General features: G+C 73.0%; 55 protein-coding genes (2 of these 55 cut by a window edge). 31 read left to right on the top strand and 24 right to left on the bottom strand.

Annotation, left to right across the window (positions count from 1 at the left end; all coding sequences use genetic code 11):
• The 4 genes in view from HBO46_RS18000 to HBO46_RS17985 are tightly spaced (at most 14 nt apart) and all read right to left on the bottom strand, a layout consistent with a single transcriptional unit that may run on beyond the window.
• Nucleotides 1-474: the start of a GH1 family beta-glucosidase gene (locus HBO46_RS18000; RefSeq protein ID WP_166134164.1), read on the bottom strand. The gene continues 990 nt to the left of window position 1, outside the view; the window shows 474 of its 1,464 coding nt (coding positions 1-474); it begins with the start codon at nt 472-474; its stop codon lies off the left edge, out of view.
• On the bottom strand, nt 471-1,289 hold the full coding sequence (locus tag HBO46_RS17995; RefSeq protein ID WP_166134162.1) for a carbohydrate ABC transporter permease: 819 nt from the start codon (nt 1,287-1,289) through the stop codon (nt 471-473). The genes HBO46_RS18000 and HBO46_RS17995 overlap by 4 nt, the downstream gene beginning before the upstream one ends.
• Entirely contained in the window at nt 1,286-2,329 is a 1,044-nt protein-coding gene (locus tag HBO46_RS17990) for a carbohydrate ABC transporter permease (protein WP_166134160.1), read from the bottom strand. The genes HBO46_RS17995 and HBO46_RS17990 overlap by 4 nt, the downstream gene beginning before the upstream one ends.
• Before the next feature lie 14 nt (nt 2,330-2,343).
• The gene (locus tag HBO46_RS17985) at nt 2,344-3,573 is read right to left on the bottom strand and encodes an ABC transporter substrate-binding protein (protein ID WP_224769223.1); all 1,230 of its coding nucleotides are present in this window, start codon (nt 3,571-3,573) and stop codon (nt 2,344-2,346) included.
• A gap of 335 nt (nt 3,574-3,908) precedes the next feature.
• Here HBO46_RS17985 and HBO46_RS17980 point away from each other — a divergent pair, with 335 nt between their 5' ends.
• Both HBO46_RS17980 and HBO46_RS17975 read left to right on the top strand, forming a co-directional pair.
• On the top strand, nt 3,909-5,003 hold the full coding sequence (locus HBO46_RS17980; RefSeq protein WP_166134156.1) for an ABC transporter ATP-binding protein: 1,095 nt from the start codon (nt 3,909-3,911) through the stop codon (nt 5,001-5,003).
• A 171-nt stretch (nt 5,004-5,174) separates the two neighbouring features.
• Nucleotides 5,175-5,795 (top strand): class I SAM-dependent methyltransferase, encoded by a 621-nt coding sequence (locus HBO46_RS17975; RefSeq protein ID WP_166134154.1) that lies wholly within the window; start codon nt 5,175-5,177, stop codon nt 5,793-5,795.
• Nucleotides 5,796-5,960: 165 nt separating this feature from the next.
• Here HBO46_RS17975 and typA read toward each other — a convergent pair whose 3' ends face one another.
• Together typA and HBO46_RS17965 are read right to left on the bottom strand one after the other, a co-directional pair.
• Nucleotides 5,961-7,853: a translational GTPase TypA gene (gene typA / locus HBO46_RS17970; RefSeq protein ID WP_166134152.1), complete on the bottom strand. Its 1,893-nt coding sequence runs from the start codon at nt 7,851-7,853 to the stop codon at nt 5,961-5,963.
• Nucleotides 7,854-7,908: 55 nt separating this feature from the next.
• Entirely contained in the window at nt 7,909-8,682 is a 774-nt protein-coding gene (locus HBO46_RS17965) for an IclR family transcriptional regulator (protein ID WP_166134150.1), read from the bottom strand.
• A gap of 75 nt (nt 8,683-8,757) precedes the next feature.
• On the opposite strand from HBO46_RS17965, the gene HBO46_RS17960 reads away from it, so the two are divergent.
• Genes HBO46_RS17960 through HBO46_RS17950 form a run of 3 tightly spaced genes read left to right on the top strand, consistent with a single transcriptional unit; the run spans nt 8,758 to nt 11,538 of the window.
• Nucleotides 8,758-10,392, top strand: a complete 1,635-nt coding sequence (locus HBO46_RS17960) for an acyl-CoA synthetase (RefSeq protein ID WP_166134148.1) — start codon at nt 8,758-8,760, stop codon at nt 10,390-10,392.
• A complete protein-coding gene (locus HBO46_RS17955; protein ID WP_166134146.1) occupies nt 10,389-11,279 on the top strand; it encodes an enoyl-CoA hydratase in 891 nt (296 codons plus the stop codon). The genes HBO46_RS17960 and HBO46_RS17955 overlap by 4 nt, the downstream gene beginning before the upstream one ends.
• Before the next feature lie 37 nt (nt 11,280-11,316).
• On the top strand, nt 11,317-11,538 hold the full coding sequence (locus HBO46_RS17950; RefSeq protein ID WP_166134144.1) for a hypothetical protein: 222 nt from the start codon (nt 11,317-11,319) through the stop codon (nt 11,536-11,538).
• A gap of 253 nt (nt 11,539-11,791) precedes the next feature.
• Here the strand turns inward: HBO46_RS17950 and HBO46_RS17945 are convergent, their stop codons facing one another.
• Nucleotides 11,792-12,481, bottom strand: coding sequence for an aspartate/glutamate racemase family protein (locus tag HBO46_RS17945; RefSeq protein ID WP_166134142.1), 690 nt, complete (start codon nt 12,479-12,481; stop codon nt 11,792-11,794).
• Between the two features lie 206 nt (nt 12,482-12,687).
• On the opposite strand from HBO46_RS17945, the gene HBO46_RS17940 reads away from it, so the two are divergent.
• Nucleotides 12,688-13,371: a phosphatase PAP2 family protein gene (locus HBO46_RS17940; RefSeq protein WP_166134140.1), complete on the top strand. Its 684-nt coding sequence runs from the start codon at nt 12,688-12,690 to the stop codon at nt 13,369-13,371.
• Here HBO46_RS17940 and HBO46_RS17935 read toward each other — a convergent pair.
• Entirely contained in the window at nt 13,301-14,062 is a 762-nt protein-coding gene (locus tag HBO46_RS17935; RefSeq protein ID WP_166134138.1) for an SDR family NAD(P)-dependent oxidoreductase, read from the bottom strand. The two genes, HBO46_RS17940 and HBO46_RS17935, sit on opposite strands and share 71 nt — an antisense overlap.
• A gap of 172 nt (nt 14,063-14,234) precedes the next feature.
• Between HBO46_RS17935 and mshA the strand changes: the two genes are divergently transcribed.
• Together mshA and HBO46_RS17925 are read left to right on the top strand one after the other, a co-directional pair.
• Nucleotides 14,235-15,503, top strand: coding sequence for a D-inositol-3-phosphate glycosyltransferase (mshA, locus tag HBO46_RS17930; protein WP_449866939.1), 1,269 nt, complete (start codon nt 14,235-14,237; stop codon nt 15,501-15,503).
• Nucleotides 15,500-16,009, top strand: coding sequence for a type III secretion system chaperone family protein (locus HBO46_RS17925; protein ID WP_166134134.1), 510 nt, complete (start codon nt 15,500-15,502; stop codon nt 16,007-16,009). Before mshA ends, HBO46_RS17925 begins: the two co-directional genes overlap by 4 nt.
• Before the next feature lie 37 nt (nt 16,010-16,046).
• Here HBO46_RS17925 and HBO46_RS17920 read toward each other — a convergent pair whose 3' ends face one another.
• The 3 genes from HBO46_RS17920 to HBO46_RS17910 form a co-directional block, all read right to left on the bottom strand.
• On the bottom strand, nt 16,047-17,021 hold the full coding sequence (locus tag HBO46_RS17920) for a DMT family transporter (protein WP_224769222.1): 975 nt from the start codon (nt 17,019-17,021) through the stop codon (nt 16,047-16,049).
• A 136-nt stretch (nt 17,022-17,157) separates the two neighbouring features.
• Nucleotides 17,158-17,835, bottom strand: coding sequence for a response regulator transcription factor (locus HBO46_RS17915; protein WP_166134132.1), 678 nt, complete (start codon nt 17,833-17,835; stop codon nt 17,158-17,160).
• Nucleotides 17,832-18,980, bottom strand: coding sequence for a sensor histidine kinase (locus HBO46_RS17910; protein ID WP_166134130.1), 1,149 nt, complete (start codon nt 18,978-18,980; stop codon nt 17,832-17,834). Before HBO46_RS17910 ends, HBO46_RS17915 begins: the two co-directional genes overlap by 4 nt.
• A 119-nt stretch (nt 18,981-19,099) precedes the next feature.
• Between HBO46_RS17910 and phoU the strand changes: the two genes are divergently transcribed.
• Nucleotides 19,100-19,756 carry a phosphate signaling complex protein PhoU gene (phoU, locus tag HBO46_RS17905; protein ID WP_166134128.1) on the top strand — a complete coding sequence of 219 codons (657 nt, stop codon included), beginning with the start codon at nt 19,100-19,102 and terminating at the stop codon, nt 19,754-19,756.
• A 111-nt stretch (nt 19,757-19,867) separates the two neighbouring features.
• Here the strand turns inward: phoU and HBO46_RS17900 are convergent, their stop codons facing one another.
• The 3 genes from HBO46_RS17900 to HBO46_RS17890 form a co-directional block, all read right to left on the bottom strand.
• Nucleotides 19,868-20,611, bottom strand: coding sequence for a phosphoglyceromutase (locus HBO46_RS17900; RefSeq protein ID WP_166134126.1), 744 nt, complete (start codon nt 20,609-20,611; stop codon nt 19,868-19,870).
• Nucleotides 20,611-21,156, bottom strand: a complete 546-nt coding sequence (locus HBO46_RS17895) for a copper chaperone PCu(A)C (protein WP_166134124.1) — start codon at nt 21,154-21,156, stop codon at nt 20,611-20,613. The genes HBO46_RS17900 and HBO46_RS17895 overlap by 1 nt, the downstream gene beginning before the upstream one ends.
• A gap of 106 nt (nt 21,157-21,262) precedes the next feature.
• Nucleotides 21,263-22,105, bottom strand: a complete 843-nt coding sequence (locus HBO46_RS17890; RefSeq protein ID WP_166134122.1) for a UbiA family prenyltransferase — start codon at nt 22,103-22,105, stop codon at nt 21,263-21,265.
• A 221-nt stretch (nt 22,106-22,326) separates the two neighbouring features.
• Here HBO46_RS17890 and HBO46_RS17885 point away from each other — a divergent pair, with 221 nt between their 5' ends.
• Nucleotides 22,327-22,812: a CarD family transcriptional regulator gene (locus HBO46_RS17885; RefSeq protein WP_166134120.1), complete on the top strand. Its 486-nt coding sequence runs from the start codon at nt 22,327-22,329 to the stop codon at nt 22,810-22,812.
• A gap of 112 nt (nt 22,813-22,924) precedes the next feature.
• Nucleotides 22,925-23,563, top strand: a complete 639-nt coding sequence (locus HBO46_RS17880; protein ID WP_166134118.1) for a 2-C-methyl-D-erythritol 4-phosphate cytidylyltransferase — start codon at nt 22,925-22,927, stop codon at nt 23,561-23,563.
• 33 nt (nt 23,564-23,596) lie between these two features.
• Here HBO46_RS17880 and HBO46_RS17875 read toward each other — a convergent pair whose 3' ends face one another.
• Entirely contained in the window at nt 23,597-24,274 is a 678-nt protein-coding gene (locus tag HBO46_RS17875; RefSeq protein ID WP_166136098.1) for an IspD/TarI family cytidylyltransferase, read from the bottom strand.
• A 231-nt stretch (nt 24,275-24,505) separates the two neighbouring features.
• Here HBO46_RS17875 and nirD point away from each other — a divergent pair, with 231 nt between their 5' ends.
• Together nirD and HBO46_RS17865 are read left to right on the top strand one after the other, a co-directional pair.
• On the top strand, nt 24,506-24,871 hold the full coding sequence (gene nirD, locus HBO46_RS17870) for a nitrite reductase small subunit NirD (RefSeq protein WP_166134116.1): 366 nt from the start codon (nt 24,506-24,508) through the stop codon (nt 24,869-24,871).
• A 60-nt stretch (nt 24,872-24,931) separates the two neighbouring features.
• Nucleotides 24,932-25,519 carry a sirohydrochlorin chelatase gene (locus HBO46_RS17865; RefSeq protein ID WP_166134114.1) on the top strand — a complete coding sequence of 196 codons (588 nt, stop codon included), beginning with the start codon at nt 24,932-24,934 and terminating at the stop codon, nt 25,517-25,519.
• A 24-nt stretch (nt 25,520-25,543) separates the two neighbouring features.
• Here HBO46_RS17865 and ispF read toward each other — a convergent pair whose 3' ends face one another.
• Entirely contained in the window at nt 25,544-26,065 is a 522-nt protein-coding gene (gene ispF, locus HBO46_RS17860; protein ID WP_224769221.1) for a 2-C-methyl-D-erythritol 2,4-cyclodiphosphate synthase, read from the bottom strand.
• A 32-nt stretch (nt 26,066-26,097) separates the two neighbouring features.
• On the opposite strand from ispF, the gene HBO46_RS17855 reads away from it, so the two are divergent.
• Nucleotides 26,098-27,690, top strand: a complete 1,593-nt coding sequence (locus tag HBO46_RS17855; protein WP_224769220.1) for a molybdopterin-dependent oxidoreductase — start codon at nt 26,098-26,100, stop codon at nt 27,688-27,690.
• A gap of 45 nt (nt 27,691-27,735) precedes the next feature.
• On the opposite strand, the gene HBO46_RS17850 is transcribed toward HBO46_RS17855, so the two are convergent.
• Nucleotides 27,736-29,040 carry a C39 family peptidase gene (locus HBO46_RS17850; protein WP_166134110.1) on the bottom strand — a complete coding sequence of 435 codons (1,305 nt, stop codon included), beginning with the start codon at nt 29,038-29,040 and terminating at the stop codon, nt 27,736-27,738.
• A gap of 127 nt (nt 29,041-29,167) precedes the next feature.
• Here HBO46_RS17850 and cysS point away from each other — a divergent pair, with 127 nt between their 5' ends.
• The 9 genes from cysS (at nt 29,168) to HBO46_RS17805 (ending at nt 40,722) form a co-directional block, all read left to right on the top strand.
• The gene (cysS, locus tag HBO46_RS17845) at nt 29,168-30,562 is read left to right on the top strand and encodes a cysteine--tRNA ligase (protein ID WP_166134108.1); all 1,395 of its coding nucleotides are present in this window, start codon (nt 29,168-29,170) and stop codon (nt 30,560-30,562) included.
• Nucleotides 30,562-31,527, top strand: coding sequence for a 23S rRNA (guanosine(2251)-2'-O)-methyltransferase RlmB (gene rlmB / locus HBO46_RS17840; RefSeq protein WP_166134106.1), 966 nt, complete (start codon nt 30,562-30,564; stop codon nt 31,525-31,527). Before cysS ends, rlmB begins: the two co-directional genes overlap by 1 nt.
• Complete coding sequence (locus HBO46_RS17835; protein ID WP_224769219.1) at nt 31,514-33,094, top strand: metallophosphoesterase; 1,581 nt, start codon at nt 31,514-31,516, stop codon at nt 33,092-33,094. Before rlmB ends, HBO46_RS17835 begins: the two co-directional genes overlap by 14 nt.
• Before the next feature lie 119 nt (nt 33,095-33,213).
• Entirely contained in the window at nt 33,214-34,737 is a 1,524-nt protein-coding gene (locus HBO46_RS17830; RefSeq protein ID WP_166134104.1) for an ABC transporter substrate-binding protein, read from the top strand.
• Between the two features lie 106 nt (nt 34,738-34,843).
• Nucleotides 34,844-36,832 (top strand): branched-chain amino acid ABC transporter permease, encoded by a 1,989-nt coding sequence (locus HBO46_RS17825; RefSeq protein WP_166134102.1) that lies wholly within the window; start codon nt 34,844-34,846, stop codon nt 36,830-36,832.
• The gene (locus tag HBO46_RS17820) at nt 36,819-37,706 is read left to right on the top strand and encodes an ABC transporter ATP-binding protein (RefSeq protein WP_166134100.1); all 888 of its coding nucleotides are present in this window, start codon (nt 36,819-36,821) and stop codon (nt 37,704-37,706) included. Before HBO46_RS17825 ends, HBO46_RS17820 begins: the two co-directional genes overlap by 14 nt.
• On the top strand, nt 37,703-38,410 hold the full coding sequence (locus HBO46_RS17815) for an ABC transporter ATP-binding protein (RefSeq protein WP_166134098.1): 708 nt from the start codon (nt 37,703-37,705) through the stop codon (nt 38,408-38,410). The genes HBO46_RS17820 and HBO46_RS17815 overlap by 4 nt, the downstream gene beginning before the upstream one ends.
• Nucleotides 38,407-40,146 (top strand): choice-of-anchor P family protein, encoded by a 1,740-nt coding sequence (locus HBO46_RS17810; protein ID WP_166134096.1) that lies wholly within the window; start codon nt 38,407-38,409, stop codon nt 40,144-40,146. Before HBO46_RS17815 ends, HBO46_RS17810 begins: the two co-directional genes overlap by 4 nt.
• A 6-nt stretch (nt 40,147-40,152) precedes the next feature.
• A complete protein-coding gene (locus tag HBO46_RS17805; protein WP_166134094.1) occupies nt 40,153-40,722 on the top strand; it encodes a hypothetical protein in 570 nt (189 codons plus the stop codon).
• A gap of 23 nt (nt 40,723-40,745) precedes the next feature.
• Here the strand turns inward: HBO46_RS17805 and HBO46_RS17800 are convergent, their stop codons facing one another.
• Nucleotides 40,746-41,960 carry a DUF4032 domain-containing protein gene (locus tag HBO46_RS17800; RefSeq protein ID WP_166134092.1) on the bottom strand — a complete coding sequence of 405 codons (1,215 nt, stop codon included), beginning with the start codon at nt 41,958-41,960 and terminating at the stop codon, nt 40,746-40,748.
• 41 nt (nt 41,961-42,001) lie between these two features.
• Nucleotides 42,002-43,852, bottom strand: coding sequence for an alpha-amylase family glycosyl hydrolase (locus HBO46_RS17795; RefSeq protein WP_224769218.1), 1,851 nt, complete (start codon nt 43,850-43,852; stop codon nt 42,002-42,004).
• Between the two features lie 182 nt (nt 43,853-44,034).
• Between HBO46_RS17795 and HBO46_RS17790 the strand changes: the two genes are divergently transcribed.
• On the top strand, nt 44,035-45,291 hold the full coding sequence (locus HBO46_RS17790; protein WP_166134088.1) for an LCP family protein: 1,257 nt from the start codon (nt 44,035-44,037) through the stop codon (nt 45,289-45,291).
• Nucleotides 45,288-45,497 carry a hypothetical protein gene (locus HBO46_RS17785; RefSeq protein ID WP_166134086.1) on the top strand — a complete coding sequence of 70 codons (210 nt, stop codon included), beginning with the start codon at nt 45,288-45,290 and terminating at the stop codon, nt 45,495-45,497. Before HBO46_RS17790 ends, HBO46_RS17785 begins: the two co-directional genes overlap by 4 nt.
• Before the next feature lie 16 nt (nt 45,498-45,513).
• Here the strand turns inward: HBO46_RS17785 and HBO46_RS17780 are convergent, their stop codons facing one another.
• Genes HBO46_RS17780 through HBO46_RS17770 form a run of 3 tightly spaced genes read right to left on the bottom strand, consistent with a single transcriptional unit; the run spans nt 45,514 to nt 47,024 of the window.
• Complete coding sequence (locus HBO46_RS17780) at nt 45,514-45,951, bottom strand: MscL family protein (protein WP_166136089.1); 438 nt, start codon at nt 45,949-45,951, stop codon at nt 45,514-45,516.
• 48 nt (nt 45,952-45,999) lie between these two features.
• A complete protein-coding gene (locus HBO46_RS17775) occupies nt 46,000-46,647 on the bottom strand; it encodes an SAF domain-containing protein (protein WP_166134084.1) in 648 nt (215 codons plus the stop codon).
• A gap of 50 nt (nt 46,648-46,697) precedes the next feature.
• Nucleotides 46,698-47,024: an FmdB family zinc ribbon protein gene (locus HBO46_RS17770; protein ID WP_166134082.1), complete on the bottom strand. Its 327-nt coding sequence runs from the start codon at nt 47,022-47,024 to the stop codon at nt 46,698-46,700.
• Between the two features lie 135 nt (nt 47,025-47,159).
• Here HBO46_RS17770 and HBO46_RS17765 point away from each other — a divergent pair, with 135 nt between their 5' ends.
• Entirely contained in the window at nt 47,160-49,775 is a 2,616-nt protein-coding gene (locus tag HBO46_RS17765) for a penicillin acylase family protein (RefSeq protein WP_166134080.1), read from the top strand.
• Nucleotides 49,776-49,863: 88 nt separating this feature from the next.
• On the opposite strand, the gene HBO46_RS17760 is transcribed toward HBO46_RS17765, so the two are convergent.
• Nucleotides 49,864-51,063, bottom strand: coding sequence for an HNH endonuclease signature motif containing protein (locus tag HBO46_RS17760; protein WP_166134078.1), 1,200 nt, complete (start codon nt 51,061-51,063; stop codon nt 49,864-49,866).
• Nucleotides 51,064-51,209: 146 nt separating this feature from the next.
• A complete protein-coding gene (locus HBO46_RS17755; protein WP_224769216.1) occupies nt 51,210-51,755 on the bottom strand; it encodes a 5-formyltetrahydrofolate cyclo-ligase in 546 nt (181 codons plus the stop codon).
• 85 nt (nt 51,756-51,840) lie between these two features.
• On the opposite strand from HBO46_RS17755, the gene HBO46_RS17750 reads away from it, so the two are divergent.
• The 5 genes in view from HBO46_RS17750 to HBO46_RS17730 are tightly spaced (at most 37 nt apart) and all read left to right on the top strand, a layout consistent with a single transcriptional unit that may run on beyond the window.
• The gene (locus tag HBO46_RS17750) at nt 51,841-53,223 is read left to right on the top strand and encodes a UTP--glucose-1-phosphate uridylyltransferase (protein ID WP_166134076.1); all 1,383 of its coding nucleotides are present in this window, start codon (nt 51,841-51,843) and stop codon (nt 53,221-53,223) included.
• A gap of 7 nt (nt 53,224-53,230) precedes the next feature.
• Entirely contained in the window at nt 53,231-54,499 is a 1,269-nt protein-coding gene (gene glp, locus HBO46_RS17745) for a molybdotransferase-like divisome protein Glp (protein WP_224769215.1), read from the top strand.
• Between the two features lie 37 nt (nt 54,500-54,536).
• Nucleotides 54,537-55,019 carry a cyclic pyranopterin monophosphate synthase MoaC gene (gene moaC / locus HBO46_RS17740; RefSeq protein ID WP_166134074.1) on the top strand — a complete coding sequence of 161 codons (483 nt, stop codon included), beginning with the start codon at nt 54,537-54,539 and terminating at the stop codon, nt 55,017-55,019.
• Entirely contained in the window at nt 55,016-55,531 is a 516-nt protein-coding gene (locus HBO46_RS17735) for a MogA/MoaB family molybdenum cofactor biosynthesis protein (protein WP_166134072.1), read from the top strand. The genes moaC and HBO46_RS17735 overlap by 4 nt, the downstream gene beginning before the upstream one ends.
• A protein-coding gene (locus HBO46_RS17730) for a GNAT family N-acetyltransferase (protein ID WP_207950227.1) crosses the window boundary here: on the top strand, nt 55,528-55,820 show its beginning. 325 nt of this gene lie beyond the right edge of the window; the window shows 293 of its 618 coding nt (coding positions 1-293); it begins with the start codon at nt 55,528-55,530; its stop codon lies beyond the right edge, outside the window. Before HBO46_RS17735 ends, HBO46_RS17730 begins: the two co-directional genes overlap by 4 nt.

Below are 55,820 nucleotides of genomic sequence, written 5' to 3'. Positions count from 1 at the left end.
GTGGACGCTGACGGCGTACTCGGCGAACCGGTACGCCGTGTCGCGGGCGGTCCACCCGCCGGCGTCCTCCAGGGCCTGGGGGAGGTCCCAGTGGTACAGCGTCAGCCACGGCCGGATCCCGGCCTCGAGCAGCTCGTCGACCAGCCGGGAGTAGAAGTCCAGCCCGGCGGGGTTGACCGGCCCGCCGTCGGGTCGCACCCGCGGCCAGGCCACCGAGAACCGGTAGGTGTCCAGGTGCAGCGTCTTCATCAGCGCGACGTCCTCGGGCATCCGGTGGTAGTGGTCGCAGGCCACGTCGCCGTGGTCGCCACCCGCCACCGCCCCGGGCACCCGGCAGAAGGTGTCCCAGATCGACGGCGTCCGGCCGTCCTCGCGGGCTGCGCCCTCGATCTGGTACGACGCGGTCGCCGCGCCCCAGGCGAAGTCGGCGGGGAAGGTGAGGGTGCGGGCCGGGGTGGTCTGGAGGTCGGTCATCCCTTGACTGCTCCTTGCATGATCCCGGCGACGAGCTGCCGACCGGAGAGGACGAAGAGCACCAGGAGCGGCACCGTCGAGAGCACGGCCCCGCAGAGCACCAGGCTGTAGTCGACGTAGTACCCGCTCTGGAGCTGCTGGAGGGCGATCTGGACGGTGGGGTTGGTGGCCGGCAGCACGATCATCGGCCAGAAGAAGTCGGTCCACACCGTCATGAAGGTGAACAGCCACAAGATCGCCGCCGCCGGTCGCGCCGCGGGCAGCGCGACGTTGAAGAAGGTGCGGATCATCGAGCAGCCGTCCACGCGGGCGGCCTCGATCAGCTCGTCGGGGACGGCGTCGAGGAGGTACTGGCGCATGAAGAACACGCCGAAGGCGGTGACCAGCGTGGGGACGATGACCGCCCACACGGTCCCGGTCCAGCCGAGCTTGGCCATCTGGATGAACAGCGGGATCACCCCGAGCTGGGTCGGCACCGCCATCGTCGCGACCACGAAGACCATCAGCCCGTTGCGGCCGCGGAACTGGAGCTTGGCGAAGGCGTAGCCGGCCAGGGTGCAGAAGAACACCACGGAGGTGGCGCACACCGTCGAGACCAGCAGGCTGTTGCCGAGCGCCTTCCAGAAGTCCACGGTCTCGAAGACCCGCTGGGCGTTGTCGAAGAAGTGCCCGCCGGGCAGCATCGGCGGGATCCGCTCGGTGGCCACGTCGGCCTCATGCGAGCCGACGATCAGCGACCAGTACAGCGGCCCGGCGGAGCCGAGCACGAACGCGGTCAGCAGGCCGTAGACGAGGAATCCGGGGCGGCGGGTCATCGGGGGACCTCCGTACGACGTCGGCGCCGGCGGGCCCGGCCGCCGGAGGCCCGGCCCACCTGCTGGGAGATCAGGAAGTTCACCAGCGCGACCAGCACGATCAGCCCGAACAGCAGCCAGGCGACCGCGGAGGCGGTGCCGAGGTTGCGCAGCCGCCAGCCGAGCTCCCACAGGTAGAGGGTGACGGTCTGCCACTGCCGGTCCGAGCCGCCGAGCCCGACGTTGTCGTAGAGCCGCGGCTCGGTGAAGATCTGCAGCCCGCCGATGGTCGAGGTGATGATGACGAAGATGAGCGTCGGGCGGACCATCGGCACGGTGACGGAGAAGAACTGGCGCACCTTGCCGGCGCCGTCGATGGCGGCGGACTCGTAGAGGTCGCGGGGGACCGCCTGCATCGCGGCCAGGAGGATCAGCGCGTTGTAGCCGGTCCAGCGCCAGTTGACCATCGAGGCGATGGCGATGTGGCTGGGCAGCGTGTCGACGTGCCAGGCGATCGGGTCGATGCCGATCAGCCCGAGCGCGCCGTTGACCAGGCCGTAGCGGTCGCCGAACAGGTTGCCGAAGATCAGCGCGACGGCGGCCGGGGCGACCACGAAGGGCAGCAGGATGCTCATCCGCCACCAGGTCCGCCCCCGCAGGTTGCTGTCGAGCAGCCCGGCGAGCAGCAGCGCCATCAGCACCTGCGGGATCGAGGAGAGCAGGAAGATGCTGATGGTGTTGCGCAGCGCGCGCCAGAAGTAGCGGTCATCGAAGACCGCGCGGTAGTTGTCCAGCCCGACGTACTCACCCTTGCCGCCCAGCAGGCTCCACTCGTGCAGCGAGACGTACCCGGTGTAGAGCAGCGGGAACATGCCGACCACCAGGAACAGCACGAAGAACGGCGAGATGTAGAGGTACGGCGAGAGCCGGACGTCCCAGCGGGAGAGCCGCTGCCGTGCGGTCAGCCGGCGGCGCGGACGGCCGGCGCCGGGGGTGGTTCCCGCCGGGGACGCCGTGGTGTCGACGTCCCCGGCGGGCGCGGGTGGAGGGTGGAGGGACATGGGTACGGGCCCGGTCAGCCGATCCGCTCGACGTCGGCCGAGAAGGACTCCCAGGCCTCCTCAGGCGTCTCCTGGCCCTCGTCGACGCGCAGGATCGCGGCCTGGAAGGCCTGGATCAGGTCGGCGTACTTGGGTCCCTTGTGGGGCTGCATGGTGACCGCCTTGGCGCGCTCGGCGTAGATCGCGCCGGTCGGGGCGTCGTTGAAGAATGCGTTGGTCGACTCCAGCAGGACCGGGTCGTCGAGCGCCTCGACCTGGCTGGGGTAGGTGCCCTTGGCGGCGAACGCCTTGATCTGCTGCTCCGGCTCGGTCAGCCAGGCGGCCAGCGCCTTGGCCTCCTCGGGGTGCTCGGACTGGGTGGGCACGGTCAGGAACGACCCGCCCCAGTTGCCGCCGCCGCCGGGGAAGGCGTTGGCGATGTCCCAGCCCTCGACGCCCTTGGCGTTGCCCTCGATGATGCCGAGCATCCAGCCGGGGCAGGCCATGGTGGCGAAGCCGTCCTTCTTGAACGACGCGACCCAGTCGTTGGACCACTGGTCCATGTTGGTCGCCAGCCCGGCCGCCTGCATCTCGGTGACGGTGTCGAAGACCTCCTTGAGGTCGGGGTTCTCCAGCGCGACGACGTTGTTGTCCTCGTCCTCGAAGGGGAACTCCAGCTGGTTGATCATGGCCTGGCTGGTGCCCTTGGAGGAGTCGTACCAGGCGACGTCGGGAAGCTCGGCGACGAACTTCTTGCCGGTGTCGAAGTAGGAGTCCCAGCTCTCGAAGAGGGCGGCGACCTCCTCACGGTCGGTGGGCAGCCCGGCCTTGGCGAACAGGTCGGCGCGATAGCAGATGCCCTCGGGGCCGATGTCGGTGCCGTAGCCGATCATCCGGCCCTCGGAGTCGGTGCCGGCGTCGCTCTTCCAGTCCAGCCAGCGCCCCTCGAGGCTGTCGTCGGTGAGGTCGACGAAGGCGCCCTCCTCCTCGAGGATCGCGGGCATCCCGTCGCCCTCGACCGCCTCGATGTCCGCGAGCCCCGAGCCCGCGGCCAGCTTGGTGTAGAGGTTGTCGCGGTGCTCCTCCCAGGTGCCAGTCTTCTTCTGGACGACCTTGATGTCGGGGTTCAGCTCCATGTACTCGTCGAGCAGCTCTTCGTAGCCGAACTCGTTGAACGTCGCGATCGTGAGCTCGGTCTGCCCGTCGCCGGCGTCGGCGTCGTCGCCGCCACAGGCGGAGACGAGGGTGAGGACGAGGGCCGTCACGGCCCCCACGGCCAGCCCCCGACGACGTCGGTGGTGGCGCGCGACGGGCCGGGAACCGGCCCCGGAGTGGGTGTTGGTCTGCACGGTGACGCTCCCTTGTGTGTGCGGCTGCCGGACTCGGGAGGTGGAAACAGTGTGAGAGCGCTTCCACACTTGCGGCTCGCTCAACATGACACGGGTCACAGTCGCTGTCAACGGCTGGCCTAGTGAGGCGGGAGTCTGGAGGTGCTGAGGTGTGGGAGCGCTTCCACTGGACGTGCCGCACGCCGCGTCGTACGGTGGACGCGATGTGACCCGTGCCACCCGCTCGTGGTGGCCGTGCGAGAGGACCAGTCATGGCGTCGGTGCGCTTCGACAAGGCAGTACGGATGTTCCCCGGCGCGGAGCGGCCGGCGGTGTCCGACCTGGACCTGGAGGTCGAGGACGGCGAGCTCATGGTGCTGGTCGGGCCCTCGGGCTGCGGCAAGTCGACCTCGCTGCGGATGCTGGCGGGGCTGGAGGAGCTCACCTCCGGTGCGGTGCTGATCGGTGAGGAGGACGTCTCCGACCTGCCGCCCAAGGACCGCGACATCGCGATGGTGTTCCAGAACTACGCGCTCTACCCGCACATGACGGTGGCCGACAACATGGGCTTCGCGCTCAAGATCGCCGGCGTCGGCAAGGAGGAGCGCCGCACCCGCGTGCAGGAGGCGGCCCGGCTGCTCGACCTCGAGGCCTACCTCGACCGCAAGCCCAAGGCGCTCTCCGGCGGCCAGCGGCAACGGGTGGCGATGGGGCGCGCGATCGTGCGCCAGCCCCGGGTCTTCTGCATGGACGAGCCGCTGTCGAACCTCGACGCCAAGCTCCGGGTCTCCACCCGCACCCAGATCTCCGCGCTCCAGCAGCGCCTGGGCACGACCACCGTCTACGTCACCCACGACCAGGTCGAGGCGATGACGATGGGGGACCGGGTGGCGGTGCTCAAGGACGGCGTGCTCCAGCAGGTCGCCAGTCCGCTGGCGCTCTACGACCGGCCGGCGAACCTCTTCGTCGCCGGCTTCATCGGCTCCCCGGCGATGAACCTGCTGGAGGCCAAGACCGCCGGCGACGGTACGGCGGTGGTCGACGGCTACGCGCTCCCGATCGACCGGGAGGCGGCGGCCCGCTCCACCGGCGCGGTGACCCTCGGCATCCGCCCGGAGTCCTGGCGCCTGGCCAGCGGCGAGGAGGAGGGCTACCCGGTCCGGGTCGCCGCGGTCGAGGAGCTCGGCGCGGAGGCCTACGTCTACGCCACGCCCGACACCGACGTCAGTCACGACCTGCTGCGCCAGGTGGTCGTCCGCGTCGAGGGCCGCCCCGACCTGCCCCGCGGCGCCCGGATCCGGCTCACCACCTCACCGGACAAGGTCCACGTCTTCGACACCACCACCGGCGCCCGCCTCACCCCCTGACCCACTCCGCTGGTTGAGTCGAGAGTTCTGACGGTCGAGTCGAGACCTCTGACCGGTCGAGTCGAGAGTTCTGACGCTCGCGCTCGGCTTCCCGGCGTCGTACGACGTGAAGTCTCGACTCGACCGAGGGGGCAGTGCGGCCCGGTCGCACAGGGCGGCGAGGATGGGGACATGACCGACCAGTCCAGCCCGCGTCCCCGTTGGTTCACCGACACCAAGGACGGCCACTCGCAGTGGTACGTCGAGCGCTTCCGCGCCCTGGCCGCCGAGGGCGCCGACCTGGCGGGGGAGGCCCGCTTCGTCGACGCGATGGTCCAGCGCGGGGCGCGGATCCTCGACGCCGGGTGCGGAACCGGCCGGCTCTCCGGCGAGCTTGCGGCCCGCGGGCACATCGTGGTCGGACTGGACGCGGACCCGGTCCTGATCGAGGCCGCCCGCGTCGACCACCCCGGGCCGACGTACGGCGTCGTCGACCTCAGCGAGCTGGAGCTCGCCGACGTGGGCGAGGAGCCGGTCGACCTCGTCGTCTGCGCGGGCAACGTGATGGTGTTCGTCGCGCCGGGCACCGAGCGCCAGGTGCTCGCCAACCTCTGCGCGGTGGTCCGGCCCGGCGGCCGCGTCGTGGTCGGCTTCCGCCGCGACGAGGCCTACCCCTTCGAGCGGTACGACGCCGACCTGGCCGACCTCGCCCGCGAGGGCGTGGCGCGGGTCGAGCAGCGGTTCGGCACCTGGCACCTGGACCCGTTCACCGACGAGTCCGACTTCGCCGTCACGGTGCTGCGCGTGGGCTGACGGGGCGTTGCGCCCCTCGTCGTACGACAGAAGTCTCGACTCGACTGGTCGAAACCCTCGACTCAACCGTCAGAACCCTCGACTCGACCGTCAGAACTCTCGACTCAACGAGAAGGGCCCGCCCCGCAGCCGAAGCTGCGGGACGGGCCCTGTCGTCGTGCGGGGTCAGGCCTTGTTGGCCTTGCGGGCGCGCGAGGCGGTCTTCGCGCGCTCACCGGCGTCGAGGACGACCTTGCGGATGCGCACGGAGTCGGAGGTGACCTCGACGCACTCGTCCTCGCGACAGAACTCCAGGCACTGCTCGAGGGAGAGCTTGCGCGGCGGGATCAGCTTCTCGAAGTTGTCGGAGGTGGCGGACCGGATGTTGGTCTGCTGCTTCTCCTTGGTGATGTTGACGTCCATGTCGTCGGCGCGGGAGTTCTCGCCGACGATCATGCCCTCGTAGACCTCGGTCGTCGGCTCGACGAACAGGGTGCCGCGCTCCTGCAGCGACGTCATGGCGTACGCCGTGGCCGCGCCCTTGCGGTCGGCGACCAGCGAGCCGTTGTTGCGCGAGCGGATCTCGCCGGCCCAGCGGTCGTAGCCCTCGGAGATGTGGTGGGCGATGCCGGTGCCACGGGTCTCGGTGAGGAACTCGGTGCGGAAGCCGATCAGGCCACGCGCCGGCACGATGAACTCCATGCGGACCCAGCCGGTGCCGTGGTTGGTCATGCCCTCCATGCGGCCCTTGCGGGCGGCGAGGAGCTCGGTGATCGCGCCGAGGTACTCCTCGGGGGCGTCGATGGTGAGGCGCTCGATCGGCTCGTGGACCTTGCCGTCGATCTCCTTGGTGACCACCTGCGGCTTGCCGACGGTGAGCTCGTAGCCCTCGCGACGCATCTGCTCCACGAGGATCGCCAGCGCCAGCTCGCCGCGGCCCTGGACCTCCCACGCGTCCGGGCGCTCGGTCGGGAGGACCTTGAGCGAGACGTTGCCGATGAGCTCGGCGTCGAGGCGGTCCTTGACCAGGCGGGCGGTGACCTTGGAGCCCTTCACCTTGCCCACGAGCGGGCTGGTGTTGGTGCCGATGGTCATCGAGATCGCGGGCTCGTCGACGTGGATGAGCGGCAGCGCGACCGGGTTCTCCGGGTCGGCCAGCGTCTCGCCGATCATGATCTCGGGGATGCCGGCGATCGCGACGATGTCGCCGGGGCCGGCGATCTCGCCGGGCTTGCGCTCGAGGCCCTCGGTGATCAGGAGCTCGGTGATCTTGACGTTCTTGAGCGAGCCGTCGCGGCGCATCCAGGCCACGGTCTGGCCCTTGCGCAGCGTGCCCTCGTGGATGCGGACCAGCGCGAGGCGGCCGAGGAACGGCGAGGCGTCGAGGTTGGTGACGTGGGCCTGCAGCGGCGCGCCCTCGGTGTAGGTCGGCGCCGGGATCGTGTCGATGATCGTCTTGAAGAGCGGCTCGAGGTCCTTGCCGTCGGGCAGGGTGGCGTTCTCGGGCTTCTCGAGGCTGGCGATGCCGGCCTTGCCGGAGGCGTAGACGACCGGGAAGTCCAGGGCGTCCTGGCCGTGGGTGTCGTCGAGCAGGTCCATGAACAGCTCGTAGGTCTCGTCGACGACCTCGGAGATCCGGGCGTCGCCGCGGTCGACCTTGTTGACGACCAGGACGACGGGCATCTTGGCGTTGAGCGCCTTGCGCAGCACGAAGCGCGTCTGGGGCAGCGGGCCCTCGGAGGCGTCCACGAGCAGCACGATGCCGTCGACCATCGACAGGCCGCGCTCGACCTCGCCACCGAAGTCGGCGTGGCCGGGGGTGTCGATGATGTTGATCGTCATGCCCTCGGGGGCGGACGGTCCGTTGTAGTGGATCGCGGTGTTCTTCGCGAGGATCGTGATGCCCTTCTCGCGCTCGAGGTCGCCGGAGTCCATCACGCGGTCCGCGACGCTCTCTGCCTCGTGTTCGGAGAAGGCGCCCGCCTGGCGGAGCATCGCATCGACCAGCGTGGTCTTGCCGTGGTCGACGTGCGCGACGATCGCGACATTGCGCAGGTTGGCGGACTTGGTGTCAGACATCAGGTGGGGAGTCACTTCCGATCGGGGCGTGGGACCCAGAAGGGCCGCGCCGATCTTACGACCGCTTGGGGTATCGCTCCGCATCGAGACGTACGTCGTGCAGCCGCTGTGACGTGAGACGCACCGCGCGGGCGAGCATCGGCACGAACCGCTCCACCGGCGCGGCCCGCCCCGGCAGCCCCACCGAGATCGCGCCGACGGGGCCGTCGGGACCCACGATCGCGGCCCCGACCCCGCGCAGCTCCCAGGGCATGTCGTCGCTGGTGATCGCGATCCCGTGGCGGCAACGGATGGTGTGCAGCCGCTCGTGCAGGTGCCCGCTGGCGCGCCCGTCGAGCAGGATCCGGTCGACCTGCTCGGGGGGCAGTGCGGCGAGCATGGCACGGCCGGCGACGGCGTCCTCCGCGCGGTAGCGGGTGCCGATGGTCGTGGGGATGTCCGGCAGGTGCCGCCCGCCGACCTTGTCGAGCACCTCGACGCTGCTGCCCTCCAGCACGGTCAGGTGCACGACCGCGGAGGTCGCCGCGTGCAGCTCCTCGAGCGCCTCCGCGGCGGCCGCGCGCAGCGGCACGCTGCCCTCGACGCGGCGCCCCAGCTGCCGGGCGCGCGCACCGAGGCGGTAGCCGTGCGGGCCGTGCTCGAGCCAGTGCATCGCGATCAGCTGCGCCAACAGGCGGTACGTCGTGGAGCGCGGCAGCCCCGACAGGTCGGCGACCTCCTCGAGCAGCAGGTGGTCGGGGCCGACCAGGAACACGTCGAGGATCCGGGTGAGCCGCTCGACCATGCCCGCGCGGGCCTGCGGCCGGGGTCGCGCCTCGCCCTCGCCCATCGGGTCCCCCTCCCAGGTTCCAACCAGCGGGAACGAGTGTGACACAGCGCACACCCACCCCGGAGCCTGCCGCGCATGGCCCTCCACATCGCCGACCTCGTCGAGCACGCCGTCGACGCGGTCCCCGGCCGCGCCGCCCTCGTGGCCGGCGACGTCCGGCTCACCTACGCCCAGCTCGAGGCCGCCGCCAACCGGGTCGCCCACCACCTGCTCGACGCCGGCGTGCGGCCCGGCGACCACGTGGGGCTGATGGCCCGCAACACCGCCGAGCACGTCGTGGCGATGCTCGGGTGCTTCAAGGCGCGCGCGGTCCCGATCAACATCAACTACCGCTACGTCGCGGCCGAGCTGGACCACGTGCTCGGCGACTCCGGGATGGTCGCGCTCGTCCACGAGGCGCGCTACTCCCCGGTGCTCGATGAGGTGGTGCCCGCCCACGAGCGGCTGCGCCACGTGGTCGTCATCGACGACGGCACCGAGCCGCGCCCCACGGCGTACGACTGGACCTCGTGGGACGACGCGACGACCGGCCGGTCCGCGGAGCGCGACTTCGGCCCGCGCAGTCCCGACGACGTCTACATCGTCTACACCGGCGGCACCACCGGCTACCCCAAGGGCGTGATGTGGCGCCACGAGGACGTCTGGCGCACCCTCGGCGGCGGCCTCGACTTCGTCACCGGCGAGCCGATCGAGGAGCACGACCAGTCCCGCGCCGCCCTCACCGGGCCGCAGCTGACCTGCCTCCACCTCGGCCCGATCATGCACGCCAACGGCCAGTGGGGGATGCTCCTGCGCTTCTTCGGCGGCCACACCAACGTGCTGCTCGCGAAGTTCGACCCCGCCCAGGTCTGGCGCACCGTCGAGGCCGAGCGGGTCAACACCCTCTCGCTGATCGGCGACGCGATGGCCCGGCCGCTGATCGAGGAGCACGAGCGCGGGGCGTACGACGCCTCGAGCCTGGCCACCGTGACCAGCGCGGCCGCGATCTTCTCCGTCGAGGTCAAGGAGCGCTGGCTGCGCGAGCTGCCCGACGTGGTGGTGCTCGACGTGATCGGCTCCTCGGAGACCGGGATGACCGGCAACGGCCGGATCCGCACCGAGACCCTCGCCGACAAGGGCAGCCTGGTCGAGGTCGGCCCGGAGACGGTCGTGATCGACGAGGAGGACCGCATCCTCGACCTGGACGCGGACGTGGGCGCGATCGGTCGGATGGCCCGGCGAGGGAGCATCCCGCTCGGCTACCTCGGCGACCCGGAGAAGACCGCGCGGATCTTCCGCACCATCGACGGCGTGCGGCACGCGGTCCCCGGCGACTACGTGCAGATCGAGCCCGGCCGCCGGCTGACGCTGCTCGGGCGCGGCTCGGGCTGCATCAACACCGGCGGGGAGAAGGTCTACCCCGAGGAGGTCGAGGTCGCGCTCAAGTCGCACCCGGACGTCTTCGACGCCGTGGTCCTCGGCCTCCCGGACCCGACCTACGGCCAGCAGGTGGCGGCGCTGCTCCAGGCGCGCCCCGGCGCCCTGCTCGACGTGGAGGACGTACGCCGGCACCTGCGCACCCGCCTGTCGGGCTACAAGGTGCCGCGCACCGTGCACGTCGTCGCCCGGGTCCCGCGCCACGTCACCGGCAAGGCGGACTACCGGCAGGCCCGCGAGCTCGCGGACGCCCTGGCGCCCGAGCCCGCCGTGGCACCGGGGCCCGCGTCATGAGCTTCGTCGAGGTGGACCGCCCCGAGCCGGGCGTGGCGGTGGTGACGCTGAACCGCCCCGAGCGGATGAACGCGATGGCCTTCGACGTGATGGTCCCGGTGCGCGACCGGCTGGTGGGGCTCGGCCGCGACAACACGGTCCGGGCGGTGGTGCTCACCGGCGCCGGGACCGCCTTCTGCTCCGGGGCGGACCAGGAGTCCGCGGGCCGCCCGCCGTACGCCGACGGCCTGCCGCGCCCGGCGTACGCCCTGCGCTCGCTGGAGATGCTCGAGGACGTCGTGGGCACACTGCGCCGGATGCACCAGCCGGTCATCGCCGCGGTCAACGGGGCCGCGGTCGGCGGCGGGCTGTGCCTGGCGCTGGCCTGCGACCTGCGGATCGCCGGGAGCGGCGCGTACTTCCGCGCGGCGGGGATCAACAACGGCCTCACCGCGAGCGAGCTCGGGCTGAGCTACCTGCTGCCGCGGGCCGTGGGCTCGAGCCACGCCGCCGACCTGATGTTCACCGGGCGCGACGTCGACGCGGCCGAGGCGGCCCGGATCGGGCTGGTCTCCCGGGTCGCCGACCCGGTGCTGGCGGAGGCGGTGGCGATCGGCGTACGGATCGCGGAGCTCTCCCAGCCCGGCATCGAGCTCACCAAGAGGACCCTGCACGCCGGGATCGCGGCCGGCTCGCTGGAGAGCCACATGCCGGTCGAGGGGATCGGGCAGCTCTACCTGCGGCTGCTCACCGACAACTTCGAGGAGGCGACCCGCGCCCGCAAGGCCGGGCGCGCGGCGCGGTTCAGCGACGACCGCGCCGCGGACCAGCCCGCGGACCAGCCCGTGGACCAGCCCGTGGACCAGCCCGTGGACCAGGCAGGTGTCCAGGGCGCGGGCCCGGGGTAACGGCGCGGAAACGTTTCCGACCGAGAGGCACAACCCCGTGGCGACGTACGACTCCAACCTGCAGGCGGCAGTGGACGCGACCTCCCTGGCCAGGGACACCGGCGAGAAGGACCTGGTCGCCTACCTCAAGGAGCAGCTCACCGACCGCGACATCGAGACCAACGACCAGGCCTGGGTCGAGCGGACCGTCGAGCGGCTCCGCGAGAACCCGGACTACATGATCGAGGACGAGCCCGACGACTATCGCCCGCAAGGATGAGGTAGGCCGCTCGTCCGCACGCCGTTTGGCCCCGCGCGAGTGGGGCATTGAGAGTCGTCGGCCTCACCGAGGCCCCAGAGAAGGAGCCCCCACCGTGAACACTCGCACCATCGCCGTACTCGCCCTGGTCCTGGTCGTCATCGTGCTGCTGGTCCTGCTGCTCTGAGGTCGCCTGCGGTCGCCGACCCGCGTCCCGACGTCCGAGTGGCGGGGGACCGGGTCGGTCAGGCCGGACTGGTCAGGACCAGACCGGTCAGGCCAGGGCGCGATCCAGCGCCGCGGCGACGTGGAGCGTGGTGCTGGGGAACAGCGGGACGTCCGCGTCGGCCTGCTTGACCAGGAGCTCGAGCTCGGTGCAGCCGAGGATGACTCCGCCCGCGCCGGCGTCCCACAGCTCGTCGATCACCTGCACGAGCGTGCGGCGCGAGGAGTCCAGCGCCCGCCCGTGGACGAGCTCCTCATAGATGATCCGATCGATCTCCGCGTGCCGCGCCGCGTCCGGCACGTGCACCGTGAGGCCCTGCGCGGCCAGCCGGTCGGTGAAGAACGAGCGCGACATGGCGAACGACGTGCCCACGAAGCCCACCGAGGTGACCCCCTGCGCCGTGCAGGCCGCGGCGACCGTGTCGGCGAGGTGGAGCAGCGGGATGTCCACCGCGGCCTCGACCTGGTCGGCGACCCGGTGGAACGCGGTGGTGCACATCAGGAGGAAGTCCGCGCCGGCCCGCTCGACGCCGCGCGCGGCCTCGACCAGGACGGCGGCGACGTCGTCCCAGCGCTCGGCCTCCTGCAGGGCGGTGAGCTCGGCGAAGTCCACCGAGCTGAGCACCGTCCGGGCCGAGGCGAGGCCGCCGACCCGTTCCTCGACACCGCGGTTGAGAGCTTCGTAGTAGACGGCGCTGCTCTCCCAGCTCATGCCGCCGATCATCCCGATGGTCTGCACAGCAGAAGTGTGGCACCCGCCCGCGGTGAGCGCGGAGCAACGGGTGTGCACAACGAAAAAGACGTGCCGATACCGCTAACCAGTTCACCCTCGGGGGGTGGTGACTGGCACAATCGAAGGTGGTGAGTACCGACATCCGCAACCCTCGGTCTGCCGTCGCGCTACGAGTGCTGCGACCGGCAGCGCTTGAAGTCGTCTCTGTTTTGGTGCTCTTCGGCGTCTACAACCTCGGGCGCATCATCGCCACCGGTCGCGTGGCCTCCGCCGACGACAACGCGATCGCCATCGTGCGCTTCCAGAGGCTGCTGCAGCTGCCCGACGAGGCGTCCCTCCAGGCGTCGGCGCTCGGCGTGCACCACCTCGTCGGGCTCGCCGATCGCTACTACCTCGTGCACTTCCCGGTCACGATCGCCGTACTGGTCTACCTCTACCTTCGGCGCCGCGACGTCTACTACTGGGCCAAGCGGGCGCTGGTGCTGGCCACCGCGGCCGCGATGGTGATCCACATCGTGTGGCCGGTGACCCCGCCGCGGCTGCTCGAGGCCTCCGGGATGGTCGACACCGGCCAGAGGGCCGGCACCAGCGTCTACGGTGGCGGGCCGTTCGCCGCCATGGCCAACGAGTACGCCGCGATGCCGAGCCTGCACGTCGGCTGGGCGCTGCTGCTCGCCATGGTGCTGATGACGCTCACCACCAGCCGGTGGCGCGTGCTGTGGATGCTGCACCCGCTGCTGACCACCGTGACGGTCGTGGTGACCGCGAACCACTACATCCTCGACGCCGCCGCCGGTGCGCTGATCGTCGTGGTCGCGCTCGCGCTCAGCCGACCCGGTGGACCTTGTGCTGTGCGGCCTGGGCGCGGGGGCGGATCACCAGCTCGTCCACGTTGACGTGCGCCGGCCGGGTGAGCATCCACCCGATCGCGTCCGCGACGTCCTCGGCGACCAGCGGCTCCGGCACGCCGGCGTAGACCGCGTCGGCCCGGTCCTGGTCGCCGTCGAAGCGCACCAGTGAGAACTCCTCGGTGCGGACCATGCCGGGAGCGATCTCCATGACCCGCACCGGCTGGTCGAACAGCTCCAGGCGCAGGGTCTCGGTCACGACCTTGGTGCCGTGCTTGGCGGCGGTGTAGCCCGCGCCGCCCTCGTAGGCGGTCCGGCCAGCCGTCGAGCCGACGTTGAGGATGGCGCCGGCGCCGCTGGCGATGAGCGCGGGCAGCAGGGCGCGGGTGACCTGCATCAGGCCGATCACGTTGATGTCGTACATCCGGCGCCACTCCTCGGTGTCGGCCTCCGCGACCGGGCGCATGCCGAAGGCGCCACCGGCGTTGTTGACCAGCGCGTCCAGGCGGGGGCCGACCCGCTCGGCCAGCGCGGCGACGGACGCGGCGTCGGTGACGTCGCAGACCACCGCGGTGCCGCCGATCTCGGCGGCCAGCTCCTCGATCCGCTCGACGCGGCGGGCCGCGCAGAAGACGTGGTAGCCGGCGGCGGCCAGCGTGCGCGCGGTCGCGGCGCCGATGCCGCTGCTGGCGCCGGTGACGACGGCGGTGCGGGGGGCGGCGGTCTCAGGGGTGCTCATCGGGCCATTGTGCACTGGATCTGTCGACTTCGCCTCGGGGATCGCCGGGCATCTCGCGGAGTGATGCCGGTGCCGCGGAGAGACATGGCCTCCGAGATCATGGACATCGGGAATCTGCGGGCGTTCCCGGGTGTTCGCCCCGATGGACCGCTGGACCCGAGGAAGGACAGGCGTGGAGGACATTCGCGACGACGTCAGGCGCGTGGCGATGATCAGCCTGCACACCTCGCCCCTCGACCAGCCCGGCACCGGGGACGCCGGCGGCATGAACGTCTACGTCATCGAGCTCGCCCGGCGCCTCGCCCGCCAGGGCGTCGAGATCGACATCTTCACCCGCGCGACGAGCTCGGCGCTTCCGCCGCAGGTCTCCGCCGGCGACGGCATCTGCGTGCACCACGTGCCGGCCGGCCCGTTCGAGGGACTCACCAAGGCCGAGCTGCCGGCGCAGCTGTGCGTGTTCGCGCGCGAGGTGATGCGCGCCGAGGCCGTGCAGCCGGTCGGGCACTACGACGCGGTCCACTCCCACTACTGGCTCTCCGGCCAGGTCGGGGCGCTGGCCCGCGACCGCTGGGGGGTGCCGCTGGTGCACTCGATGCACACGATGGCCAAGGTCAAGAACGGCGCGCTCGCGGCCGGGGACACCCCCGAGCCGACGGCCCGGATCATCGGCGAGGAGCAGGTGGTCGCCGCGGCCGACATGCTCATCGCCAACACCGACCTCGAGGCCAAGCAGCTGATCAACCTCTACGACGCCGACGCCGGTCGCGTCGAGGTGGTGCACCCCGGCGTCGACCTCGGCGTCTTCCGCCCGATGGACCGGCTCGCCACCCGCCGGGAGCTCGGGCTGCCCGAGGACGCCCACGTGCTGCTGTTCGCCGGCCGCATCCAGCCGCTCAAGGCACCCGACGTGCTCCTGCGTGCCGTGGCGGTCATGCTCGAGCGTTCGCCCGGCCTGCGGGCGCGACTGGTCGTCCCGATCGTCGGAGGCCCCTCCGGCACCGGCCTGGAGCGCCCGGAGTCGCTGGCCGCGCTCGCGCGCGAGCTCGGCATCGCCGACGTGGTCCGCTTCGTCCCGCCGGTCACCCAGCCCGAGCTGGCGCGCTGGTACGCCGCCGCCACCGCGGTCGCGGTGCCGTCCTACAACGAGTCCTTCGGGCTGGTCGCCGCCGAGGCGCAGGCCACCGGCACGCCGGTGGTCGCCGCGGCGGTCGGCGGGCTCACCACCGTGGTGCGCGACCGGCACAGCGGGCTGCTGGTCGACGGCCACGCCCCCGATCGCTGGGCGGACGCGCTCTTCCGGGTGCTCGACGAGGACCTGCGGGTCCGACTGGAGGCCGGCGCGCTGGAGCAGGCCCGGGAGTTCTCCTGGGAGGCCACCGCGAGCCGCACCCTGGACGTCTACCGCCGCGCGGGCGCGCTGATGCGGGAGCCGGCCCTGTGAGCGGCCAGCAGAGCGCGGAGGCGGCCGCCGTCGTCCGTGAGCACCTCGCCGCCTCCGGCCTGGAGTACGACGAGGACCGGCCCGGGTTCTTCTCCTTCGCGCTGCCCGGTGAGAAGAAGCTCCAGACCGCCGTGCGCCTCGACGTGGGCGAGCACGCGCTGGGCCTGCACGCGTTCGTGTGCCGGCGCCCCGACGAGAACCACGAGCGTGTCTATCGCTGGCTGCTCGAGCGCAACCTGCGCCTGTACGCCGTGGCGTTCGCCGTCGACACGCACGGCGACATCTACCTCGACGCGCGCCTGCCGCTCGCGGCGGCGACCCCCGAGGAGCTCGACCGGCTGCTGGGCGCGGTGCTGAGCGCCGCCGACGACTCCTTCAACACCATCCTCGAGCTCGGCTTCGCCTCCTCGATCCGCAAGGAGTGGGAGTGGCGCAAGCTGCGCGGCGAGCCCACCCACAACCTCGAGGCCTTCCGCGGCTGGCTCGACCCCGCCCCCGAGGACTGACCCACCCCTCGCCGAGTCGGCCCTCATGGTGGGCGGCTCAGGGAGTCCTGGCCGGCGCGGCGGCGACGGTGCGGGGCTTGCGCCGGGACACCGCCACCCCGACCAGGGCGAGCGCGCCCCCGGCGTACGCCATCGTGGGCGGCGCCTCGGAGAGGAAGAGCACGCCCATCACGATCGTCAGCGGCGGCACCAGGTAGGTCGTGACGCCCAGGTTGCTGGCGCTCATGTGCGACAGCGCGTAGGCGTAGGTGCTGAACGCGATCGCGGTGGGGAAGACGCCGAGGTAGACCACCCACAGCACCGAGCTCAGCGGCGCGTCGGCCACCTCCCCGGCGAGCTGGCCGGCGAACGGCAGGCAGGAGACCGCGCCGACGGTGCAGGCCAGCCAGGTGACGTGCAGGCCGGAGAGGCGCGCGACCAGCGGCTTCTGGAGCACCAGGCTGATGGCGTAGACCCCCGCCGCGAGCAGGCACAGCAGTACGCCGACCAGGTCGCGCTCGTTGCCCTCGGAGGTGGACATGCTGATCAGCGCGACGCCGGCGAAGGCGAGCGCGAGGCCGACCCCGAGGTAGGCCGTGAACCGCTCGCCGAGGAACATCGCGGCCAGCAGCGCGATCAGCACCGGCGCGACCTGGATCAGCATGGCGGCCGTGCCGGCGTCGACGCGCTGCTCGCCCTCGTTGAGCGCCACGTTGTAGACGCCGAACCACAGCACGCCGATGGCCACGATCGAGACCCACTCACGCCGCGTGGGTCGGGGCAGCCCCTTCGGCAGGGCGACCGCGGCGAGGACCAGTGCCCCCACGAGCAGGCGGCCCAGCGACAGCGCGCCGGGGGAGAAGTCGTCGGCGAGGTGGCGGATCGCCACGAACGCCGAGGCCCAGCACAGCAGCGTGACCGCCACCGCGGCCAGCGGCAGCCAGCCCGCCGTCGAGGTGGCGGGGTCCGCAGGAGTGCCGGCGTCGCGGGAGCCGGAGCCGGAGCCGGCGGAGCGGTCGAGGGGAGTGCGCACCGACCGATCCTAGGAACTCCGGATACCCCGGGTCTCGCGGATTCCGGACAGCGCACCGCGAGATCCCGCCACGCCCCGCCGTACGGCGCCACAAGCCCCGACTCGGGCAACCACAAGCCCCGACTCGGCGAGTGGGTCAGAGGTCGAGCTTGTAGCCCAGCCCGCGGACGGTGACCAGGTAGCGCGGGTCGCTCGGGTCGGGCTCGAGCTTGCTGCGCAGCCGCTTGACGTGGACGTCGAGGGTCTTGGTGTCGCCCACGTAGTCCGAGCCCCACACGCGGTCGATCAGCTGCCCGCGGGTGAGCACCCGACCGGGGTTGCGCAGGAACATCTCCAGCAGCTCGAACTCCTTGAGCGGCAGGCGCTGCTCCACGCCGTCGACGGTGACGATGTGCCGCTCGACGTCCATGCGCACCGGGCCGGCCTCGAGCGCCGCGGGCGCGCTCTCGGGCTCGTGGCCGCGGCGCAGGACCGCGCGGATGCGGGCGACCAGCTCGCGGGGGGAGTAGGGCTTGGTGACGTAGTCGTCGGCGCCCAGCTCCAGCCCGACGACCTTGTCGACCTCGTCGTCCTTGGCGCTGACCATGATCACCGGGACGTTGGAGGTGGCCCGGATCTGGCGGCACACCTCCGTGCCCGGCAGCCCCGGCAGCATCAGGTCGAGCAGCACGATGTCCGCGCCGTTGCGGTCGAACTCGGCGAGGGCGGCGTTCCCGTCGGCCGCGACCGCGACCTCGAAGCCCTCCTTGCGCAGCATGTAGGCGAGTGCCTCGCTGTAGCTCTCTTCGTCCTCGACGACGAGTACCCGGCTCACGGGCGGTCCTCCTGCTTCATCTCGGCACCGAAGTGCTGGGGAAGGGTCAGGGTGAAGGTGGAGCCCTGGCCCTCGATGGACCACACCCGGACCTCCCCTCCGTGTGTGGCGGCAACGTGCTTGACGATCGACAGGCCGAGCCCGGTGCCGCCGGTGGAGCGGTGGCGGGCCGGATCGACGCGGTAGAAGCGCTCGAAGATCCGGTCGATCTCGTGCGAGGGGATGCCGATGCCCTGGTCGACCACCGAGACCTCGACGGTGCCGTCCTCGGTGGCCTTGCGCCCGACGACCACCGAGGAGTCGGGCTCGGAGTAGGCGATGGCGTTGGCGACCAGGTTGGTGACCGCGGCGGTCACCTGCTCCTGGCTGCCGAAGACCTGGAGCCCCGGCGTACCGCGGGTGTGCACCCGGATGCCGCGGGACTCCGCGTCGATCTTGCTGGTGTCGACCGCGGCGGCGACGACGTCGTCGAGGTCGACCACCGAGGGCGCCTCGAGCGGGTCGTCGGCCTGGAGGCGCGAGAGCTCGATGATCTGCTGCACCAGCGCGGTCAGCCGGTCGCTCTCGGTGAGCATCCGGGAGGCGAAGCGGACCACGGCCTCGGGGTCGTCGGAGGCGTGGGTGACGGCCTCGGAGAGCAGCCGGATGGCCCCGACGGGGGTCTTCAGCTCGTGGCTGACGTTGGCGACGAAGTCGCGGCGTACCGCCTCGACCCGGCGCTCGCGGGTGCGGTCCTCGACGAGCGCCAGCATCAGGCGGGGGCTGAGCGGGGCGACGCGGGCGGTGACGTGCCGGGCGGGGGCGCCGCGGCGCTCGATGACCAGCTCGGTGTCGCGGATCTGGCCGTCGCGGCGGACCTGGCGCACCACGTCGGCGAGCTCGTCGGAGGCCAGCCGGTGCCCGCGCACCAGGCCCAGCGCGTACGCCGGGGCGGAGGCCTTGAGCACCACGTCGGCCTCGTCCACGACGACCGCGCTGCTGCGCAGCACCGAGAGCACGGTGGCGACGCCGGGCGGGACCAGCGGCTCCTCGGCCGGGGTGACCCGGCGCTGCTGGCGGTCGCTGACGTGCCAGGCGAGCACGGCGCCGCCGGCGACGATGGCCCCCATGACGGCGGCAAGAAACGCCTGGGTCGTTGGGTCCACGACCTCAGCGTACGGCGGTCCCGCGGTTTCGGTCGCGCGGACCGCTCCGGCTTCGCAACGTTCATCTCTCGTTCACGAGGTCACCCCGATCCGTCACCTCCAGTGGTTACGGTCGCTCCATGCGTGATCTCTTCAACGACCAGCTCGACCGGATGATCGCCGACCTGGCCAGCATCTGCGACGACGTCCGGACATCCGTGCACGACGCCACGACGGCTCTGCTGACCGGCGACGCCGCCGTGGCGGAGCGGGTGATCAGCGCCGACGACGCCATCGATGCGGCCCGCGAGCGGCTGGAGGACGCGGCGTTCTCGCTGCTGCTGCTCCAGCAGCCGGTCGCCCGCGACCTGCGCACGATCGTGTCCGCGCTGCGGATGGTCAGCGAGCTCGAGCGGATGGGCGACCTGTCGGTGCACGTCGCGAAGGTGGCCCGCCTGCGGGTGCCCCACATGGCGGTCCCCGACGACGTGCGCCCCACGATCGAGCGGATGGCCGAGGTGGCCGAGACCATGGTCAGCGAGGTGCGCCAGGTCATCGCCCAGCGCGACGTCGAGGCGGCCATCGAGCTCGGCCGCGCCGACGAGGAGATGGACGAGCTGCGCCGCGAGAGCTTCACCCAGCTGCTCGCCGAGGACTGGCCGCACGGCGTCGAGGCCGCGGTCGACCTGGCCCTGCTGGGGCGCTACTACGAGCGCATCGCCGACCACGCCGTCTCCATCGCCCGCCGCGTGGTCTTCGTCGTCACGGGGGAGGACCCGCGGTCGGTGGAGGTGTGACCCCCACCAACAGGTAGTTCGTGACGTTGGGGACTGTGGAGAACGTCATCCACCGTCCCCAACGTCACGAACTACCTCGCGGTGTCGTGCGCGCTCGGGGAGCGTCGGTCGTCAGCGACCCTGGTTCGCGACCGCCGCGGCAGCCTCGGCGGCCGCCTCGGGGTCGAGGTAGACGCCACCGCGGACGGTGGGCCGCAGGTCGTCGTCGAGCTCGTAGCGCAGCGGCATGCCGGTGGGGATGTTGAGCCCGGCGATGTCCTCGTCGCTGATCTGGTCGAGGTGCTTGACCAGCGCGCGCAGGCTGTTGCCGTGCGCCGCGATCAGGACCGTGCGACCGGCGCGCAGGTCGGGGACGACCTCGCTCTCCCAGTACGGCAGGAAGCGCGCGATGACGTCCTTGAGGCACTCGGTGCGCGGCATCTCGGCGCCGAGGTCGGCGTAGCGCGGGTCGCCGACCTGGGAGAACTCATCGGCGTCGTCCAGCGGCGGGGGAGGCGTGTCGAAGGAGCGGCGCCAGAGCATGAACTGCTCCTCGCCGTACTGCTCCTTGACCTGCTTCTTGTCCTTGCCCTGGAGGGCGCCGTAGTGGCGCTCGTTGAGGCGCCAGGAGCGCTTCACGGGGATCCAGTGGCGGTCGCAGGCGTCCAGCGCGATCGCGGCGGTGGTGATCGCGCGACGCTGCAGGGAGGTGTGCACGATGTCGGGCAGCAGGCCCGCCTCGCGCATGAGTACGCCGCCACGCTCGGCCTCGCCGCGACCCTTGTCGGTCAGGGCCACGTCGACCCAGCCGGTGAAGAGGTTCTTGGCGTTCCACTCGCTCTCGCCGTGGCGCAGCAGGATCAGCGTGGCAGCCATCAGTGGTCGCTCCCGCTCTCGCTGTGGGGGTCGGGGAACTCGCAGGAGTACGCCTCCGCCAGGTCCTCGCCCTTGCCGGTCTTGACGGAGGTGTCCATGCCCTCGAAGGAGTCGCAGTTGGTCACGACCGGGACGTTGACCTCTACGGCCTCGCCCGTGTCGAACTCCAGCTGCAGCGCGACGTGGCCGCCCGCGGCGACGTCGCCGTCGAGGTGGATGTCCTCGTCGGCGAGGTTCACGTAGCCGCGCGGCGGGATCTCGAGCTCGTTGAGCCCCTTGACGTTGACGCCCTCGCCCGCGACGGAGACCAGCGTGCGCGGCTCCTGGGGGTCGTTGTTGGAGAGACCGGCGACGAAGGTGCCGCTGCCGGGCTGGGCCGCGACGACCACGGCGCCGACGACGTCGACATCCGCGTCGCGGTTGTTGGTGCCGGCGGCCGGGGTGTAGACCCGGTCGGTCGCGTAGTCGAACCCGCACGAGCTGAGGACGGGGACGGCCAGCACGGTGGCGCTCACGGCCAGGGTGAGCTTGCGGCGCAGGTGCATTCGGGGTGCCTTCGTGGTCGAGCGGGCAGAACGTCGCCAGCCTATCGCCCGCTCGCGCCCCGTCTCGGCCGGGTCGCCTGTGGTGGTTGGGGGCGGAGCGGCGGGGTCAGCGGGCCAGGCCGACCTGGGTGCCGACGACGCCCAGCGCGCCGATCACGAGCAGCAGGTAGACGGTGGCCACGGTGAGCAGCCGCGACGCGCCCAGACGCAGGCCGAGGCGCAGCGGCAGCGAGCGCCAGCCGTCGGCGTTGTCGGGCACCAGGCCCCACAGGGAGACCAGCAGGTGCACGCCGATGCCGAGGAACGCGGCGAGGACGACCATCACCGGCTCGGGCGCCGAGCCGGTGTCGGCGCCGCCCCACCCGCCGTAGGAGAGGTACGCCGGGTAGAGGGCGTAGGAGGCCGCCCAGGGCAGCCAGGACAGCAGTCCGCGGCGCAGCACCAGGTTGCCGAGCATGCCGATGGCCAGGGAGACGAGGTAGCACAGCCCGGCCGTGACGCCGGTGGCCACGGAGAGGGGCACGACCAGCAGCACGGCGCACAGGAGCGCGAACCAGGTGGTGCCCGGGTCGAGCAGGCCCTGCGCGATCGGCTTGCCGGGCAGGTCGTGGCGCCGGTCCCGCTCGCGGTCGACCAGGTCGTTGTGCCAGCCCAGGATGGTCTGGCCGACCAGGACTGTCGCGAGCACGACGCCGGCCTCGCGTGCCGGTCGCCCGCTGATCGCCGCGGCCGCGGCCAGGCCCACCGCGGTGAGCACGCCCTGCTTGGCGTGCGCGGCGCGCAGCAGCAGCAACGGGGTCGCGTCCGCGACCCGACGACGTCCGGGCGCGGTGCCCGGGGGCTCGTCGTCGTCCGGGTGGGCGGCGGTGTGCGGCAGGTCGGTCCCGAGATCGGTGTCGCCCGCCTCCGCCACCGTGGATCGCCGGCGCCAGGGCATGGGTTTCGCCATGTCCGGCAGTATCGGTCACGCCTGCCGCGAGGGGGTGCAACTACCGCTTTCACCAGCGGTTTTCCCGGTTTTGTCCCAACCGACGAGATGGCGTCCACCACACGGTCGGCGGGCCTGTCAAGCCTCCTCTGGGGTGCTTAGCCGCGCTGACCTGCGGAAACGTCTCCGATGTCGACGCTGACACGTGTTAGACTGCTTCCCTAGGAAGGGGAACCTGACATATGTCTTTCACCGTGGGCGAAACGGTCGTCTATCCGAATCATGGGGCCGCGGTCATCGAGAACATCGAGACCCGCAAGATCAAGGGAGAGGACCGGGAGTACCTTGTCCTGCGCATCGTGGCGCAGCAGGACCTGGTGGTACGCGTCCCGGCTGACAACCTCGACCTCGTCGGCGTCCGTGACGTCGTCGACAAGGAGGGCCTCGACCGCGTGTTCGACGTGCTCCGTGCCGCGCAGGTCGAGGAGCCGACCAACTGGTCGCGTCGTTACAAGGCGAACCTCGAGAAGCTGCACAGCGGCGACGTCATGAAGGTGGCCGAGGTCGTGCGCGACCTGTGGCGCCGTGAGCGGGACCGCGGCCTGTCGGCCGGCGAGAAGCGGATGCTGGCCAAGGCGCGCCAGATCCTCGTCTCCGAGCTGGCCCTGGCCGAGCGGACCAACGAGGACAAGGCCGAGGCCATCCTCGACGAGGTGCTCGCCTCCTGATCCACGCCGGCTGCCGACCCTCACGGGTCGCGGCCGGCCCCGCGACGGCCCCCTGGTGAAGACCCGGGGGCCGTCGGCGTTTCCCGACCGCCTCGCCCCTACGGTGGGTGCCATGACTGAGCTGGGCGCCACGGAGCCGGACCACACGGGGCTCGACGAGGACTGGCGCGCCTCGGCGCTGCCGGCGCTCGGGGTCGTCCTGGACGAGGGGCGCGGCGCGCTGCCCTTCGCGCTGCTGCACGGCGAGGCGCTCGTGGCGTGCGCGTCGTGGGCCCTGGGCGAGGCCCAGGTGACGACGGTCGACCTCGGTACGCCGTGGTGGGCGGTGCAGGAGACCGACGAACCGCTGGTCCTGCACGACGTGCTGTGCCCGATGACGCCCGCGGAGTTCATCGCCGGCTGCGTGACGCGCGCCGTCGAGGAGGACGTGGTGGTCGTGGGCGTGCGCCCGGTCACCGACACCGTCAAGCACGTCGAGTCCGGCTTCGTCGGGGAGACCGTCGACCGGGCCGGCCTGCTGGCGGTCGTCTCGCCGCTGGTGCTGCCGGCCTCCGTGGTCGCGGCCCTCCCGGACTGGCCCGGCGACGACCTGGCCGCGCTCGTCGACGTACTCGCCCGGGAGCACACGGTGGTGCCCGTCGAGGCGCCGCCGACCGCTCGCCGGGTGACCAGCGAGGAGGACGTGCGCGTCCTCGAGGCGCTGACCCGCCCGGAGGGCGACGGCGGCGACCTGCTCGGCGAGCTGCGCTGAGCCGCGTCAGGCAGGTCAGGCAGGTCAGGCAGGTCAGTCCAGGAGCGCAGCCGCGAGGGCGACGTCCTCGGGGAAGGTGATCTTGAGGTTGCGCGGACCGCTCGGCACGGCCGCGATCCGGACGTCGCTGTAGCGCGCGAGGCAGCCGGCGGTGTCGGTGGCCTCGAAGCCGTCCGTGGCCGCGGCGGTGTAGGAGGCCAGCAGCTCGCGCGAGCGGAACGCCTGCGGCGTCTGGACGCCGGCCAGCGGCCCCGGGACGGTGCGCAGGTCGGTGGTGAGCAGCCCGGACAGCGGCGCGACCGGCAGCGCGCCCCCGTGGATGCGTGCCGCGCTGGTCACCGCGGCGAACAGGTCGGTGTCGGCCAGCGGACGGGCGCCGTCGTGCACGGCGACCACCTCGATCTCGCCGGACTCGATGTGCGGGGCGAGCACGCGCACGGCGTTCCACTCCGAGGCGTGCCGGGTCTCCCCGCCGGTGACGACCACGACCTCCCGGTCGCCCAGGTGCGGGGCGACGCTCGCGGAGACCGCCTCGAGCTCGCCGGGTCGTACGACGAGCACCACCTGGCGCACTCCGGGCAGGTCCAGCGCGGCGCGGAGCGACCAGGCCAGCACCGGGCGCCCGTGCAGCGGCAGCAGCACCTTGTTGGTCGCGGCACCCACCCGCGACCCGGACCCGGCCCCGAGGACGACGACGGCAGAAGCTGGCATGTCGCTCACGGGCCCCGAGGCTACCGGCCCGGGCCGCCGCGCCGGCGCGGGCCAAGACGGGAGCCGGGTCAGGGTTTTCCTGGTCGTTACATGGCGAAACAGGGGCCGAACACGGCGGACCTACGTTCGGGAGCCTGAAGGAGGCCCCATGTGCTCGCTCCCCCCGAACCATCCGCCCGCGCTCCATCCGCGCCGTCCGCCCGCGGAGACCCCCGTCCCGGGGCCGCCTCGATGACGCCGCGTCCCTCCGCGGCGGAGGAGTGGCAGCCGGTCTGCCAGTTCAGCGATCTCGAGGCCGAGCGCGGCGCGACAGCCCTGGTGCACGGCCAGGCGGTCGCGATCTTCCGCACCGCCGACGACCGGGTCTACGCCCTCGGCAACCACGACCCGTTCGCGAAGGCCTCGGTGATCGCCCGCGGCATCGTGGGCACGCGCGGCGGGGTGCCGTTCGTCGGCTCCCCGGCGCACCGCCACGCCTTCGACCTGCGCAGCGGGCGGTGCCTGGAGGACTCCCACGTCTCGGTCCCGGTGTACGCCGTGAAGGTGGTCGACGGGGTCGTGCTGGTCGGCTCCCGCAAGCAGGTCGACGCCGCCTGAGCCGCACGGACCTCGGGCCGGCCCGCGGTCCCGACCCGCCCCACCCTGGAGGAGGCAGCGATGAGACTGGTGACCGTGGCCCGGCGTACCGGCGTGCCGAACCGGGTCGCCCACGAGGTGACCGAACGAGCCGCGCACGCCCTGGGCGTGCCCGGGGTGGTCTCCTACGACCCGGTCGTCGGTGACCCCGCGAGCATCGTGGTCCCGCTGCTGCTCTCCTCGGCCCACGACCTGACGGTGCCGCCGCTCGGCCCGCACCCGCTGATCGCCGCCGCCCAGGCGGCGCGGCTGGTGAGGGCCGGCGCGCGCTCCGGGACGCCGGTGGTGATGGTCGCCCGGGGCGCCCATGGGCCCGGCATCGCCGGCCACCTCGAGCGCGCCGTGGAGCTGCTCGCGAACAGCTGGACCGGCCCGGTCGAGCTGGCGACGCTCACCGGTCCCGGGCCGCGGCCCGAGGAGCTGGTACGCCGCCGGGTGGCGGTCTCGCCGTACCTGCTCTCGCCCGGGACCGACGCGGACCGGATCCGCGGGGTCGCCCGGGGCGCCGGCGCCACGGTCGTGGCCGACGTCGTGGGCGCGCACCGGTTCCTCACCGACCTGGTCGTCCGCCGGTTCCGGGTCGGGCTCGCGCGGTCCCGGGCGGCCTGAGCGGGCCGCGCGGGAGCGGAGCGGTCAGGACGTCGCCATCACCAGCGCGGTCGCGATCGCGGCCACGCCCTCGCCGCGGCCGGTGAGGCCCAGGCCGTCGGTCGTGGTCGCGGACAGGCTCACCGGAGCGCCGACGGCGGCGGAGAGCGCGGCCTCGGCCTCGGCACGACGCGAGCCGATGCGCGGGCGGTTGCCGATCACCTGCACCGCGACGTTGCCGACCTCGAAGCCGGCCGCGCGCACCCGCCGTACCGTCTCGGCGAGCAGCGCGGCACCGGAGGCGCCCGCCCACTCGGGCTCGGAGGTGCCGAAGTTGGTGCCCAGGTCGCCCAGGCCGGCGGCCGACAGCAGCGCGTCGCACGCGGCGTGCGCGGCCACGTCGGCGTCCGAGTGTCCGGCCAGGCCCTGGGCCTCGTCGGGCCACGACAGTCCGCCGAGGTGCATCGCCACCCCGTCGACGAGCCGGTGCACGTCGGTGCCGATGCCGGTGCGGAACGGGAACGCGAACGGGGCGGGGGAGGAGGGCGAGGAAGGGGCGTGGTCCACACCCTGATCATGCCGTGGGCCACAATCGCCTCGTGACGACATCCCGCACCTGGTCGATCGCCGGCATCGTCGCCGGCGTCGCAGGCCTGGCGACGAGCTATGCGGTGGCCATGGCGCTCACGATCCGCGACTCACCGGTCGTCGCGGTCGCCGAGCGGGTGATCGCCTGGACGCCCGGCAAGGTCGCGGAGTACGCCGTGCGCTACCTCGGGCAGCACGACAAGACGGTGCTGCTGCTCGTCATCGTGCTGGTGCTCCTGGCCCTCTTCGCCTGGGCGGGTCGCCTGGCCGGTCGGACCTGGTGGGCGCCGGCCGTGCTGTTCACGGTGCTGGCCGGTCTCGGCGGCTGGGCCGTGCTGGCCCAGCACAACGCGACCTCCGTCGACCTGGTGCCCGTCGCCACCGGGCTGGTGACCTGGCTGGTCTGCCTCTCGCTGCTCACCGACCCGCTGCGCCGGCGGGACCGGGCGGCCTCGGAGCAGGCGTCGGAGCAGGCGTCGGGCCGCGACCCGTTCGTGGTGCGCGGCGAGAGCGCCACGCCCGGCGAGGTGCACGACCACACCCGACGCACGTTCCTGCTGCGCGCCTCCCTGATGACGGCGGTCGCCGCCGTCCTTGGCACGGTGGGGCGCGGGATCGGCCGCGGGCGGCGCCACGTGGAGGAGACCCGGCGGCTGCTGAAGCTGCCCGGGGTCACGCTGCCGCAGCTGCCGCCGGGCGTGCGCGTCGACGTACCCGGGGTGACGCCGTGGCAGACGCCGACCGACGACTTCTACCTGATCCACACCGCGATCGCGGTCCCCACGATCGAGCCGGCCGACTGGACGCTGCGCATCCACGGCATGGTCGACCGCGAGATCGTGCTGACCTACAGCGACCTGATCGCCCGCCGCACGACCCAGGCCTGGATCACGCTCAACTGCGTGTCCAACGAGGTCGGCGGCACGCTGGTCGGCAACGCCTGGTGGAGCGGCGTGCGGGTCGCGGACCTGCTCGCCGAGGCCGGCGTACGCGCGGGGGCCGACGCGGTGCTGCAGACCTCCGAGGACGGCTGGACCTGCGCCACGCCGATCGAGGCGCTCACCGACGACCGCGACGCGCTCCTGGCGGTGGCGATGAACGGCAAGCCGCTGCCGCTGGAGCACGGCTTCCCGGTCCGCACGATCGTGCCGGGGCTCTACGGCTACGTGTCGGCGACCAAGTGGGTGGTCGATCTCGAGGTCACCCGCTTCGAGGACGTCGAGGCCTTCTGGACCCAGCGCGGCTGGGCCGAGCGCGGTCCGGTGAAGATCGCCTCGCGCATCGACGTGCCGCGCAACCAGGAGGTGCCTCCCGGGCCGTTCCGCGTCGCGGGCGTCGCCTGGGCCCAGCAGACCGGGATCGCGGCGGTGGAGATCGCCGTCGACGGCGGCGCCTGGCAGCCGACCACGCTGGCCGAGGTGCCCCACGTCGACACCTGGGTGCAGTGGGCGACCACGCTCGACCTCGCCCCCGGCGAGCACCGCCTGCGGGTGCGTGCCATCGACCGGGCCGGCGTCGTGCAGACCGGCGTGGTGGCGCCGCCGGTGCCCGACGGGGCGACCGGCTGGGACGAGGCCGGGGTCCGGGTGCTCGAGGAGGCCTGAGGCATTCACCCCCGCCCCGCGGTCAGCGGGTGCGGGCGGGAGGGGTCACCAGTTGCCCGGCGAGGGCGACGGGAGCGGGTGGGCGGCGTCGCGGATGATGTAGGCCAGCCCGCCGGAGCGGGGCAGCCAGGCGTTCTCCAGCTGGCCGCGGTCATAGGTACGGCGCACGCCGGCGCGGGTGCTTGCGGCGGGGTCGTTGACGACGACGTCGCCGGACGCGGTGAAGCCGACCACGACCAGCAGGTGGCCGTTGGTGGCCGAGATCGGTGCGCCGGCGAGCTCGCCGCGGCCGAAGGACACCGAGATCACCACCGGGATGCCGGCCAGGATGAACCGCTCGACCTGGAGCATCGAGGTCAGCCGGGTGACGAAGGCGTCCCCGGCCAGGTTCGCGGCGTAGGCGGTGTTGAACGGCCAGTTGCCGGTGCCGCGGTAGGAGTGGTCGTAGGTCATCCGTGCCGCGTGGTCCACCCACGGATCGGGGTGCCCCGCCCCCACCCAGGAGTACGCCGCCGGGCGCGGCAGCCGGCCGTAGTGGCCGAGCACCATCGAGGTCGAGGTGGGCGAGCACCACGCCTGCCCGCCGCCGCCCCACTGCGGGGAGTGCCCCTGGTGGGTCATCTGGGAGTAGCGCGGCACGTCGAGAACCACGCCGCGGGCCTTGCCCGCCGCGGAGGTGCTCACCGCGCCGCTGGGCAGCCGCGAGGACATCGCGCCGACCGAGACGAGCTTGGGCTTGGCCGCGGTGCCGGCCTTGCGCAGCAGCGTGACCCGCAGCTGCCAGGAGCGCAGCCCGGCGGGCTGGCGCGCCACCCAGGTGTCGACGTTGACCGAGGCCAGGTCGTCGTCCTGCCCGGAGACGGTGGTCCGCCTCACCTGCTGGTCGTTCGCGGCCCAGCGGGCGAGCACGTCCCAGCTGGAGAGGGTGCCGTCGGGCGCGCGGCCGCGCACGCTGACCTCGACCAGGGACGCCGCGGGGGTGCGCGCCGCCCAGGAGGCGATCAGCTCGGAGTAGTCGAAGCCCGGCGCGGTCCACGGCGAGAGCCAGGTCCCCGCGTCGTACCGCGTGCCGCCGAGGCGTCGGGTGGCCGTGGCCCCCGACAGCACCACCCGGCCGCGGTGCACGGTGGTCCCGCGCATCGTCCCGCGGCCCAGCTCGGCCGGCGTGGCCCAGCGGGTCAGGTCGACCCGGCGGGCGGCAGTGCGCGCGGCGGGAGCAGCACCCACCGCCGATCGCGCGCTGGGCGCACTCACGGCGCCGTCGGCCGCCGAGGCGGCGGGCGGGACCGGCGCGAGCGCGGGGAGGGTGATCAGGCTGGTGACCAGGGCGGCGGCGAGGGGAAGGCGCACCCGCCCCACGATACGACGAGTCGTCACTCCTGTCCCACGTGTCACACCAGTCAACCGGACCGGGCCCACGGGGCGCAGGCGGCGCACGGATGCGGTCCCGGGGCAGCGCTCTCCCTAGACTGGCCCGGTGACATTCAGGCTCTACGACAGTGCGACCCGCGAAGTGCGTGACTTCGTCCCCCTCGAGGAGGGGAAGGCGGGTCTCTACGTCTGCGGTCTCACGGTGCAGTCGGAGCCGCACGTCGGCCACGTGCGCTCGGGCGTCAACTTCGACGTCCTCCAGCGCTGGCTGCGTCACCTCGGCTACGAGGTCACCTTCATCCGCAACGTCACCGACATCGACGACAAGATCCTGGCGAAGTCGGCCGAGCAGGGTCGTCCCTGGTACAACCTCGCCTACGACATGCAGCGCCAGCTCAGCGCCGCCTACGCCGCCCTCAACGTCGCCGCGCCGACCTACGAGCCGCTGGCGACCGGGCACGTCCCGGAGATGGTCGAGCTGATCGCGCTGCTCATCGAGCGCGGCCACGCCTACGCGGCCGAGGACGGCTCGAGCGACGTCTACTTCGACGTGCGCAGCTGGCCCGAGTACGGCGCACTGACCCGTCAGGGCGTCGACGACATGGAGCCGGCCGGCGACGCCGACCCGCGCGGCAAGCGCGACCCCCGTGACTTCGCGCTGTGGAAGGGCCGCAAGGACTCCGAGCCGGAGACCGCCTCGTGGCCCAGCCCCTGGGGCCGCGGCCGCCCGGGCTGGCACATCGAGTGCTCGGCGATGGCCGGCAAGTACCTCGGCACCGCCTTCGACATCCACGGCGGCGGCGTCGACCTGCGCTTCCCCCACCACGAGAACGAGCTCGCCCAGTCCCGCGCGGCCGGCCAGCACTTCGCGTCGTACTGGATGCACAACGCCTGGATCACCACCGCCGGCGAGAAGATGAGCAAGTCGCTCGGCAACAGCCTCACCATCCCCGCGGTGCTCCAGCGCTTCCGCGGCATCGAGCTGCGCTACTACCTCGTGGCCGCGCACTACCGCAGCCACGTCGAGTTCAGCTTCGAGGCGCTCGAGGAGGCCGCGTCCGGCTTCCGCCGCGTCGAGGGCTTCCTCGAGCGGATGCCCGACATCGAGGGCGGCTCCGTGCCGGCCGCGTTCGCCGCGGCGATGAACGACGACCTCGGCACCCCCGCTGCCGTCGCGGTGCTGCACGACACCGTCCGCGAGGGCAACCGCCTGCTCGGCGCCGGCGACGAGGCCGGGGCGCGCGCGAAGGCCGCCGAGGTCCGCGCGATGCTCGCCGTGCTCGGGCTCGACCCCGCGGACCCCGCCTGGGGCGCCCCCGCGGGCAACGACGACCAGCTCACCCACGCCGTCGACGTCCTCGTCGCCGGCCTTCTCGAGCAGCGGGCCCAGGCCCGCGCGGCGAAGGACTTCGCCGCCGCCGACGCGATCCGGGACCGGATCAAGGCGGCCGGCGTCGAGGTCACCGACACACCCGACGGACCGAAGTGGAGCCTCGCCTGATGGCAGGGAACAGCAAGCGCAAGGGCGCGATCCGCAAGACCAGCAAGGGGCCGACCGTGGGCTCCGGCGGTCGCGTGCGCCGAGGCCTGGAGGGGAAGGGGCCGACGCCGAAGGCGAAGGACCGCCCCTACCACAAGGCCCACAAGGAGGCGAAGCGCGCCGAGCGCTCCGGCGGCCAGGGCGGCCGTCCGCGCCGCAAGACCTCCGGTGACGCCGAGTGGATCGTCGGGCGCAACCCGGTGGTGGAGGCGCTGCGCGAGGGCGTCCCGGTCATCGGCGTGTACGTCGCCGAGGGCACCGAGCGCGACGCCCGCCTGCGCGAGGTCTTCCGCCTCGCCGCCGAGCGCGGCATCGCGCTGCTCGAGGTCGCGCGCTCCGAGCTCGACAAGATCACCAGCGTGGCGGTCCACCAGGGCATCTCCGCGAAGGTCCCGGCCTTCGAGTACGCCCACGCCGACGACCTGCTCGAGCTCGCCGCCGAGAACGTCGAGAAGCCGCTGATCGTGATGCTCGACCACGTCACCGACCCCCGCAACCTCGGCGCGGTCATCCGCTCCGCCGCGGGCTTCGGTGCGCACGGCGTCGTGATCCCGGACCGCCGCTCGGCCAGCATGACCGCCGCCGCCTGGAAGACCAGCGCCGGTGCCGCGGCCCGGATCCCGGTCGCCCAGACGGTCAACCTGGTGCGCCAGATCAAGGCCTACCAGGAGGCCGGCTGCATGGTGGTCGGTCTGGCCGCCGACGGCGACATCACCCTGCGCGAGCTCGTCGCACCCGACGGGCTGGCCGAGGGCCCGCTCGTCGTGGTCGTCGGCTCCGAGGGCGAGGGGCTCTCGCGCCTGGTCGCGGAGACCTGCGACCAGCTCGTCTCGATCCCGATGGCCAACTCCTTGGAGTCGCTCAACGCCGGTGTCGCCGCGAGCGTCACCCTGTACGCCGTCGCCGAGGCGCGTGCGGCCCGCTGATCCGACCGCTCCGGGCACCGCCGCGGAGCAGGGCTCGCCGGGCGGGAGCGCCCGGCGAGGTCCGCGACCCCTCCTGGTCGCGGCGTACGTCGGGGTGTGGCTGGTGCTCGCGCTCGCGATCGGCCTGGCGCAGTTCCTGGGCAGCTCCAAGGCGGTCTCCGTCGCCAGCCACGACGCGATGCTCACCCCGGACTTCTCCGGTGAGGTGGTGCTGCTGACCGGTCCGGTCCTGCCCGACCTGCGCCTGGACTCCGGCAGCCCGATCGGCATGGAGCTCCAGCTGGGCAAGACCGACGCCGCCTCCACCGACGCGCTCTTCGAGCGCTACGGCTACATCGCCAGCCAGCCCGACGGTGTGCGCGCCCGGTTGAGCGCGGCGGTCGTGGACCTGGCGGTGGACGCCGCGGTGCGCGGCGCGCTCCTCGCCGCCGTCCCGGTCGGCCTGTGGGTGCTGCTCGGCCCGCGACGGCGCCGCGAGCTGCTGCGCCTGGTGCCGACCTGGCAGGGCGCCGTGGCGATGTGGCTCACCGGCGCGCTCGTGCTCGGCCTGTGGGCGCCGTGGCGCGACGACGGGCCGGTCGAGGACACCGACCGGTGGATGACGCTGGGCACCTTCCTCGGCTCCCAGGTGCCGATCCCCGCCGAGGCGGCCGGCCTGGAGGTGCGCGGAGACGTGACCACCGCCCAGACCCGCCGGCTGCTGGAGAGCGCCGTCGAGACCTACGACAAGAGCAAGACCTTCTACGCGGCCGCGGAGGCGAAGGCCGTCGACCTCGACCTGCGCGAGCCCGGCCCGGACGAGACGGTCGCGCTGCTGATCTCGGACCGTCACGACAACATCGGCATGGACGCGGTGGCCCGCGCGGTCGGCGACGCCGCCGGTGCGACGGCCATCCTCAATGGCGGCGACGACACCTCCACCGGAGCGGAGTGGGAGGGGTTCTCGCTGGACTCCCTCAGCGCCGCGTTCGACGAGGAGCCCTACGAGGACCGGCGCTACGGCATCGCGGGCAACCACGACCGCGGCGACTTCGTCCGCGACCGGCTGCTGTCCGACGGCTGGCAGATGCTCGACGGGGAGATCGTCGAGGGCCCCGGCGGCTCGACGATCCTCGGCGTCGACGACCCGCGCTCCAGCGGCCTGGGAAGCTGGCGCGACGAGGGCGACCTCAGCTTCACCGAGGTCGCCGACCAGCTGGCCGACACCGCCTGCACGGCCGCCGAGGACGAGGGCGAGCCGATCGGCACCCTGCTGGTGCACGACGCCAACCTCGGCGACGAGGCGCTGCGCCGCGGCTGTGTCGACCTCGTGGTCGGGGGCCACCTGCACGTCGACGTCGGCCCCGAGCGGGTCGTCGCCGAGAACGGGTCGGTCGGCTACAGCTACACCACCGGCACCACCGGCGGCGCGGCGTACGCCATCGCGATCGGCTCGAAGATCCGCCGGCCGGCCCAGATCAGCCTGATCACCTACCGCGACGGGCGCCCGGTCGGCATCCAGCTCGTCGAGCTGCAGACCAACGGCCGCTTCGACGTCGCGCCGTACGTCGCGCTCCACCGCGACTGACCCGCCCGCCGGACCCACCCGCAGGCGTCCGCGACGGCTGTGAGCGTGGCGGCCGTCACCTTTGCCGCGGGACCTCGTTGACGAACTGGTACCTGTTCTAGTTCTCGGTGGAGGATCCAGTGGCTCGTCTCGCTCGCCCCGCACCCGGCCGACGCCCCTCGCGGCGTGCGGCCGTCCCGGCAGCGGCCGCCTCGGCGGTGCTCTGCCTGGTCCTCGCCGCCTGCGGCTCCCAGCTCGAGCCGGAGACCGTGCTCGGCAGCGGCGGCACCGCGGGGCAGGGGGCCGGCGCGCTCGACGCGAACGGCCAGCCGCTGCCCGAGGGCGCCGCTCCCGACGGCTCCGCGCCCGGCGGCGGGGCGGGTGCCCCGGGCGGCGGCTCCGCGGACCCCGGCAGCGGCAGCGGCGGCTCCGGAGCCGGCGCCGGGGGATCGGGCGGTGGCGGCGGGGACGCGCCCGGCGCCACCGAGGGCGACGGCGCGAACGCGCCCACCGGCCAGGTGAAGGCCGGCAGCTGCACCGGGTTCAAGAACCAGACCGGCATCACCGCCGACAAGATCGTCATCGGCAACGCGGCCGACGTCTCGGGCCCGGTGCCGGGCCTGTTCGAGGCCAGCCAGGACGCCGTGCGCGCCTACGTCGCCTACTTCAACGCCACCACCGACCTGTGCGGGCGCAAGCTCGAGCTGAAGACCTACGACAGCCGCAGCGACGCGGGCGCGAACCAGACCGCCTACACCGACGCCTGCGACACGACGTTCGCGATGATCGGCTCGATGTCGGCCTTCGACTCCGGCGGGTCCAGCACCGCCGCGCAGTGCGGGCTGCCCGACATCCGCTCCGCGGCGGTGAGCGCCGACCGGGCCGGGTGCGGCACCTGCTTCGGCGCGCAGTCCACCAACGCCACCGAGTTCCAGAACGCCGTGCCCGACTACGTCGTGCGCAACCACGCCGGCGCGGCCAAGAAGGCGGCGATGCTCTACGTCAACGCCGGCGCCTCGAGCGAGAACGCCAAGTACCAGGCCGCCGCGATGGGCAAGCAGGGCATGAGCTTCGTCTACGTGCAGGGCCTCGACGTCGCGGAGTTCAACTACGCGCCGTACGTGCAGGCGATGAAGGACAAGGGCGTGGAGTACGTCCAGATGATCGGCGCCAGCGCGCAGTTCGTGCGGATGGCGCAGGCGATGAAGCAGCAGGGCTTCGAGCCCGAGGTCTTCATGCTCGACCCGACCGCCTACACCAAGGAGTACGTCGGCGGCGGCGCCGACGTCGAGGGCACCAAGCTGTTCATCAACTTCACGCCGTTCGAGGAGCAGGCCAGGAACAAGGAGCTCCAGCTCTACCTGAGCTGGCTCAACCAGGTGAAGCCCGGCGCCCAGCCCAGCTTCTTCGGCCTCTACTCCTGGTCGGCCGCGCGGCTGTTCGTCGAGCGGTCCACGGCGCTGGGCGGCAAGCTCAGCCGCTCCACCCTGGTCGCCGACCTCAAGGGCGTGTCGAAGTGGGACGCCAACGGCCTGCACGCGCCCCAGAACGTCGGGGCCAAGCGCACCGGGGACTGCTGGCGCTTCCTCGAGCTCAAGGGCGGGCGCTGGGTGCCTGCGGGCGGCACGGCGTACTCCTGCAAGGGCACCACCAAGGTCGGCTGAGCGCGATGACCGTGTCCATCCGGGCTCGCCGTCACCTCCGGCGCCGCGCGTCGTTGCACCTGCTACCCGTCCCCGCCCGCCGTCAGCCCCCGAGGAGGTCTGAGCCGTGAGCACCTTCCTGGCCTTCACGATCTTCGGGCTGTTCAGCGGCGCGGCGTACGCCATCGCGGCGAGCGGCCTGGTGCTGACCTACACGACCACCCGCGTCTTCAACATCGCCCACGGCGCCCTCGGCATGGTGATGTCCTTCCTGTTCTGGGACTTCAGCGTGCGTCAGGGGATGCCCACCTGGCTGGCGCTGGTGCTGGTGCTGCTCGTGGTCGCCCCGGCCGTCGGCTGGTTCCTCCAGCGCTTCGTGTGCCGCGGGCTGGGGGAGGGGCCGGTCAGTGTCTCGCTGGTCGTCACCGTCGGGCTCCTGGTCGGCTGCATCGGCCTGGCCACCCAGGTCTGGAAGCCGGAGGCGCGCAGCGTGATGCCCTTCCTGCCCGAGACCCGGGTGGAGCTGGGCACCGTCACCGTCACCGGTCACCAGCTGATCACGATCCTGCTGTCCGCGGTCGTCGCCGCCGGGCTGTTCCTGCTGCTCAGCCGCACCCGGATCGGCACCGCGATGCGTGCCTCGGTGGACAACCCCGAGCTGCTCAAGCTCTTCGGCGGGCGGCCCGACACCGCCGCCGCCCTGTCCTGGGCGATCGGCACCTCGCTGGCCGCGCTCGCCGGGGTGCTGCTGGTCTCCCAGGTCGGCCTGGACTACTACGCGCTGACCCTGCTGGTCATCAACGCCTACGCCGCCGCGATGTTCGGGCGGCTCAAGAGCCTGCCGATGACGTTCGTCGGCGCGATGGTGCTGGGCCTGTCCACGTCGTACGCCTCGGGCTACCTGCCGACCGAGGGCGTCTTCAACAGCGTCCGCAACGTCCTGCCCGCGCTGTTCCTGTTCGCGGTGATCGTGGCGCTGCCGCAGGCCCAGCTGCGCATCGGCCAGGTCAAGGGCAGCGTCGCCGCGCCGGTGCCCTCACTGCCCAAGGCGCTCGCCTGGGGCGGGGTGCTGCTCGGCGTCGTCGCGCTGCTGTCCGGCTCGCTGTCGAGCGCCCACCTGCTGCTGCTCGGCACCGCCGCCACCTACGCGATGGTCATGCTCTCGCTGGTGCTGCTGACCGGGTACGGCGGCCACGTCTCGCTGGCCCAGCTCTCCTTCGCCGGCGTCGGCGCGCTCGCCTACGCCAAGCTCGACGAGCCCTCGCTCTACGGCCTCGCGCTGGCCTCGCTGATCGCCGCCGGGGTCGGCGCGCTGGTCGCGCTGCCGGTGCTGCGGCTGACCGGGCTCTACCTCGCGCTCGCCACGATGGCCTTCGGCGTGATCATGGACAAGCTGGTCTTCCAGCACGAGTCCGCCTTCGGGTTCAACGGGACGCTGCCGGCCGGGCGGATGTCGTTCTTCGGCACCACGGTGGGCTCGACCGGCGGCTACGTGATGCTGATGGCGCTGTTCTTCATGCTGATGGCGCTGTTCCTGCTCGCCCTGCGCCGCGGACCGCTCGGGCGGGTGCTGATCGCGATGCGCGACAGCCCGGCCGCCTGCGGGACCCTCGGGCTGGACATGCGCTGGTTCCGCGTCGGGCTGTTCGCGCTGTCGGCCGGGATGGCCGGGATGGCCGGCGCCCTGTTCGCCGGGCTGCGCGAGACCATCGGCGCCGCCGACTTCCAGTTCTTCAACAGCCTGCCGCTGCTCCTGCTCGCCGTGGTCTTCGGCGTCACCACCGTCACCGGCGCCACCTTCGGCGGCATCGGGCTGATGCTGATGCCGGTCCTGCAGAGCGACCACCCCGAGCTGTCCGGGCTGATCTTCGCGGTGATCGGCTTCGGCGCCGTCGCCCTGGGCCGGGACCCGAACGGCCTGGCCAACCTCCTCTTCAAGGGCGGACGGCTGGCCCAGACCCGGCTGCTGCCGCAGCTGCGCGCGCGGCTCCCGGTGCTGCCCGAGCGGGGCGGCGCCCAGCCCGGCCCCGCGTCGTACGACGGGGACGAGTCCGAGCAGTCCGACCGGCCCGAGCAGTCCGAGCAGAAGGAGGTGCCCGTCCATGCCGCTCCTTGAGGTCGACGACGTCGTCGTGCAGTTCGGTGGGGTCACCGCGGTGAACCACGCCTCCTTCGAGGCCCACGCCGGCCGGATCACCGGCCTGATCGGTCCCAACGGGGCCGGCAAGACCACCTGCTTCAACGTGATCAGCGGGCTCCAGAAGCCCACGAAGGGCCAGGTCCGCTTCGAGGGCCGCTCGGTGACCCGGCTGCCGGTCAACCGCCGGGCTCGTCGCGGGATGGGCCGGACCTTCCAGCGCCTGGAGGCCTTTGGGTCGCTGACCGTGCGGGAGAACGTGCGGGTGGCCTTCGACATCCACCGCGGCGTCCTGGGGATGCTGCGCCCGGCCGCCACCGACGTGGACGCGCTGCTCGAGCGGGTCGGCATCGCGGCCTACGCCCAGGAGCGCGCCGACTCGATCCCCACCGGCACCGCGCGCCTGCTGGAGCTGGCCCGCTGCCTGGCCGGCGAGCCGGCCCTGCTGCTGCTCGACGAGCCGTCCTCGGGCCTGGACGAGTCCGAGACCGACGCCTTCGGCGACCTGCTCGCCGACCTGGCCCGGGAGGGCCGGGCGATCCTCATGGTCGAGCACGACATGGACCTGGTGATGTCGGTGTGCGACGACATCCACGTCCTCGACTTCGGCTCGGTGATCGCCTCCGGCGCACCGAGCGACATCCGCCGCGACGCCGCCGTGCAGAAGGCCTACCTGGGCTATTCCGACGGCGACGACGACGGCCCACGAACAGGTGCGGGTCACGTCGGCCGTGGGGGTGTCGACGTGACCCGTACCGATCTCGCGCCGGTCGACCCGGCGCGCCCGGTCGACCTCGGCGGGGCGACCGACGAGACGACCGTCCTGCCGCCGGTGAGGGAGCCGATCCGATGAGCGTGCCGATCCTCGAGGTGCTCGACCTGCGCGCCGCCTACGGCCGCATCGAGGTGCTGCGCGGCGTCGACCTGACCGTGCCGAAGGGCGCGGTGATGGCGCTGCTCGGGCCCAACGGCGCCGGGAAGTCGACGCTGGTCAAGGTGATCTCGGGGCAGAAGCAGGCGACCGGGGGCGACATCCACCTCGGCGGCGTCCACGTCAGCGGCGCCGACTCCGCCGAGCTCGCCCGGGTCGGGCTGTGCACGGTCCCCGAGGGCCGCTCGGTCTTCCCCAACCTCACCGTGCAGGAGAACCTCGTGCTGATGTCGTACGCCGGCGTCCCGGCCGACGCGGTCCTGGACACCGCGTTCTCCTACTTCCCGCGCCTCGCCGAGCGCCGGCACCAGCTGGCCGGCACCATGTCGGGCGGGGAGCAGCAGATGCTCGCGATGTCGCGAGCGCTGGCCTCGGACCCCGCGCTGCTGCTGCTCGACGAGCTGTCGATGGGCCTGGCCCCGCTGATCGTCGACGAGCTCTACGACACGGTGGCCCAGATCGCCGAGAGTGGCGTCTCGATCCTGTGCATCGAGCAGTTCGCCCGCACGGCGCTGCGGGTCTCCGACTACGCCGCGGTGATGATCGGCGGCCGCGTGGTCGCGACCGGCGAACCCGCCGAGATCCTCGAGACCATGGACGACGTCATCCTCGGAGGTGTCGCATGACCCCCTTCCCGCGCCGACCCCACACGCGGCGGCCCAGGCGGGGGGCCCGGCTGGGCGCTCCGCTGCTCGCCGCCGGCCTGCTGGCCGCGGTGCTGCCCCTCGGCGTACCGGCCGCGGCCAGCGAGACGACCAGCGAGACGACCAGCGAGACGGCCAGCGAGACGGGCGCCGGGGCGGGCACCGACGGCGCCTTCAGCGGCTACAACATGTCCGGTTGGGCGGCGCCGATCCGGCTGGAGGTCTACGAGCCGGTGCTGCCGATCCCGGCGCAGCCGCAGCTGGAGCTGATGCTGGGCTACAGCAAGGTCCTCGCCGACTCCACCAGCGGCAAGGGCCGGGCCAGCTACCTGTGGCCCGGCGACCCGCTGGGCGAGGGACTCAAGACGTTCCTCGAGCAGCTCGGCTTCCCGCAGGCCGGCGTCGACGCGCTGGCCGGCAACGGCTACCCGGTGCAGGTGAACTCCGGCTTCCCCTCGGGACCGACGACCCAGCGCCAGGAGCCGCTCCCCGGCGCGGTCATGCGAACCACCGCGAAGGAGGGCTCGGTCGTCGCCAAGACCGGCTTCTCCACCGACTGCGACGTGGAGAAGTCCGACGCGGACCTGCTGGGCGGCCTGCTCGACGGAAGCCTGCTCCCCGGCCTCGCCGGTGGCCTGCTCGGCGGGGCCGTCCCCGCCCCGGCCGGCCACGAGGGCGATCCGTCGGCCGAGGCGGCGCAGGAGGAGACCTGCCCGATCCCCGCCGCGATCGCCGCCCTCGTCGACGTCGACGGGTACGTCGCGCTGACCCGCTCCTCGGTGACCGGCGGCGAGGCGTCGCTGGTCTCCAAGGCGGCCCTGGGGGAGGTCAAGGTCCTCGGCGGCCTGCTCACCCTCTCCGGCATCACCGCCGACGCCTCGGCGCTCAGCGACGGCGCCCGGGGCCGCGCCGAGGGCGCGGCGAGCTTCGGCACCCTGGAGGTGCTCGGCCAGCGGTTCGGCATCGGCCCGGAGGGCGTGGAGGCGGCGGGCGAGCGGTTCCAGATCCCCGGCCTCGGCACGGACCCGGCCTCGGCGCTGAAGAGGCTGGGCATCACCGTCACGCTGCCGAAGGGCACGCGGACGGTGAAGGGCGACCAGGCCACGACCACCGTCTCCGCGCTGCAGGTCGAGGTCGACACCGCGATCCTCAGCCCGCTGCTCAAGCAGCTCCGCGGCCCGCTCGACGAGCTGATCAAGAACATCCCGTTCCCCGAGGAGGCGGCGATCGTCAAGAGCCTGCTCTCCTCGGTCCCCGACCTGGCGCCGCGCCTGGTGCTGACCCTCGGCACCGCGACCGCCACGGTTGACACCGTCCAGGGCCTCGAGCCCCCGGTCATCGACCCGCCCACCGAGCCCACCGGGCCCGAGACGGAGGCCGGCACCGAGCCGGGCGCGGGCGACGGCGCGGTGCCGCCGGGTGCCGCCGGCTCCGGCGCCGGCAGCGATCCCGCGGCGCCCGCGCCGGGCGGCGACGTACCGGCTGGCGGCGGGGGTGGCGGCGACGCCGCTCCCGGTGGGGAGCTGCCGGCGGCCGCCCCGGTCGCGGCCGGCCTGCCCGCGCTGTTCTCGATCCCCGGGATGCTCCTGCTCGGCGGGATCGCCCTGGCCGGCGCGGCCGGCTCCTACCTCCGCAAGATCGGCGCGCTCGCCCTCGGGGGCGGGGCGGCGTGCACGCACGGCCTCGACAGCGGCCTGCCCGACCTCCGAAAGGCCTGATCCGCGATGACCATGACGCAGCCCGCCGACTCCCGCCACACCGGCACGCTTCCCTCCCACCTGCCCCGCGCCGGCGGCCGGGGCGCGCAGAACGGGTCGGGAGCGGCGCCGCTGAAGAACAACCACTACCAGCTGCTCCAGCTCGTGTTGTTCTGGGCGGGCGCGATCCTGCTGCCGCTCGGGCTCGTGGTGATCGTGCTGGGCTGGTACGGCGCGGCGAACACGCCGTACCAGTACGACCAGCTCTCCTACCTCGTCTCCGGCGGCCTGCTCGGGCTCGGGCTGACCTTCTGCGGCGGGTTCCTCTACTTCGGGGCCTGGCTGGCCCGGATCGCCGACGACGGCCGGGAGTCCTCCAAGCGGCTGGCCGACACCCTGCTGGTGCTCGCCGATGTCACCTCCCGCTCGGCGGCCCTCAACGACCAGGGCGTCGACGTCTCGGCCCTGCCGGTCACCGCGGGCGACGGCACCACCATCCACCGCCGCGACTGCGCGCTGATCGCCCACCGCGAGGACCTGCATCCGGTCGGCGAGGACAACGCCCACCTCACCCCCTGCCGCGTCTGCCGCCCCTGACCCCTCGGCGCGTCAGGGCGGGCTCAGACGTCGAGCGTCGGGGTGACCAGCTCGTCGGGGCGTCCGGGCAGCACGCCACGGACGTAGTCGGCCGCGGTGTCGAAGATGCCGACCTCGTGACCGGCGCGCTCGGAGAGGTACCACCGGTGCACCAGCACCTCGTGGAAGAACTCGGCCGGGTCGAGCTTGCCGCGCAGGTCGGGCGGGATCATCGCGATCAGCGGCTCGTAGACGTCGGCGAGCCAGCGCGCCGCGACCCGGCTGCGGTCCTCCCGCCCGAGGTCGTGGTGGGCGGTGTAGGCCGCGAGGTCGTTGAGCAGCCGCCGGGCCTGGGCGTCCTCGACGTCGAGCCCGGTCAGGGCGCGCAGCTCGCGGCGGTGGTGCCCGAGCTCGACGACCTTGGGCTGGATGCGCACCTGGTCGCCGTCGAAGTCGGTGACGATGTCGAGCTCGTCGACGTCGAAGCCGAGGTCGTTGAGGCGCTCGATGCGCTGCTCGATGCGCCACATCTCGGCGACGGAGAACTCCTCGACGTCGGTCAGCTCGGCCCACAGTGCGGTGTAGCGCTCCTGGATCGACATCGCGATCGCGTGGGCGGGCGCGTCCGGGTCCAGGGCTCCGGAGGCCTGGAGGTCGAGGAGCTCGGCGAAGACGTTCTCGGTCGCGATCGTGAGGTCGTGCTCGCGCATCGGGCGCGACAGCGTCGAGCGCAGCTCGCCGGTCTCGGCGTCCACGAGGTACGCCGCGAACCCGCCCGCGTTGCGCCGGAACAACACGTTGGACAGCGACACGTCACCCCAGAAGAAGTCCGCGAGGTGCAGGCGCACCAGCAGCACCACCAGCGCGTCCACCAGCGCCGGCACCCGGTCGACGGTGAGGCCGTGGGAGAACAGCGTGCGGTAGGGCAGGGAGAACGCCAGGTGCTCGGTCAGCAGCGCGGCGGGCAGCTCCTCGCCCTGCGCGTCGACCCGCCCGGTGACCACGCTGTGCGGCGCGACCGACGGCAGCCCGAGCCGCTGGAGGTCGCGCAGCAGCCGGTACTCGCGGAACGCGATCGCCTCCACGGTCTCCTTCACCGCATAGGTGCGCGGCCCGATCCGGATGAACCGGACGACGTGGCGCGACAGGCCGCGAGGCAGCGGGAGGACGAACTCGTTGGTCCAGTCCTCCAGCGGCACCGACCACGGGACCCGCAGCATGGCTGGGTCCGGGCGGGTGGCGACGATGCGCAGCGCCATCGCCCCACCATAGGGCGCACCCCCGCCGGTGGGAACGGACCTCAGAGGCGCCACACGGTGAGCGAGGCGCCGTCCGCGGCCGGCACCACGACCGCGGTGTCGTCCTGCTCGAGCGGGCCCGGCGCGCCGTCGGTGGCGACCACCACCGTGCCGTCGAGCTCGCCCGCGGCCCCCAGCAGCTGCCCCGCCGGCAGTCGTACGGCGGGCCCCGCCGCGCGCCGTGCGGCGACGAGGACGTCGCCCTCGGGGTGCTCGCGGACGAAGACCAGGGTGTCGTCGTCGACGTGCGCCCAGCGCAGACCGCCGCGGCGCAGCGCCACGTGTTCGCGGCGCGCGGCGGCCAGCGCGGCGTACGCCTCGAGGGTGGTGGTGTCCCAGCGCTCGCGGTGCTGCCACGGCATCGGGCGCCGGGAGTCCTCGCCCGCCACCCCCTCGAGCCCGATCTCGTCGCCGGCGAAGACCATCGGCACGCCGGGCAGGGTGAACTGGAGGCCGGCCGCCACCCGGTGCCGCGCGGGGTCCTGCGTGACGGTGCGGATCCGGGCGCTGTCGTGGGAGCCGAGGATGTTCCACGACGCGCTCGCGGCGCGCCAGCCGTAGCGGGCCTGCCACTCGCGGAAGGTGCGCTGCACCAGCGGCCCCGGCCGCACCGGCACCGGCAGCGGACGCCCGAAGGGGCGCGCGGGGGAGTCCGGGGAGCGCAACCAGGACCACACCGGCCAGGAGAACCCCGAGTAGTTCATCGTGCCGTGCCAGCCGTCGCCGTCGAGGTCCTCGGAGGCGTCGTGGTTGTGCTCGCCGATGACCAGCGCATCTGGTCGCTCGGCCTGGGCGGTGCGCCGCACCGCCCGAGCGACCTCGTGGTTGACGTCCAGCGCCCCGAGGCGCCCGGTCATGTTCGCCACGTCGATGCGCCACCCGTCGACGTCGTACGGCGGGCGCAACCAGCGCGCCACGATCGAGGTGGGCCCCTCGACCATCGTCGCGCGCAGGTCGGGGTCGGCGAGGTTGAGCTTGGGCAGGGTCGCGAACCCCATCCAGCACTCGTAGCCGCCATCGGCGTCGAAGTGGTACCAGCTGCGGGTCGGGGCGTCGGGGGCGGCGGCCGCGCCCACGAACCACTCGTGGGTGTCGCCGGTGTGGTTGGTGGTGAGGTCGCCGAGCAGGCGCCACCCGCGGGCGTGGACGGCGCGGGCCAGCCGCTCGTACGCCGCGTCGCCGCCGAGCTGCGGGTCGACGCCGTCGAAGGTGGAGGCGTTGTAGCGGTGGTTGCTCTCTCCCGGGAAGACCGGCGTCGTGTAGAGGATCGTGGCGCCGACCTCGGCGACGTGGTCGAGGTGCTCCACGACCCCGTCGAGGTCCCCGCCGAAGAGCTGGACCGCGGTGCGCGGGTCGCTGAGCTCGAAGACCACCTCGTCGTCCCAGTCCGCCGGCAGCGCCCAGTCGGGCGTCGCGCGCTCCTCGGCGGCCGCGGACCGGGCGAAGCGGTCGGGGAAGACCTGGTAGACCACGCCGTCGCGGCCCCAGTCCGGTGCCGGCTCATGCACGGTGACCCGGTGGTCGAAGGCATCCGAGACGTCGTGCTCGGCGATCCCTGCCGCGGTCAGCCAGCGCTGGTTCCCGGCCGCGTCGGCGAGGAGGAACCGGTAGCGGGTGAGGGGGTTGTGCACCGGCAGCGTGCCCTCCCACCAGGTCGTGGCGGCGTCGCGTGAGGTGACCGTGCAGGGGTGGTAGACCGGCTCCGCGTCGTACGTCGTGCGCAGCCAGACCTGCTCGACCGGGTCGCCGGCGGCGGTGCGCAGACGCACCGTGACGCTGGCGCCGAGGGCTGGCGCCTCGTCGTCGAGGTACGTCGGGGAACCGTCGTGGTGGGGCTCGTGCAGAAGGCTCACGCGCCCAGCGTCCCCGATCACCCCGCCGGGCCCACGGTGCGGGCCCGCGAGGTGCGTCACACGGGGGACGCTTGACATGCGCGCCAGACTGGGGCCCGGTTTCGCGCTCGGGGCGAGCCCGGAGGACACTAGGAGCGACCGCGTACCGTCGGTCGCGCCGCCCCACGCACCCGAGGTGACAGATGCCCGAAGAGCAGCCCGTCGCTGCCCCGTCGGACGTCCCCGCGCCCGCCGGCCGGCGCAAGGCCAAGCCGCCGCGTCGCCACACCGTGGCCAAGGTGGTCGTCTCCATCGTCGTCGCCCTCGGCATGGTCACCGCGCTGGGCACGGTCTGGCTCTACCGCGACCTCACCGACAACATCACGGTGTTCGACCTCGCCGACCAGCTCGGCGACGACCGCCCGGACAAGGCCGTCGACGACGGGCCGCAGGAGCCGCTCAACATCCTGGTGATGGGCTCCGACGCCCGTGACGGCGACGGCAACAACATCGACGGCCTGACCGGCGGCGGCCAGCGCTCGGACACCACGATCCTCTTCCACCTGTCCGGTGACCGCTCCCACGCCTACGGCGTGAGCATCCCGCGCGACTCGCTGGTCACCCGCCCCGACTGCATCGCCGAGGACGGCAGCGTCATCGCGGGCGCCGAGAACGCCATGTGGAACGACGCGTTCGCGCTCGGCGGCCCGGCGTGCACGATCCACCAGTTCGAGGAGCTGACCGACGTCCTCGTGGACCACTTCGTGGTCGTCGACTTCGCCGGCTTCAAGGACATGGTCGACGCGATCGACGGCGTCCCGGTGTGTGTGCCCGAGGACATCGAGGACCCCAAGCACGGCATCTTCATCGAGGCCGGCACCCGCGACCTGAACGGCGAGGAGGCACTCAACTACGTGCGCGCCCGCTACACGCTGGGCGACGGCTCCGACATCGGCCGGGTCAAGCGCCAGCAGGCGTTCATCGCCGCGATGGCCAACAAGGTGGTCTCCGGCGGCGTGCTGGCGCGTCCGGACCGGCTCATCGGGTTCCTCCAGGCCGCGACCAGCTCGCTGACCGTGGACCCGGGGCTGAGCAACCCGCTCAAGATCAGCAAGGTCGGACTGGGCTTCCAGGACATCGGGCTGTCCAGCATCCGCTTCATCACCGTGCCGTGGGCCTACGACACCCGCGAGGAGTTCCGCGGCCGCGTCGTGTGGACCGAGGACGCCGCGAAGGTCTGGAAGCGGGTGCGCAACGACTCGCAGATCTCCCGGCGCCTCGACAGCGGCGCGATCAACGCCGCCACGGTCCCCGGCGCCGGTGGCAAGGGCAACGGCTCCGGCAAGGGTTCGGGCGGCGGCTCCGATGGCACGGGCGCCTCGCCCAGTGCCGACCCGGAGGAGGCGGCGCGCGACGAGGAGCAGCGTCAGGCGCTGGCCGATGCGGGGCTGTGCGTGTGAGCGCGGAGCGAGCCGAGGCTGCGGGCGGGTCCGCCGGGGTCCGTGGGGCCCGCGAGTCCGCGTGGGAGCGCCGCAAGCGTCTCGCCGAGGTCTTCGGCGAGACGCTCCCGGAGACCACGCGCGACGAGCGCGAGCCCGAGCCGGGCCAGGACCGCGGCAACGACGCCTGGCTGCGTGCGCAGGTGCCGCCGCACCACGGCTCCTGACCGCTGCCCTACGGGGTCAGACCCCCGGGTTGGTGGTGCCGGGTCCGTCGGTGACCCCGGGGTTGGTGGTGCCGCCCTGCCCGGTGCCGCCCGCGCCGCCCTGCTGGGTCGCGAGCAGGTCGCGGATCTCGCCGAGGATCTTGATGTCCTCCGGCGTACCGGGCGGGGCGCTGGGGAAGTAGCGCTCCTTGGCCTTCGTGTACGGCGTGACGATGAGGAAGTAGACGACCGCCGCGAGGATCACGAACGAGATCAGGGCGGTGATGAACGCGCCGACCGAGACGCCCTTCGGCTCGTAGTTGGAGAAGTCCTTGACGCCCCCGGCCTTGCCGACGAGGTCCATGATCACGTCCACCATCGCGGTCACCACGGTCGCGAAGGCGCCGCCCATGATGAACGCGACGGCGAGCTCGACGAGGTTTCCGCGCAGCAGGAAGTTCTTGAATCCGCTCAGCATGGGTGCTCCTAGGGGAGTGGCCTGAGGAAAGCCGGATCTCGCAGGCTAGCCGCTGTAGGAGAAGCTGAGGTAGTGCCGGACGGCCGCGTCGGCCAGGACGGGCACGTCGGCCTCGAGGGCACCGACGACGACCAGCCGGCCGCCGAGTCCCTGGGCGCCCGCGTCGGCGGTGTGGTCCGGGACCGCCAGCACCGGGACCGCGTGCGCGACCACGGCGGGCTCACCGCCCTGCGGGTCGGCGGCCACCAGGTCGACCACGTCGCCCACGCGCAGCAGCGCGACCATGCCGGCGTCGGGGAGCCGCACCGGCACCGCGACCAGGCCGGGATGGGCGCGGGTCAGCGCCGGGCCGACGAGGCGTACGTCGGTCACCGCCTCACCGGCGCGCAGCGGTGCGGCGAGCACCCGGCCGACCGGCGCCTCGGCCAGCCCGGCAGGCGCGGTGCCGGGTGCGAAGCTGACCTCGACCAGGTCGTCGGCGGCCAGCGCGGCCCCCGACGGCAGGTCGCGCGCAGCGACCAGCACGATGTCACGCCGTGGGGGCGGGTCGGCACTGGCCTGCAGCCCGGCGGCGACCGCCACGGCGACCAGCACCGCGGCCAGGAGCCGGCGACGCGCCAGCACCGCACGGCGTACGGCGCGCGCGGCGCGGACAGGTCGGCGAGGGGTGACGGGGGAGAGGTCGAGGGGCACCCCTCGACGCTAGGTCGCGATGCGGCCCTCCGCCGCGGCCCTCCACAGGGTCAGCTGCTGGAGGACGCCGCCGGGGTCGAGGAGGAGCTCGTCGTCGACGTCGAGGTGGAGGAGCTCGAGGAGGACGAGGAGGACCCAGCGTCGCTGGAGCTCGAGGACGAAGACGAGGAGCTCGCGGCCGGCTCGCTCGCGGAGGACGAGGAGCGGCTGTCGGTGCGGTAGAAGCCCGATCCCTTGAAGACGACGCCGACGGCGTTGTAGAGCTTGCGGAGCTTGCCGGTGCAGGCGGGGCACTCGGTCAGCGCGTCCTCGGAGAAGCTCTGGACCTGCTCGAACTGGTGGCCGCACTCGGTGCAGGCGTACTGGTAGGTAGGCATGGGGGCTCCGGGGTGCTCGGGACTGCTCGGCGGACGGGAGGGTCCGCGCAGGAAGGTCTGGTCGTCGTCGCAGTGACGGCGCTGGCACTCGACGTGCGCGAGTGCCAATGATACGACACGGCAGAATGGCGCGCGATGACGAACGCCACATCCTCGCAGGGCCGGGTCCGCCGGTGGACCCGGTCGTTCGCGCGCCAGCCGCGCGCCGTCCGCGTCACGACGTACCTCGCCGCCGTCCTCACGCTCGTCCTCGTGGTCGGGGTGCTGGTCGCGGCGGCGCTCGAGCGCCGCCCGCTGCCGCAGGTCGACGGCGCCCGCGACCTGCCCGGCCTGGGCGCCGACGTGGAGGTGCTGCGCGACGCGCACGGCGTGCCGCAGCTGTACGGCGACTCCCTGGAGGACCTCGTGCGCGCCCAGGGCTACGTGCACGCGCAGGAGCGGTTCTTCGAGATGGACGTGCGCCGGCACGCCACCGCCGGCCGGCTCGCCGAGCTGTTCGGCGAGGACGCGGTCGAGAGCGACGCGATGGTCCGCACGATGGGCTGGCGGCGGGTCGCCGAGCGCGAGCTGGCGCTGGTCGCCCCCGAGACCCGGGAGGCGCTGGAGGCGTACGCCGCAGGGGTGAACGCCTACCTCGCCCAGCACTCGCCGTCCCAGATCGCCGTGGAGTACACCGTGCTGCGCCTCGGCGGGCTGTCCTACCGCCCCGAGGAGTGGACGCCGGTCGACTCGCTGGCCTGGCTCAAGGCGATGGCGTGGGACCTGCGCGGCAACATGGGCGAGGAGATCGGGCGGGTGCTGGCCGAGGCGGAGGTCGGGGCGGCGCGGGCTCGCCAGCTCTGGCCGGCGTACCCGTTCGAGGAGCACGCACCGATCGTCGGCGAGGGTGCGGTGATCGACGGGGTCTTCGAGCCCGGCGCCTCGGGCCCGGACAGCCGCAACCCGCTGCGCCCCGGCTACACCGCCGGCGAGCGCGCGGCCCTGCGCGACGTGGGGGCGAGCGTGCAAGCGCTGCCGGCGCTGCTCGGGCGCGGCGACGGCATCGGCTCCAACAGCTGGGTCGTGGACGGCGCGCACAGCGAGACCGGTGCGCCGCTGCTCGCCAACGACCCGCACCTCGGCGTCACGATGCCGGGGGTGTGGATGCAGATCGGGCTGCACTGCCGCACGGTCTCGCCGGACTGCCCCCTCGACGTCGCCGGCTTCAGCTTCTCCGGGGTCCCTGGCGTGATGATCGGGCACAACGCCGACATCGCCTGGGGGTTCACCAACCTCGGCCCCGACGTCACCGACCTCTACCTCGAGCAGATCGACGGCGAGCGCTGGCTCGACGACCGCGGCTGGCGCCCGCTGGTGACCCACACCGAGACCATCGAGGTCGCCGGCGGCGACGACGTGCAGCTCGAGGTGCGCCGCACCGACCAGGGCCCGGTGCTCTCCGGGGTCTCGGACCAGGTGGCCTCGGTCGCCGACGAGCGCGGGGCCCGCGACGGGCGGGAGTACGCCGTGTCGCTCGCGTGGACCGCGCTGGAGCCGACGCCCACCGCCGACGCGATCCTGGCGATGAACCTGGCGACCGACTGGGACTCCTTCCGCGCGGCGGCCGCCGACTTCGCGGTGCCGGCGCAGAACCTCGTCTACGCCGACCGGGCGGGGCACATCGGCTACCAGGCCCCCGGGCGGGTGCCGGTGCGCAAGTCCGGCAACGACGGCCGACTGCCGGGGCGGGGCTGGCGCGCGGAGGACGAGTGGACCGGCACGTCGGTGCCGTTCGCGGCGCTGCCCTTCGCGCTCGACCCCGACGAGGGCTTCGTCGTCACCGCCAACCAGGCGGTCGTCGGCCCGGGCTACCCCTACCACCTCACCGAGGACTGGGACCGCGGCTACCGCGCGCAGCGGATCCGTGACCGGCTCACCGACCGGCTGGCCGACGGCGGCGAGGTGTCGGTCGAGGACATGCTCGACGTGCAGCTGGACCGCCACCACCCGTTCGCCGCCACGCTCACGCCGTACCTCCTCGACGTGGAGCTGCCCCAGGGCTATGCCTCCGACGGGCAGCGGGTGCTGGAGGAGTGGGACCACAGCCAGGACGCGGACAGTCCCGGCGCGGCGTACTTCAACGTGGCGTGGCGCAACCTGCTCGAGCTCACCTTCCACGACGAGCTCTCCGAGGAGCTGTGGCCCGACGGCGGGCAGCGCTGGTACGCCGTCGTGGCACGCCTGCTCGAGCGCCCCGACGACCCGTGGTGGGACGACGTGCGGACCGCCGAGCGCGAGACCCGCGACGACGTGCTGGCCGCCGCGTTGACCGAGGCCCGCGACGACCTGACCCGACTCTCCGACAGCGACCCCGAGGCGTGGCGGTGGGGGCAGCTGCACCGCCTCGAGCTGCGCTCCCCGTCGCTCGGCGAGTCCGGCATCGGAGTGGTCGAACGCCTGGTCAACCGCGGCGGCTGGCAGGTCGGCGGCGGCAGCTCGACGGTCGACGCCACCGCCTGGGACGCCGCCGAGGGCTTCGAGGTCACCGCCGCGCCGTCGATGCGGATGGTCGTCTCCCTCGCCGACCTCGACGAGTCCCGCTGGATCAGCCTCACCGGCGTCTCCGGCCACCCCGCGAGCAAGCACTACACCGACCAGACCGACCTCTGGGCCCGCGGCGAGACCATCCCCTGGCCCTTCGAGGTCGACGCCGTCGAGGACGCCGCCGAGCACCGGCTGGTGCTCAAGGCGGTCGAGGACGACGAGGGCTGAGCGCCGCGCCCCTTGGTCGAGTTTGCTGAGGCCCACGCAGCGGTGCGGCCCCGCCGGCTGGGTGCTGACGGGGTTCGGGGCGGTGGATCTACTCGTCCGGCGGGTGCGCGGCGACGAGGCTCGTGGTGCCGTGATCCTTCACGAGGTGGAGCCCGTGCGGGGATCGCCAGAGATAGGTGGCGGCGTCGGTCTTGTCGTAGGTCCACGCCGTGTGGGTCTTGGCGCGATGGTGGCGCCGGCACAACGGGGCCAGATTGCAGCTGCACGTCGGGCCAGCATCACCGTGGGCGGTGACGTGGTCGGTGTCGCAGCGGCGGGCTGGTCGTTCGCACCACGGGAAGGCGCACACCGGCTGGCCCAGCCGGGTCTGCTCGACGAGTCGGTCGGGGATCGCGTAGGCGTCGGTGTGGTGATGGGCCTCGAGGTCGATGACCGGCTTGATGGTCACGTGAGCGTCGGGGCTGGCGCACCAGTCGCGGACCTGCTCGGTGGAGACGATGGAGCGGGTCTCCTCGATGCTGGCGAAGCCGGCCTCGTCACGGCTGATCGCGGCGTGGGAGAGGTGGACGTGGATGACCACCTGCCTCGGCTTCACGACCGACGCGGTGCCCTCGGTGGCGCTGCCAGCTTCGGTGCGCAGGTCGAAGGCGAGCTGCCGTCGGGCGAGCTCGCCGGCGGCCATCGAGCGGCGCACGTCCAACGACTCGGTGGACCCGAGGGTGGAGAGCTCGTCGGCGCCCTGGCGGATCGCGGTGTCGAGGTCGATCGCGTCGGTGAGGTCGAGGAGCCCTTCGACGTGGACGGTGCCGTCGTGGCTGGCCTCGCGGGTGTGCACGTCGAAGCGCCGGCCGTCGGCGGCGGCGAGGCGGTCCTTCTCCGCGCCCTCGGGGTCGTAGGCGACGCGGGCCTGGTCGACGAGGCGCTCGATCGCGGCCCAGCTGATCTTGCCCACGAAGCCGGCGAGTTGGCGGTCGACGAACTCTGCGCCCTCCATCGGCAGGGAGGTGGTCAGCTGCGCCAGCCGCCGCGCCTTCCACAGCGGCACCTTGCCCGCACGCGCCAGCTGCCAGGTCCGCTTCAGCCGGTGCGCCAGCTCCAGCGCATCACCGACCAGCGCCCGCGCGCCGTCGGTCGACATGCCCAGCGCGGCACCGAACTCCATCGGCGCGAACTCCGCGACCAACGGCGTGCCCTCACCCGCGAGCGGAACGGCGACCTCGCCGAAGACCGAGCCCGTGGAAGGCGCCTCGACCACCGACTCCTCCGGGTGCATCGCCGCCCACACCACAGCGGCCTCCAGGACGTCGACCTCCGCCCGCTTGGCAGCGGCGTTCTAGTCGAACGCACGTTCGACGACAAGGGCTTCTCCACCGCGGTCTCGACAAGCTCGACCCACGGCCCTGCCCTACCAACGGTCCCGCTCGGTCGACCGTCCTAGAACCGCACCAACCCCGCCGGCGAGCAAGCGGCACGGACCGGGCGGTCGTGGGGCTCGGCGGGGACGTCGATGCCGACCTCGTCGTCGTACAGCAGCACACAGGTGAAGGTGCCGGCTGGCACCCGGCCCAGCGCCCGGTCGTAGGACCCGCCGCCGCGGCCCAGGCGCATCCCGTGCTCGCCGACCGCCAGTCCGGGCACGAGCACCGCGTCGGCGGTGGCGATCGCCGCGACGCCGAGGGAGTCCTCGGGCTGGAGCAGTCCGAGCTTCGCGGGGGCGAGGGACTGCTCGCCGCGCCAGGTGCCCCAGTCGAGGTCGCCGTCGGGCATCAGGCGCGGCAGGATCACCCGGCGTCCGGCCTGGGTAAGCGCCTCGAGCAGCGCGGTGGTGCCGGGCTCGGTGCCCACCGAGACGTACGCCGCGATGGTCGCGGCCCGCGCCACCTCCGGGGTCTCGACGAGGTGTCCGGCGATCGCGCGCGCGGCCGCGCCGATCTCGGTCAGCGGCAGGCGCCGGCGTGCCGTGAGCAGGCGATCGCGCACGGCGGTCTTGGCGGCCGCCGCGCCGACCGGTGGGATTCTGGGAGGAATTTGTGGCTCGGGCACACGGCGAGCCTACGATCGCCCCATGGGTAGTGCAGGCCTGACACAGGCGCGCGAGAAGATGATGGCCGCCGGAGTGGACGAGGTGGCGATCGAGACGTTCGCCCACTACTACCGGCTGCTCGAGCACGGCGAGACCGGGATGATCCCCGAGTCGACCATCGAGCCGGTCGACATGGAGGCTCTCGCGGACGTCGAGGTCCCCGACGACGTCGCCGCCGAGGCGGTGCGACACACGGCGGTGATCAAGCTCAACGGCGGCCTCGGGACCTCGATGGGCATGGACCGCGCCAAGTCGCTGCTGTGCGTGCGTCGCGGGCTCTCGTTCCTCGACATCATCGCCCGCCAGGTGCTCCACCTGCGCCAGCAGTACGACGCCACGCTGCCGCTGATCTTCATGAACAGCTTCCGCACGTCGGCGGACACGATGGCCGCGCTGACCCGCTACGAGGACCTGCCGGTCGAGGGCCTGCCGCTGGAGTTCCTCCAGAACAAGGAGCCCAAGCTCCTCACCAAGGACCTCACCCCGGCGAACTGGCCGGCCGACCGGGACCTCGAGTGGTGCCCGCCCGGCCACGGCGACATCTACACCGCGCTGCGCGGCACCGGCCTGCTCGAGCGACTCATCGAGGCGGGCTACCGCTACGTCTTCGTCTCCAACTCCGACAACCTCGGCGCCGTCCCGGACGCCCGGGTCGCGGGCTGGTTCGCCCAGAGCGGCGCGCCGTTCGCGATCGAGGCGGTACGTCGTACTCCCTCCGACCGCAAGGGCGGCCACTTCGCACGCCGCCTCAGCGACGGGCGGATCGTGCTGCGCGAGAGCGCGCAGACCCTCGACGCCGACAAGGACGCGCTCGCCGACCTCGGCCGGCACCGCTTCTGCTCGACCAACAACCTCTGGTTCGACCTGCAGGCCATGCAGCGCACCCTCGACGAGCGCTCCGGCATCCTCGGGCTGCCGATGATCCGCAACGTCAAGACCGTCGACCCCGGCGACCCCTCGAGCCCCGAGGTGGTCCAGATCGAGACGGCGATGGGTGCCGCGATCGAGGTGTTCGAGGGCTCCCGGCTGATCGAGGTCGGTCGCGACCGGTTCATCCCGGTGAAGACCACCAACGACCTGCTGGTGCTGCGCTCCGACGTCTACGACATCCGCGACGACTTCGTGCTCGACCAGTCCGCCGCGCAGGTGCCCTTCATCGACCTCGACACCGGGTTCTTCAAGCTGGTCGGCGAGTTCGACAAGCGCTTCCCCGAGGGCGCGCCCTCGCTGCGCAAGGCCAGCGCCTTCCGCGTCGACGGCGACGTCACCTTCGGCAAGGGCGTGGAGGTGGTCGGCGACGTGGAGGTCAAGGCCGAGTCCGCCCGCCGCGTCGAGCCGGGCACCGTCCTCGCGGCCGAGAGCTGAGCCGCGCGTGAGCGACGCGACGAACGAGTCCGGCAACGCCCCCGCGCCCGCGGACCGGCTGGTCAGCGTCGAGGAGCACCTCGACCGGGTGCTGCGCGACCTGCGACCGCTGCCGGACCACCCGCAGCCGCTGATGGACGCGCTCGGCCTCGCCTGCGCCGAGGACGTCGTCGCCGAGGTCGCGCTGCCGTCGTTCGACAACTCCGCGATGGACGGGTACGCCGTGGTGCACCGCGACGTCGCCAGCGCCAGCGCCGACGCCCCCGTGCACCTGCCGGTGGTGGGGGAGATCGGGGCCGGCAACGCCCAGCTGCTCGCGCTCTCGCCCGGGACCGCGGCCAAGATCATGACCGGCGCCCCGGTGCCGGCCGGCGCCGACGCGGTGGTGCCCTATGAGTGGACCGACCGCGGTGTCGCCCAGGTCCGCATCGACCGGGCCCCCGCGCGCGGTCAGCACGTGCGCCCGGCCGGCGAGGACGTCTCGATCGGCGACCTCGTCGTCGAGCACGGCACCGTCCTGGGCCCGCGCCACCTCGGGCTGCTGGCCTCGCTGGGCCGCGCCACCGTGCGCTCGCGCCCGCGCCCCCGCGTCGTTGTGCTCTCCACCGGCTCCGAGCTGCGCGAGCCCGGCACGCCCCTGGGCCACGACTCGATCTACGACGGCAACTCCTTCCTCCTGGCCGCCGCCGCGCGCCGTGCCGGGGCGCTGGCCTACCGGGTCGGGATCGTCCCCGACGAGCCGGCGGCGTTCCTCGAGGCGCTGGAGGACCAGCTGGTCCGCGCCGACGTCGTGGTGACCTCCGGCGGCGTCTCCCAGGGCGACTTCGACGTCGTCAAGGAGGCGCTCGCGCCCACGGGCGTCTGGTTCGGCGGCGTCGCGATGCAGCCGGGCAAGCCGCAGGGCTTCGGGTTCGTCGGTGAGGACCGCACCCCGATCTTCACGCTGCCGGGCAACCCGGTCTCCTCCTACGTCTCCTTCCAGCTCTTCGTGCTGCCGGCGCTGCGCCGGCTGATGGGGATGGAGCCGCCGGTGCGCCCCACCGTCCCGGCCCGGCTGACCCGGTCGGTCGCCTCGCCCGCCGGCAAGCGGCAGTTCCTGCGTGCCGAGTACGTCGTCGAGAGCAGCGGGGCCTCGGTCGCGCCGGTCGGCGGCGCGGGCTCGCACATGATCGGCGAGCTGGCCTCGGCCAACGCCTTGATCGTGGTCCCCGAGGACGCCACCATGATCGCCGCGGGCGAGCGGGTCGACGTGATCCCGCTGGACACCGAGCGCTGAGTCCCGGCGTTTCCCGCCTCGTCCCCTGGAGGACCCCATGACCGACCGCCCGGCCCAGCTGACCCACGTCGACGAGACCGGCGCGGCGCGCATGGTCGACGTCTCCGCCAAGGAGGTGACCGCGCGTACGGCGTCCGCCTCCGGGCGCGTCCTGGTCTCCGCGGACGTGGTCGCGCTGCTGCGCGGCGAGGGCGTGCCGAAGGGTGACGCGCTCGGGGTCGCCCGGGTCGCGGGGATCATGGCCGCGAAGCAGACACCCGCCCTGGTGCCGCTGTGCCACCCGCTGGCGATCTCGGGTGTCACCGTCGACCTCGACGTCGAGGACGACGCGGTCGCGATCCGCGCGACGGTGCGCACCACCGACCGCACCGGCGTCGAGATGGAGGCGCTCACCGCCGTCTCGGTCGCCGCCCTCACGGTGGTCGACATGGTCAAGGCCGTCGACAAGGGCGCCGTGATCACCGACATCCGCGTGGAGGCCAAGTCCGGCGGCCGGTCCGGCGACTGGAGCCGCGCGTGAGCAGCGGCCCCGACGCGGGCACCCAAGGGGAGGCCCGCGGGCTCCCCGCCGCCGTCGTCGTCGCCTCCAACCGGGCCGCCGCGGGTGTCTACGAGGACACCACCGGCCCGTTGATCCGCGACGCGCTGCGCCGCCTCGGGTTCACCACCGGTGAGCCGGCCGTGGTGCCCGACGGCGCACCGGTCGGTACGGCGATCCGCGCGGCGCTCGACGCCGGCGCCCGGGTCGTGCTGACCACCGGCGGCACCGGCCTCACCCCGACCGACCGGACCCCCGAGGTGACCCGGGAGCTGCTGGACCGCGAGGTGCCGGGCATCGCCGAGGCGATCCGCGCCCACGGGGTCGCCCAGGGAGTGCCCGCCGCGGTGCTCTCCCGGGGTCTCGCCGGGGTCGTGGGGGAGTGCCTGGTGGTGAACCTCCCCGGCTCGCGGGGTGGGGTCAAGGACGGCCTCGCGGTGCTCGAGCCGGTGCTGGTGCACGCGGCCGAGCAGGTCGTGGGGAGCGACCATTGAGCGGCGCGCGGGTCTCGCCGTCCGCCGGCGTGGCCTGGCCGGTGCGGCTGAGCTCCGGGCCGGTGCTGCTGCGCCCGCTGTCGCTGCGTGACCGCGACGCCTGGCGCGAGGTCCGCTCGCGCAACGCCGCGTGGCTGGTGCGCTGGGACGCCACCGTGCCGCCGGGCGCCGACGCCCGCCCCACGTCGTACCGCGCCCTGGTGCGGACGCTGCACCGTCAGGCGCGGCAGGGCACGACGTACCCCTTCGCCATCGACGTGGACGACCGCTTCGTCGGGCAGGTGACGGT

It is taken from the genome of Nocardioides ochotonae (assembly GCF_011420305.2).
In the GTDB taxonomy this organism is placed as follows: domain Bacteria; phylum Actinomycetota; class Actinomycetes; order Propionibacteriales; family Nocardioidaceae; genus Nocardioides; species Nocardioides ochotonae.
The sequence above is the reverse complement of the archived record's forward strand: the minus strand, read 5'-3'. Positions and strand labels throughout refer to the sequence as shown.

Coding starts and splice junctions, on each gene's coding strand:
- HBO46_RS17995 (WP_166134162.1), bottom strand. CDS start 1,289: ATGACCCGCCGCCCCGGATTCCTCGTCTACGGCCTGCTGACCGCGTTC.
- HBO46_RS17990 (WP_166134160.1), bottom strand. CDS start 2,329: ATGTCCCTCCACCCTCCACCCGCGCCCGCCGGGGACGTCGACACCACG.
- HBO46_RS17980 (WP_166134156.1), top strand. CDS start 3,909: ATGGCGTCGGTGCGCTTCGACAAGGCAGTACGGATGTTCCCCGGCGCG.
- HBO46_RS17975 (WP_166134154.1), top strand. CDS start 5,175: ATGACCGACCAGTCCAGCCCGCGTCCCCGTTGGTTCACCGACACCAAG.
- typA (WP_166134152.1), bottom strand. CDS start 7,853: ATGTCTGACACCAAGTCCGCCAACCTGCGCAATGTCGCGATCGTCGCG.
- HBO46_RS17965 (WP_166134150.1), bottom strand. CDS start 8,682: ATGGGCGAGGGCGAGGCGCGACCCCGGCCGCAGGCCCGCGCGGGCATG.
- HBO46_RS17960 (WP_166134148.1), top strand. CDS start 8,758: ATGGCCCTCCACATCGCCGACCTCGTCGAGCACGCCGTCGACGCGGTC.
- HBO46_RS17955 (WP_166134146.1), top strand. CDS start 10,389: ATGAGCTTCGTCGAGGTGGACCGCCCCGAGCCGGGCGTGGCGGTGGTG.
- HBO46_RS17935 (WP_166134138.1), bottom strand. CDS start 14,062: ATGAGCACCCCTGAGACCGCCGCCCCCCGCACCGCCGTCGTCACCGGC.
- phoU (WP_166134128.1), top strand. CDS start 19,100: ATGCGTGATCTCTTCAACGACCAGCTCGACCGGATGATCGCCGACCTG.
- HBO46_RS17900 (WP_166134126.1), bottom strand. CDS start 20,611: ATGGCTGCCACGCTGATCCTGCTGCGCCACGGCGAGAGCGAGTGGAAC.
- HBO46_RS17895 (WP_166134124.1), bottom strand. CDS start 21,156: ATGCACCTGCGCCGCAAGCTCACCCTGGCCGTGAGCGCCACCGTGCTG.
- HBO46_RS17890 (WP_166134122.1), bottom strand. CDS start 22,105: ATGGCGAAACCCATGCCCTGGCGCCGGCGATCCACGGTGGCGGAGGCG.
- HBO46_RS17885 (WP_166134120.1), top strand. CDS start 22,327: ATGTCTTTCACCGTGGGCGAAACGGTCGTCTATCCGAATCATGGGGCC.
- HBO46_RS17880 (WP_166134118.1), top strand. CDS start 22,925: ATGACTGAGCTGGGCGCCACGGAGCCGGACCACACGGGGCTCGACGAG.
- HBO46_RS17875 (WP_166136098.1), bottom strand. CDS start 24,274: ATGCCAGCTTCTGCCGTCGTCGTCCTCGGGGCCGGGTCCGGGTCGCGG.
- nirD (WP_166134116.1), top strand. CDS start 24,506: ATGACGCCGCGTCCCTCCGCGGCGGAGGAGTGGCAGCCGGTCTGCCAG.
- HBO46_RS17865 (WP_166134114.1), top strand. CDS start 24,932: ATGAGACTGGTGACCGTGGCCCGGCGTACCGGCGTGCCGAACCGGGTC.
- rlmB (WP_166134106.1), top strand. CDS start 30,562: ATGGCAGGGAACAGCAAGCGCAAGGGCGCGATCCGCAAGACCAGCAAG.
- HBO46_RS17820 (WP_166134100.1), top strand. CDS start 36,819: ATGCCGCTCCTTGAGGTCGACGACGTCGTCGTGCAGTTCGGTGGGGTC.
- HBO46_RS17815 (WP_166134098.1), top strand. CDS start 37,703: ATGAGCGTGCCGATCCTCGAGGTGCTCGACCTGCGCGCCGCCTACGGC.
- HBO46_RS17810 (WP_166134096.1), top strand. CDS start 38,407: ATGACCCCCTTCCCGCGCCGACCCCACACGCGGCGGCCCAGGCGGGGG.
- HBO46_RS17805 (WP_166134094.1), top strand. CDS start 40,153: ATGACCATGACGCAGCCCGCCGACTCCCGCCACACCGGCACGCTTCCC.
- HBO46_RS17800 (WP_166134092.1), bottom strand. CDS start 41,960: ATGGCGCTGCGCATCGTCGCCACCCGCCCGGACCCAGCCATGCTGCGG.
- HBO46_RS17790 (WP_166134088.1), top strand. CDS start 44,035: ATGCCCGAAGAGCAGCCCGTCGCTGCCCCGTCGGACGTCCCCGCGCCC.
- HBO46_RS17770 (WP_166134082.1), bottom strand. CDS start 47,024: ATGCCTACCTACCAGTACGCCTGCACCGAGTGCGGCCACCAGTTCGAG.
- HBO46_RS17765 (WP_166134080.1), top strand. CDS start 47,160: ATGACGAACGCCACATCCTCGCAGGGCCGGGTCCGCCGGTGGACCCGG.
- HBO46_RS17750 (WP_166134076.1), top strand. CDS start 51,841: ATGGGTAGTGCAGGCCTGACACAGGCGCGCGAGAAGATGATGGCCGCC.
- moaC (WP_166134074.1), top strand. CDS start 54,537: ATGACCGACCGCCCGGCCCAGCTGACCCACGTCGACGAGACCGGCGCG.